We start from the raw sequence: 54748 nt of genomic DNA, 5'->3' as shown, positions 1-54748 counted from the left end.
CAAAGGGGCTTGACGATGATGTCGGTTCTTAGCCGTTAATCGTGAATCAAACGGTAATCGAGGCACTTACCGCCCGCCACCATTCGTCGCATCCGCCCGCGCCCCGGTTCTTCCTCCGCCACAACGGGACGGGTCAGGAAACGACGGGCTCGGGAATCAGCGTGGCGGCGGTGGTGCGACGGCGTAGGACGGCCCGCATCACCCGGATATAATGGTCCGCGCCATGCTCGATGGTGAAGCGCCGCGCCTGATGCAGCGTGCGCCGTGCATCCTGCGCCTGCGGCTGGGCCGCGGCGATGGCGGCCGCAAAGCCCGCCTCGTCGCCGACCGGAACCAGCGTGCCGAGTTGTCCCTGCAACAGCAGCGCGCCCATGGAGCGGCTGCAATCGGTGGCGACGATGCCGATATTGGCGGCCAGTCCCTCCAGAATGACCGCAGGGACCCCCTCGTAGTGCGAGGACAGGAGCAGCGTGTCGTACTGCGCCAGGAGCCCGGCCGGGTTGGCGACATAGCCCTGGAAATCCACGCGGTCGGCAATGCCTAAGCTGGCGGCCAGCGCCTCTAGTGCGGCCCGCTCCGGCCCATCACCGAACACGGTAAGGGTGTCGGCCGGGCCGCTGCCTCGGGCAAAGCCGCGCAGCATCAGCGACAGGTTCTTTTGCGCCGCCAGCCGCGCGATCGTGACAAAACGCCGTCCGGGTCCCTGCAGGCGCAGCGTCGCTGCCGGTTCGCGCAAGGCCAGGATCTGTGCCTCCGACAGGGCCGGATCGGGGATGATCGCGACACGCGCGGGCGAGACCCGCACGCATTGCACGATCTCGGCCCGCATCGGCTTTTCCATGCCGACGAAATGGTCGATCGCCAGCCCCTGAATCCACAGCCACAGGCGATAGAAGACGCGGTAGACAATACCGGCATCGGCGCGGTCGAGATTGTTGCTGATCTTGGCGATGATCGGTGGGCAGTCGCGGCCCAGCACCAGCTTCATCAGCACCGCGACCACGGCATAGGTATTGCCCGCGCAGAACAGCACGTCCGGCCGGATCGCACGGATCGCACGGGGCAGGGTGGCGATCATCCAGATCGTCTCCCAATGCGCGATGCCCGGCCAGCGGCGACGCGGCGTCACGAAATCGAGATCGGCCCCGACATCCTGCGCCATCACGCCGTCGGTCCGCCCCAGGAACAGCGGTGCATCGATCCCCTCGGCACGCCAGCGCCGGATCAGGCGCAGCGCGATCCGCTCCACCCCGCCGGGCTCGAAACTGTGCAGGAAGGTCAGGACGCGCAAATGCCTAGCGCCCTGATCGAAGCTGATAACACTCGGAAATCCCGCCCATGGCGGGGTCGATAGCATGACTGCGGGGTAAAACGATACCCTATCGTGACGTAATCATCATGATGGGTCGTGGGGGCGTGTGCCTTTGCCACGCGATCGGTCGTTCGGGCCGTCGTTCTCGGCTTGGAAGCCGACGGCCTGGGCGAAGCCCGTCATCTTTGTCCTTGCCTTTGCTCGCAAAGCGACCCACCGGCGCGTCGATGACACACCAGCGTGGGCACACGGCGATCAACACACCGGGCGACCGATGGGGCGGCACACTGCTGCTGTTGATCTTGGTCGCGCTGGTCGTCCGCGCGCAAGGTTTTGCCAACCCCGTGACCGGGTTCGACGAGCAATTCTATCTGCTGGTCGGCGACCGGATGCTGCACGGCGCGATGCCTTATGTCGACATCTTCGACCGCAAGCCGATCGGGCTGTTCCTGCTCTATGCGGGGGCGCGCCTGCTGGGGGGAGAGGGGTTCCTCGCCTATAAGCTGGTCGCGACCGGCTTCGTCGTCGCCACGGCCTTCGGCATCCAGCGGGTGGCGCGGGGGTTCGCCGGACCGCTCGCGGCCACCGTGGCGGCGATCCTTTATATCCTCTGGTTGAACCTAATGGAGGGGGAAGGGGGCCAGTCGCCGGTCTTCTACAACGCGCTGATGCTGCTCGCCGCGACCGCGACGCTGCGCGCGGTCGAGCGGCGGGGCGGGCTGTTCGCCAGCGGCGCGGTGGCAATGGGGGCGGTGGGCGTCGCGCTCCAGATCAAATATGCGGTGCTGCCCGAAGGGTTTGCGTTCGGCTGCATCCTGCTGTGGCTGGGATGGCGCGAGCGGGTGCCGCTCGTCCGGTTGGCAGGCATGGCGGGCGTCTGGGTGGCCCTCGCGCTGCTGTCCACGCTGGTCGCGTTCGCGGTTTATGCCGGGCTGGGGCAGGGGCAGGCGTGGGTCTTCGCCAATATCGTGTCGCTGGGCGGGCAGGCGGCGCGGCCGCTGGCCGACGAGCTGGAGGGACTGGCGACCTGTGTCGGCATCCTGTCGCCGCTGTTGCTGGTCATCGGCTTCGGGCGACCGTGGAAGAATATCCCGGCGGAGCGGCGCGACGGTTTCCGCTTCCTGCTGGTCTGGCTGGCGGTGAGCGGTATCGCGGTCCTAGGTTATGGTCGGTTCGGCAGTCCGCATTATGCGCTGCCTGTCGTCCTGCCCGGCGTGCTGGTCGCGGCCCCCGCGCTGGCCCGCTGGCACCGGGGCGGGATCGCCGCCTTCGTGCTGGCGATCGGTGCGGCGGGGCAGCTCGTGCTGGCGCTGAGCGAACGCGCCAAGGGCGGCGCGGCCGAGGCGCAGGCGGTCGCACGGGCCGCGACGCCCGCGCGCGGCTGTCTCTATGTCTATGACGGTTATCCGGCGCTCTATATGATGACGCATAGCTGCCTGCCGTCGAAATGGGTCTTTCCCGGCCATCTCAACACCCAGGACGAAGCGAGCGCGGCCGCGCTGGGTGTCGATCCGGTGGTCGAGATCCGCCGCATCCTCCGCCAGCGGCCCGGCGCGATCGTCGACGATTATCCCCGCTTCGCCTTCGGCAACCGCGCGACGCAGGCGGTCTTGAAGGCGGTGCTGGCGCGCGACTATCATCTGGTCGCCTGCGTGCCGACCGGGGCGAGCCGGATACGGCTGGTCTATCGGCCGGGGCCGGGCGTCGTGCCCGCCAACTGCCCGAGCGCGGCGGTGCTCGACCGATAAAGAACCGAACGACGGAACAACCAACGGGAGACGGCGCATGTACACCGAGTTCATCATGCTGCTCAGCGGCCGGACGCTGGAAGAGGACCAGGCCCGCGACCTGTCGGCCAAGCTGGAGGCCATGATCCGCGAGCCCGAGGACTGGATGCTCGAACTGGAGTGCGAGGACGTCGGCCAGCTGGCGGTCGAGCTGACGCTCTGCGACTTCTTCCTGATCGGCGACAAGATAGACGAGTTGCATGAGCTGATCAGCGATGAGTTCGCCGAGCCGCTAAAGCCCTTTCCCCAGCGCGAGGGCGATCGGAAGCTGCGGGCGAGCGAGTATTTCGCCTGGCTCGACGGCGAGCTGGAGGCGTGCGATCCGCCCTGGGCGCTGCTGGAATGGCGCAACGGGCTGGACGACAATCTGCACGTCGTGATCGTTCGCCGGTCGGATACCGGCCGCATCCTGGCGCTGGCCGGTGAGATGGGCTTTCACGTGAGGCCGGCGCGAGGGGATTAGGATCGGGGGCGGGGGGTGAGGAACAGGTCGCGCATCGGCTGCCCGTTGACCCGTGCGCGTCGGACCGTGCGCTGAGTCGCATAGGCGAACGCCGCCAGGCCGACGAGCCAGACAAAGGTCGGCAGCAGGAACAGACCGATCAGCGCGAACAGCACGATACCGAGCAGCAACCGGCTGACCGGCCCCGCCCGTCGCAATAGAACCCACAGGATCGGCGCGAGGATCAGCGTGATCAGCAGCGCGACCAGCATCGCAGCATAGCCGCAGCTCCCCTCGAAACAGGACCCGAAGACGGTCGGGTCGAGCGCCCGGGCGATGGCGGTGGCCGCCAGCGCGAGGACGAAGGCCAGCGACAGGGACAACAGGGCTCTCATGTCCTCGACAGTCGGACGGGCAGCCTGCACGGGTCAAGCCCCATCATTGTATACCATATCGACAATTCCGACCGGCCGGACCAAGATGGGGCATGATCCCGTTCCTGTTCGCCGCCCTGCTCGCCCCTGCCGCGTCGGAAACCATCCATAGCCGCGGCAATCCGATCCTGGCCGATGGGCGGAGCTATTCGACCGATCCCGCGCCGTTCGTCGACGGCGACACGCTGTGGATTCTGGCCGGGCGCGACGAGGCGCCGGACGGCGTCAACGACTTCATCATGAACGAGTGGCAGTTGCTGTCGACCCGCGACCCGGCCAGCGGCACCTGGCGGCACGACCCAGCCATCGCCCGGCCGGAGGCGGTGTTCGCCTGGGCCAAGCCGGGCCGCGCCTATGCCGGGCAGATCGTGAAGGCGCGCGATGGGCGCTTCTATCTGTACGCGCCCGTGCTCCAGCGGGAAGGCTCGGCCGCACCGGGGACCAAGGACCGGTTCGCGATCGGCGTGGCGGTCGCCGACCGGCCGACCGGTCCCTGGCGCGATGCCCACCCGGCGGGACCGATCGTGTCGCAAAGCGTGCCGGTCGCCAACACCATCCAGAATATCGACCCTACCGTCCTGATCGATACGGATGGCCGCGTGTATTTGTATTGGGGCACGTTCGGGCGGCTGCGCGCGATCGAACTCGCCTCCGATATGGTGACGCCCAAGGGCCCCGAGCAGGTCGTCACCGGCGCGACTGGTTTCTTCGAGGCGCCCTGGCTGATGAAGCGGCGGGGCACCTATTATCTGCTCTACGCCGCCAACAATGCCGGTCCCGACAGCCCGTGCACGCCCACCCTCTATCATGCGTGCCAGGCCTATGCCTCCGCGCCGACGCCGATGGGGCCTTGGACCTATCGCGGGGTGGTACTGCGCCCGGTGTCCTCGACCACATCCCATGCGGGTGCGGTGGAATATCAGGGCCGCTGGTATCTGACCTATCATACGGCGGACGCAAAGGGCGGTGGCCATTTCCGCCGCTCCGTCGCGATCGATCCGATGACGTGGGACGACAGCGTCTCTCCGCCCGCCATCCGCCCGGTAACGCCCAGCCGCGCGCCCGCGCCGCCCCCTCCGCCGACCCGCAATGTCGCACGCGGGGCCTGGGCCAGCGCCTCCAACACGCCGGTGCCGGTGCAATATTGGATCGCCGCGCTGAACGACGGCGTGGTGCGCGACAATCCGCTGCCGCCCGACATGTGGGGCAACTGGACCGCGCAAAATCCGGCCAGCGTCTGGATCGAATATCGCTGGCCGCGTCCGGTTACCCTGGACGCGGTGCGTATCCGCTTCTTCGCCGACCACCCGGCCGGATCGGACGAGGGCGTCGCGCCGCCTGCGGCCTGGCATCTCGAATATCGCGATGGCGGGCAGGGAGCGTGGCACCGGATCGCCGCGACCTATCCCACGGGGGTCGAGGGTTTTCAGGAGGTGCGTTTCCCGGCGATCACGACCCGTTGTCTGCGCGCGGTGATGGAGGCGTCAGGGGCTGGGGACCGCCATGCCGGACTGGCTGTGCAGGAGTGGGAGGCGCTGGCCCCCGTCGCCGCGCCGCTACGGCCCAAGCCGGACGCGGCACCGCCCGCTTGTTGAGAGCCCAAGAACAGCCTGTCCTGCCGCAAGAGGCCCCCAAGCATTGATGATGCCTAGCCATGATAGCGCCAACATAGAGCGCCCCGGCTGTCCGCCGGATCATGGCGCGAAGGCGGGGAATCCGCTCTCCGACAAGATGCGTGTCGGAAATGTGACAATTTTATCACCGGAATCCCGATAAATTTCCTAACGATAACAAAGCCATTGTCATCCCAGCCGAACTGGCAAGACTGTGGAGCGGAAGACCGGGGCGTTAGACATCCGGTCGGGGGAGTTCTGCATGTCCAAGACGTCGTATCGGGCAATGTTGCGTGTCGCGTTGTCGAGCCTGGCCTTAGGCGCATCTTTGTCCGCCTTGCCCGTAATGGCGCAAAGTGGGGCGACACCTCCGCCGCCACCCTCGGGCGGCTATTATCTGGCCAATGGCCAGCGCACGACCGACTATAACGCCGCACTCGCATCCTGGCGCAACGACGCGCAGTTCAAGGTCGATTATTCTAAGGCCTTTCTGGGCATGGAATATGCCTATGTGCTGGGCCTGAACGGCGCAGGCCAGACGGTCGGCGTCAACGACAGCGGCGTGATCTTCAACCACCCGTCCTTTGCCGGGAATGGCAAGATCACCGGCTTCCGCACCGATGTGGTCTCCGGTTACAGCAATGACGGCCAGGTCAATCCGCGCCTGCCCTGGCAATATCACGGCACCCATGTCGCCGGGACCGTGGCGGGCAACCGCATGGCGAACGGCGTGATGTTCGGCAACGCCTATGGCGCGAACATCTTGTCGGCCAACACCAATTTCGCGGCGGGCGATTTCCTGTGGTATCGCGACGCGGTGATCGACGACCTGACCGTCTCGACCCCGCGCGAGAACATCGTCAACCTCGCCAGTTCGGGCAAGGTGCGCATCATCAACAACAGCTGGGGCGTCAGCAGCTCGCTGCCCTATAATCAAAGCCTGGCGGCCGCGAAGGCGGCCTATGCCCAGAATCTCAACGGCTTTTACGATCCGGTGCTCAAGAACGACGTCCTCGTCGTCTTCTCGGCGGGCAACGATGCGGGCGCGCATGCCAGCATCGATGCGGTCACCCCGCTGAACGACCTGCGCCTGCGCTCCAACTGGCTGTCGGTCGCCAACTACCGCGCCGACGGCACCCCCGACCCCAGCTCCAGCTTGTGCGGCCAGACCGCGACCTGGTGCGTCGCCGCGCCGGGCAGCCAGATCGTGTCGACCTTCAACGTCTCGTCGCTCGACGGGGCGGCGATCCGCGCGAAATATACCCGCGCCATGTATCCGACGATCTACAGCGCGACGACCCTCGCCGCGCTTCAGAATGCGGCGGTCAATGCCTGGATCAACGTCCTGAACGGCTATCTCAATCGTCAGGCCGCCGCGCAGCGCGCGGGCGTCGCGTTCGATCAGGAGGCCGAGAGCAGCTTCGTCGCGCAGCAGGCGGTCGGCATCACACTCGCTTATGGCTCGCGCTTCGTGACCGCCGATCCCGATGGCTATACCAGCCGCCTGGCCGGCATCGTCGCCAACAACACCGATATCCTGGGCGTCGACTTCTCGAAGGCGGTGCTGACCAAGGCCAATGCCCAGTTGCAGGCCGATCTGAAGCAGTTCCTGACGGTCACCGGCCCTGGTTACGGCGTGCTGACCGGCACTTCAATGGCAGCCCCCAATGTGTCGGGCTTTGCCGCCGTGCTGATGGGCTGGTTCCCCAATTATAATACCGGGCTGATCTCCGACATTCTGGTGTCGAGCTCCAAGGATCTGGATGGGCGCGGCGTCGACCTGAAATCGGGCTGGGGCGCGCCGCAGATGGACGTCGCGCTGCGAGGCCCGACCGCGCTGCGCCAGACGCGCGAGGTCAATGTACCGACGGGCGGCATCGATGTCTGGAGCAACGCGATCCAGGACGCGCGCGACCGTTATTCGGCCGAGGTGCTGGCCAGCTTCCCCAGCGATATCGGCGGGATCACCAAGCGCGGCGGGGGCGAGCTGATCCTGACCGCCAGCAACAGCTTTTCCGGTCCGACGCGGGTCGAGCAGGGGCTGCTGACCATCAACGGCGCGCTGGTCCGCTCGGCGCTGACCGCCGCGTCGGGCGGCACCGTGGGCGGCACCGGCACGATCGCCTCGTTGACCGCGCAGAGCGGGGGCATCGTGTCGCCGGGCAATGCCGGGGCGATCGGCACGCTGACCGTCGCGGGCACCGCCACGCTGGCGGCGGGCAGCCAATATGTCGTCGATTTCGGCGCCAGCGGCACGTCCGACCTGCTGGTCGCCGACCGCGCCGTGCTGGGCGGCGGGACGATCACGCTGCGCCCGCTGAACCAGGTGCCGCGCTATGGCGACAGCTATACCGTGCTGACCACCAGCGGCGGGGTCACCGGCACGTTCGGCGACGCGACTTCGCTCAGCGCCATCCTCTATCCGCAGCTGAGCTATGCCGCCAATGCGGTGACCGCCAGCATCACCGCGCGCCCCTATGCCAGCCTGGCGGCAACGCCGGTCCAGCTGGCCTATGGCCGCCTGCTCGATGGTAACCGTTCGGCCTATGCGTCGCTGGCGGGGGTTTATGGCGGGCTGGACCTTCAGTCCGTCGCGACCATCCAGGGCACGCTGGAATCGCTCGCCCCGCGTACCGAGACGATGCGCCGCGCGATCGGCACCACCGCGACCGACAATATGGCGCGCTTCTACCGCGACCGCACGGCTGCGCTGTCGCCCGACCGGTTCCAGGGCGGATCGATCGCGATGATCGGCAAGCCGATGGAGTTCGCCGCCAACGAAATCACCATGCCCGGCCAGGCCGCGATGGTCAGCGACACGCCGACCACCACGCTGCGCGAGGGCGTGTTGCCCGACAACGCCGCCATCTATCTGGCGGGTGGCTATATCGACGGGGCGGGCGCGGCGATGCCGAACACCGCTCCGGGCGGGCGTGATCGCTTCGACGGCTTCTATGTCGCGACCGGGATCGAGGCACGGGTCAGCGACGCCGCCATGCTCGGCTTCGGCCTGTCCTATACCAAGATCGACGGCAAGATCCGGCTGGGCCAGTCGGCGCGCGGCGAGCTGATCCAGGGTACGCTCTATGGTCGCCTGGGCGGATCGCTGGGCCCGTCGCTTGACGTGCAGACCAGTGCGGGCGTCTTTCAGTCGTCGACGCGGCGCACCGGCGATTTCCTGGGCACCGGCTATGACCTGCGCGCCCGCGACAACGCGCTGGCACTCTCGGCCGAGGTCGGTGCGGGGTATAATGCGGGGACCGAGGCACTGCGTTTCGGCCCGCGCGTGGCGGTGCGGACCAACCGCATAGACTTCACCCGGACGCCCGAACGCGGCACCGGCCCGGCGCTCGTCTATGACCGCGACGACTTCCTGAGCGTCCAGGGCCGCGCCGGGTTGCAGCTGGACGGCAACGCGCAAGGGCTCCGCCCTTTCGCCTCGGCCTATTATGTCCACGACTTCCACGATCGGTCGGACACGAGCTTCGTCGGCTTCGCCAATGGCACCGCCCTGCGCGTACCCTTCGCGGTGGCGCGCCAGGACCGCGACTGGGGCGAGCTGTCTGCGGGCCTGTCCTATCGCAGCGGCCGGGTCACGGTGTCGGTTGCGGCCGACACGACGGTCGAGCGGTCGGACGTGCGCAACCAGTCGTATCGCGCGGGTCTGAAGATCGCGTTCTGATGGGGGCGGGCGGCGGGTTGACGACCCGCCGCCTGCTAGTCCGCCAAGTCAAGCCGGTTCTTGTCGTAAAGCGTGCCGACACTGGTTCGGCCCTTTGCCAGGGAAGGTCAATGGGCAGACGGCAATCCGGGTGACCTGCCCGACAAACCTCGTTAAAGCCCGCCCATGTTCCGCATCGCTCGCTGGGCCCTGAAGGCCGTGCTCGCCTTTGTGATCGTCAGTGTCGTATGGGTCGGCGTCTATCGTTTCGTGCCGCCGCCCATCACCTTCACCATGCTGGGCGACGTCATCGGCGGGCATGGCGTGACCAAGGACTGGATGCCCCTGTCGGAGATGGACCCGAACATGGCGCGCGCGGCCATTGCGGGCGAGGATGCGCGTTTCTGTTCGCATCACGGCTTCGACTTCAAGGCGATGGCCAGCGCCGCCTATCGCAATGCCAAGGGTGGCCGAATTCGCGGCGGTTCGACCATCAGCCAGCAGACGGCGAAGAACGCCTTCCTGTTTCAGGGCGGCGGCTATATCCGCAAGGGCTTCGAGGCGTGGTTCACCTTCCTGATCGAAACCCTGTGGGGCAAGCGCCGGATCATGGAGGTCTATCTCAACCTCGCCGAGACGGGAATCGGGACCTATGGCGCCAATGCGGGGGCGATGCGCTATTTCGGGCATGATGCGTCGCATCTGACGCCGACCGAAGCGGCGCGGATCGCGGCGGTGCTGCCTTTGCCCAAGAAGCGCGCGGCGGTGGCACCGACGGGCTTCGTGCGCAAGCATGGCAATGTGATTGCGCGGTATGTGGGTGTGGTGCGGCGGCAGGGGTTGGATGGCTGTCTTCGGTGAGGGGGGCTCGGTGAGACACCGGGCCCTCCCCCATCCCCTCCCGCCTGCGGGAGGGGCGTGCTTGGCGGCACCGACAAGCACTTCCGCGAGCGACGATCCTGTTGCTTATGGGGTGAAAATTGCCAGACATCGCACCCCTCCCGCAGGCGGGAGGGGATGGGGGAGGGCTTCGCCGCAAGCAACGAAGCCCTGTTTAACCAAACTTACTTCGCGTCGCCGGAAATCGCGTCACCGGCCTTCTTGGCGGTGTCGCCGACGCTCTTGGCCGCCGAGGTCACCGCCGCGTCACGCCGGTTCTCCGCGCCGCCCCGGCTGAACAAATAAAAGCCGCCAACCAGCACCGCGATCAGCAACACGATAGCAATCGCCATCCCGCCGCCGCCGCTGCGGCGCTCGATCACGGTCGTGTGCGGCTGTTGCGTGCCATAGGTTTCGGTAACGCGCTCATCGGCCATGACATTCCCTCCTCTGTTGATGGAGGGGGCAACGCCATGGCCGGACATTCCGTTCCCGAAATCAGAAGGGCAGCTTGAAGCCCGGCGGCAGCGGCAGGCCGCTGGTCATCTTCGACATTTCGCTGCCCGAGGCGGCATCGGCCTTGGTCCGGGCGTCGTTGATCGCGGCGGCCAGCAGGTCCTCCAGCATGCCCTTTTCGGACGGCTGCATCAGCGAGTCGTCGATGGTGATGCCGATGATCCGGCCCTTGGCCGAGGCCTTCACCTTGACCAGGCCGCCGCCCGAGACTCCTTCGACCTCGATAGTGTCGAGATTGGCCTGCGCCTTTTCCAGTTCGTTCTGGACGTTCTGGGCCATCGCCAAGATTTCGTCGAGATTCTTCACATCATGCTCCGTTCACACTGCGTTTGCCGGGCCATTCCATCAATTCGGCCTCGGGGAAAGCCTCGCGGGCGGCGCGGACCATGTCCGACTCCCACGCGGCGGTCTTGATCGCTTCCTCGGCCGCCATCTGCTGTTCGTGCAGGGTCGGCTCTCCGGGCACATCCTCCAGCGTGATGCGCCACGCTTGCCCGGTGGCGGTCTTCAGCGCCGCCACCAACTCGCTCAGCGTATCGGTAGCGATGGGTCGCGATCCGCTGAAGACGACCTCCGGCGGGCTATACCGCACGAGGCGCGCGCCGTGACGCAAGCGTGCCGCGAGCGCCAGTTGTCCCATGTCGTCCAGCCGATCGATCATCGCGATGAAGCTCTCGGGCAGCTTGGGCGGCTCGGGCTCGGCCGGGGCGGCTATGGCGACCGGCGCGGGGGCAGCGGGCGCAGCTTGCGGGATTTGCGGCGCGCTGGGGGGGGCCACGCCGCCGTCGCGAAGCTGCCGCGCCAGTTCGCCCGGATCGGGCAGCGTCGAGGCGTGGATCGCGCGGAGCAGCGCCATTTCCGCCGCCTCGATGGGCAGGGCGGCGCGCGCCACCTCGTCATGGCCCTTCAGGAACAGCTGCCACAGCCGGTGCAGCGCGGGGAAGCTGAGCGCGCCCGCCCATTCCTCGCGCGCGGCCCGCTCCTCCAGCGGTTGGGCAGCGTCGGGCGGCGTGCCGACCTTGGTCAGCGTGATGCCGTGCACCGTCTCCAGCAGCGAGCGCAGCACCGATTGCGGATCGACGCCATAATCATATTGCCGCCGCAGCGAGGCCAGCGCTCCTGCGCCATCGCCGTTCAGGATCAGGCCCAGCAGGTCGCGCACCGCCCCGCGATCGGACAGGCCCAGCATCTCGCGCACCGCCGCCGCCGTGACGCCGCTGCCTTCCAGATCGGCATGGGCGATCGCCTGGTCCAGGATCGACAGACCGTCGCGCGCCGATCCTTCCGCCGCACGCGCGACCAGCATCAGCGCCTCGTCCTCGGCGGTGACATTCTCCAGCTTGCAGATCTTGGCGAAGTGATCGGCCAGCTTGTCCGCGGTGATCCGCCGCAGGTCGAAACGCTGGCAGCGCGACAGAACGGTGATCGGGACCTTGTTCACTTCCGTGGTGGCGAACAGGAACTTCACATGCGCGGGCGGCTCCTCCAGCGTCTTCAACAGCGCGTTGAAGGCGTTCTTGGAGAGCATGTGCACTTCGTCGACGATGTAGATTTTGAAGCGCGCCGAGACGGCGGCATAGCGCGACGCCTCGATGATCTCGCGCACGTCGTCGACGCCGGTATGGCTGGCGGCGTCCATCTCAATCACGTCGATATGGCGGCCTTCGGCGATGGCGCGACAGGGCTCGCAGACACCGCAGGGGCTGATGGTCGGGCCGCCATTACCGTCGGGACCGATACAGTTCAGCGCCTTGGCAATCAGTCGCGCGGTCGAGGTCTTGCCGACCCCGCGCACGCCGGTCATCAGGAACGCATGGGCCAGCCGGTCGCGCTTGATCGCATTGCCCAGCGTCTGGACCATCGCGTCCTGCCCGATCAGCGCATCGAAGGTCTGCGGACGGTATTTGCGCGCGAGGACGCGATACGCCTCGGCCTTAGCCGGCGTCTGCACAGGCTGGGGCGGTTCGCCCAGGTCGAACGAATCAGCCATGATGGGTCTGGATGGTCGGGGTGTTGGAAAGCATCGCCAGCCAACATAGGGGCTCGGGCGCGCGCCGTCAGGTATAATCGTGAGGCGATATGTGCCCCCTCGCCGGGTGGGCCGGAACAGGGGTGTTTGTGCTATCGAAAATGTGCGGAGGGTGGGAGCCGGAACGACCCGCAGCGAAATCGTTACGGCTGCTTCCGTCAGGACCTGACCGGGTTGGCGACGACTACGTCCGCCCGACTCCCGGTCGCGCATATGGCGAAGCGGGGCCGGGGGATCAAGTCCTTATCCCACCGACCCCGTCCCGCGACGAACGATCGTATCAACGATAGACGTTGAAGCACTGGCGCTGCGGCCCATCCCAGGTGCGGACCCAGCGGCAGGTCACGCGCGGACGGCCATAGCCATAGCGGGGGCCGCGATCCCAGCGCGGACCACGGTGCCAGCCGGGACCGCGATCCCAGCCCGGCCCACGATGGTGCCAACCCGGACCCCGATCCCAACCCGGCCCACGGCCAGGCCCCGGACCCCAGCGGTCGTGCGGACCATGCGGCGCGGCGGCGGCAGGGGTGGCGGCGGCGATACCCGACGCGGCGATCAGACCGGCGCCGATGACAGCAAGAAGTTTCATACGCTTTACTCCCGGTAATCCCGCCCTTCGGCGAGCATGGGAGAAGAATGGCGAATCGCCGATGATCGATCCCTGAACTCCTTTGTTATCAAAGGTTCATGGAAGCCGGGCGATGAGCCCGTCGAGCGCCGGGGTCAGTGCGATCTGGCAGGCGAGGCGGCTGGACCGGGTGGCGTCGGGCACCAGGTCGAGCATGTCCTCTTCCTCCGCACTTGGCGCGGGCAGGCGGTCGAGAAAGGCCGGGTCGATCAGGACGTGACAGGTCGCGCAGGCCATCTGTCCGCCACAGGTGCCCTCCAGCGGTTGCCCCGCCCGCTGTCCGGCACGGAGCAGCGTTTCGCCGGGAACCGCCTCGGTGGCGACCGTCGTGCCATCGGGGGCAAGGAAGGTCAGCGCGATCATCGTCCCTGTGCCCTTGCGGCGGTGTTGATCCGATCGATCGCCTCGGTCAGCTCGGCCTCGCTGGTGTAGCGCCCGAAGCCCAGCCGGATCGAGGATTTCGCCTCCCGCTCGGTCAGGCCCAGCGCGGTCAGCACATGGCTGGGCCGCCCCGATCCGCTGGCGCAGGCGCTGCCGGCCGAAAAGGCGATATCGCGACAATCGGACATGAGTCGCGCGACATCCAGCCCGTTACGACGCACGTTGAGGTTACCGTGATACCGCTGTGTGGTCGATCCGTTGATCGTCCAGTCCGGGCCGAACTGCTCTACCGCCAATGCCCAGAGCCGCTCGACCTGCGCGGCATCTCGCTCGGCTTGCGTCGCCATCAAACTCGCCGCCGCGCCGAACCCGGCACAGAGCGCGGGGCTGAGCGTGCCCGATCGGCCGCCCTCCTGGTCCCCGCCATGCAGCAACGGGGGCAGGGCAATGCCGTCACGTATCCACAGGGCGCCGATACCCTTGGGCCCGTAGATCTTGTGCGCCGAGACGGCGATCAGGTCGACCGTTTCGGGGATGGCGATCCGGCCATAGCCCTGCACGGCGTCGCACAGCATCCAGGCCCCGGCGCGGTGGGCTGCGTCGGCCAGCGCGGCGACGGGCTGGATCGTGCCGACTTCGTTGTTGACCAGCATCGCGGCGACCAGCCCGGTGCCGTCCGCGACCGGCTGCGGCGCGACCAGTCCCTCGCCATCGACCGGGAGGACCGTCAGTGGCCGCCCCGTCGCCTGTGCCGCGTCGAGCACGGCGGCATGTTCGATGGCGGTGGTGACGATGCCGCCGCTGGTGCCCTTGATCGCCCAGTTCAGCGCCTCGGTCGCGCCGCTGGTGAAGACCACCCGGCCACCGGCGGGCAGCAAAGCCGCGACCTGATCGCGCGCCACCTCGACGGCGGCGCGCGCCTGCCGTCCGGCGCGGTGCGGGGAGTGGGGGTTGGCATGGCCCTGTTCCAGCCAGGGGAGCATCGCTTTCAACGCCTCGGGGGCGAGCGGCGTCGTCGCCTGATAGTCGAGATAGATCACGCCGCGTCCACCCGCTTGCCGCGGGCGATGGCGCGCCAGGCGGTGACGAAGCGGTCGACATCCTCGCGCGTGGTCGTCCGGCCGAAGCTGACCCGCACCACTTCGCGTCCCGCTTCGACGCTCCAACCAAGCGCGGCCAGCACATAGCTGGGCTTCAGGCTGCCACTGGCGCAGGCGCTGCCTGCCGAGACCGAAATCTGCGCGAGGTCGAACTGGATCAGCTGCGCCGCCGAGGGTTTGCCGGGCATGTGATAGCTGGCGATGGCGGGGTGGCGGCGGCTGGCATCGGCGACCACGATCCCGCCCGAACGACGGATGGCATCGTCCAAGTGGGCGCGCAGCTCGGCATGGTCGGGCTCCGCTTCCGCCAGCGCGGCGGCATAGCCCAGCACGCCCGGCATATTCTCGGTGCCGGGGCGATAGCCGCGCTCCTGCCCGCCGGTCGGCGCGAGCAAGGCGAGGTCGCGGACCAGCAGCGCGCCGATCCCCGGCGGTCCGCCACGCTTGTGCGCCGACAGCGCCACGAGGTCGGCATGGGCGATCACCTCCGGGTCGACCCCGGCGGGCATCTGCGCCGCATCGACCAGCAGGATATGTCCGGCGGCATGGATCGCCTCGGCCAGTTCGGCGATGGGCTGGCGCACGCCCGTTTCGCTGTTCGCCCATTGCACGGTCACCACGGCACGAGGACCGCTCAGGTCGGGCAGGCGGAGTGCACCGTCCGGCCCGACCGGGATCACGGTCGCATTGGGGGCGGCGCGCAGCACCGCATCATGGTCGATCGCGCCGACGAAGCGCCGCTCGGCCATCGACCGGGTGAGCGCAATGGCCAGCGACTCGCTCGCCCCGCTGGTGAACAGGATATCGTGCTGCCAGCCCAGCGAGCGGGCGATGCCGGCCCGCGCGTCCTCCAGCGCGCGCTTGGCGGCGCGCCCCTCGGCATGGGGTGAGGAGGGGTTGGCCCAGACCGCGCATCCTTCCGCCAGGGCAACCCGCGCGGCATCGGTCATCGGGGTGGTTGCGGCATGATCGAGATAAAGACGGGACAGGGTTCGTTCCCTCGCTGGAATGATCGAACAATTGCGAAAAGGGGCTTCCCGCCTATATAGCGCAAGGTTCCCGGCGCTCCACCAGCGCGATCCAGATCGGCGAGTTTTGATGCCCGAAGTCATTTTCCCCGGCCCCGAAGGCCGCCTCGAAGGCCGTTTCGCTCCCGCTCCGCGTCCGCGCGCGCCCGTCGCGATGATCCTGCACCCGCACCCCAATGCGGGCGGCACGATGAACAACCGGATCGTGCAGGAACTCTACAAGACCTTCCAGCGGCGCGGTTTCGCCACGCTGCGCTTCAACTTCCGCGGCGTCGGCAAGAGCCAGGGCACGTTCGACAACGGCATCGGCGAACTGTCCGACGCCGCCTCGGCGCTCGACTGGGTGCAGAGCTTCCACCCCGAAGCCTCTACCACCTGGATCGCGGGGGTCAGCTTCGGCGCGTGGATCGGGATGCAGTTGCTGATGCGTCGCCCGGAAATCCGCGGCTTCATCTCGGTCGCACCGCCCGCCAACATGTACGACTTCACCTTCCTGGCGCCGTGCCCCTCCTCGGGCATCATCATCCAGGGCGAGGCCGACGAGGTCGCCACCCCGGCGGCGACCCAGAAGCTGGTCGACAAGCTGCGCACCCAGAAGCACATCACCATCCACCACGACACCATCCCGAAGGCCAACCACTTCTTCGAGCATGAAATGCCCGAGTTGATGGGGTCGGTGGACCGGTATCTGGACATGCGGCTGGACCCGAACTCGCCGATCCGGTGATTTTGCTGAAAGGCGGAATGGAAAAGGGCCTCGGCGAAAGCCGGGGCCCTTTTTGCTATATCCCTTGCCGCTCATAGCCCGGCCTGCCTAGACGCCCAAAGGCCTTGTGCTTGGCGTGTGATCATACCACGATGGCTATGATGTCAATCTATCGCACAAGTGTAGCCACATTCGATGTGCCAGACCATTGGCACGATCAGTCGATCGTAGCATTTCGCCTACCGCCTGTGCCAGGCGGTGGCGGCGAGGCCAGTTTCGTTATGACGAAAGACCCGGGCAAGGGCGTTATACCCTTTGCCGTATATTTCGAGAAGCAGGCCAACACCGTTAGCCGTAGCCTGCCCGGCTATCGCGAACTGAAGCGGGAGTTGCTTCACGCGAATGAGCGCGATGCTGCCTGGCTTGAGTTCCAGTTCGAGAAGGATGGCCGCACAGTGCATTTGCGGCAGGTCTTTTTCGATGCTGATTTCATGGCGATTATCTGCACGCTCACGGCGACGCCCGCAGAGATCGGATATCATGAAAATGATTGGCGCAGGGTGATGGCGAGCCTGAATTTCGATGCGTCGGCCGCCGCCGCCCATTACCCATGATGCGCATCTAAAAAAGCGTCTGACGCGATGACGATGGAACCTGCCGCTCGCATCGATGACGAGATCGCCCATGGTTACGGGATGCTCGCAATGGTTGGCGGGGCGCTTGTCGGTGTGGCCGCTGGCATCGCAGTTGTGGGTGCGATGACTCTTACGGGGGGACTTGCCGCAGTCGCGATCGCTGGCGCGGTTGCGGGGGGCGGTTTGGCGGGCGATCAGATCGCGTCGGGCCTAGAGACAATCTTCAATCTGCCAGAACCGACAACGGGTGTGCTGGCGGTTGGCTCATCCAACGTTTTCGTGAACAGCCGCGCAGCCATATGTGCCGAACTTTCCAGTGCCTCGAGTTGCAATGGTTTGCCCTTCAATCATCCGCCATGGCCGGGATCTGTCATTGTGCGCGAAGGGTCGGCAACTGTTTTCATCAACGGCCAACCCGCTTCCCGGCTGAAATCGAAGCTGACATGTGGCGCGCATATCAAAAGTGCATCCTCCAATGTCCTCATAGGCGGCGAAACGGTAGAGACCGGGTTCGTTTTTGACCTGGAGTCTTGGACGCGATCTGGATTGCAGATACTGGGGATCGGCAGCCTAGTTGGGGCGGGCGTGTTCGCGGCGATGGCGATGGCGATGGCGATGGCGATGGCGATGGCGATGGCGATGGCGGGGGCGGCGGCCTTCGGAACCTTTGCCGCGATCGGAGCGGCGGGATATGTCGGTGTGGAAGGCGTCGGCCTGGTTGGTGACGCCATCGGTCCGGGTTATCGTGATCTGCTCCAGGGGCTGGTCGGCATGGGAATGGTCGTTTCCGGCCCGAAGCTGGCCCGGGAGGGCAGCATCGCGCATGATCGTTCGCGAATTTCCGCCCTTCCAAAGAGGGCCGTATCGACGAAGCCCGTTCCATTCTCACTCGCCATGTCGATGCAGGCGATGTTGATGGCGTCGTTCGACGGCTGGATGTTTCGACCGAGGGCAAGCGAGGCTTCTTATGGTCTGGCAATAAAGTGGCGGCGGGGCAATATGCCAAGGCTCATGGTGGTACGACGCTTGAGGGAACGCCGGGCGGGCGCGTAATTGACGACTGGGACCATCTCAACAACGCTATGCCGTGGGACAAGGGCGGAGAGCAGGTATGGGGAAGGACGTCGGCACGCTATACGCGGGGATTGAGCGGCGATGTCGAGGCGCTGCAATCCCCCAGCAGGGCGGGCGGCGGCTATATCTTTCGGAAATATGAACTGCCTGAGGTTGAAGCAGGTAAAGTCTCGGGCCGGATCACCAGTTTTGAGGAGAAGATTGTTTTGCCGGACTCAGGGGATTGGCAGTGACGTGGCCGGCTTTCATCGCGCAGTTCCATGCGAAGGGGCGTGACAAGGCGGAGGGTTATTTCCCCTTTCATTTTGAGGGCATGAGCAACGACGAGCTTACCCGTGCACGCGTGATGATGGAGGCACGTGGTGTTGAGGGGGATACGACTGATCTCGACGGTTTGCGGCTTATTGGTGACGCCGCGACGATTGCCAAACTGGACGCGGCACGAATGGCGGATGCTGCTCATGGCGTGGCCTTCGAGGCCGCCCGCCGCGAAACACTGTTTGCGCTGACCCACGATGCCGACCATCTCGCACCGCTTCTCGTGCTGCTTGATGCGCCTGAGGACCGCAATTCGGCCTTTGCCGCCCAAGCCTTGGCGCGACATCCTCTGCCATCATCCTTTGCGCCACTATTGGCGGCGCGGATTCTCGACGGGCGCCATGAGGTCGCGCTGTTGTGGATCGTGAAGGCGTGGCTTTCGGCACGGGGCGAACCCGTCTGGAAAGCGCCGGTTTTCGATGCCAATCTACCATTTATACGCCAAGTGATGGCGGCACGTCCGGCCGACCGCACTACGGTATTGGACGAATGGCAAAGGATGAAAAGCCCGTTCTGACCTGACTGACGGGCGCTTGCAGTGTCTTGTCGCGATGCCGAGCAATTTGTGAAAGCGGTGGGATACTGGGCTTGGTGCTTGCCACACCAAAGAAAGGGCTTCCCGTCAGCCTTGCGGCTACGGGAGCCCTAGTCATGCTCAGGCCGCCGCCAGCAACCGCTTTTCACCGGCGATGCGCATCATCGCCTTTTGCAGCTTTTCGAACGCGCGCACCTCGATCTGGCGGACGCGCTCGCGGCTGACGCCGTAGACTTGGCTCAGCTCTTCCAGCGTCTTGGGATCGTCGGTCAGGCGACGCTCGGTCAGGATGTGCTTCTCGCGATCGTTCAGGTCGTCCATCGCGCTGACCAGCATGTCGTGGCGGACATCCGCCTCCTGCTGCTCGGCGACGACCGAGTCCTGCAAGGGCGCGTCATCGGCCAGCCAGTCCTGCCACTGGCCCTCGCCATCCTCGCGCATCGAGACGTTGAGCGAGGTGTCGCCCCCCATCGCCATGCGGCGGTTCATGCTGATGACCTCGTCCTCGTTGACGCCCAGATCGGTGGCGATCTTGGTTACGTCCTCAGGGCGCAGGTCGCCGTCCTCGAACGCGTCGAGCTTCGACTTCATCCGGCGCAGGTTGAAGAACAGCTTCTTCTGCGCCGCCGTGGTGCCCATTTTCACCAGGCTCCACGAGCGCAGGATATATTCCTGGATCGAGGCTCTGATCCACCACATGGCGTAGGTGGCCAGGCGGAAGCCGCGATCGGGCTCGAACTTCTTCACGCCCTGCATCAGGCCGATATTGCCCTCCGAGATCAGCTCGGACGTGGGCAAGCCATAGCCGCGATAACCCATCGCGATCTTCGCCACGAGACGCAGGTGCGAGGTGACGAGCTGCGCCGCCGCCTCGGGGTCGCCATGCTCCTGGAAGCGCTTGGCGAGCATATATTCCTGCTCCGGGGCAAGGATCGGGAATTTCTTGATCTCGGCCAGATAGCGGTTGAGCGACTGCTCCCCGCCCAGCGCAGGAATCGTCGCCGGGACGTTGCTGCCTTTTGCCATGATCCTTATCTCCCTTTCTGGAGCGTCAATCCGTTTCGCCCCGTCGTCGGGCGCGAGGCGGTCTTCTGCTATACGTGAAGCCGACTGAACAGTTCCTGCATATCGGCGGGCATCGGGCTCTCAAACGCCAAAGCGTTACCACTTATGGGATGAATAAAGCCCAGATGCGCCGCGTGCAGGGCTTGGCGCCGGAAATCGAGTTCGTCGAGCAGGGCTTTTTGAGCACCCTTTGTTCTACCATAAACCGGGTCGCCCAGCAAGGCGTGACCCAGCGATTGCATGTGCACGCGCACCTGGTGTGTCCGTCCCGTTTCCAAGCGGCATTCGACCAGCGCGGCGTTGTTCAGCTTCTCGATGGTGCGATAATGGGTCACGGCGCGCTTGCCGCCCTGCACGATCGCGACCTTCTTGCGATTCTGCGGACTGCGCGCGAGTGGCGCGTCGACCGTACCGTCGGCGGGGCGGGGGATGCCGCCGGTGATCGCGCGGTAGCGACGGTCGATCGAGTGGGCCGCAAACTGCTTGGCGAGCCCCTCATGCGTGCGGTCCGTCTTGGCCGCGACCATCAGGCCGGAGGTGTCCTTGTCGATCCGGTGGACGATGCCGGGCCGCGCGACGCCGCCGATGCCCGACAGCGATCCGCCGCAGTGATGAAGCAGCGCATTCACCAGCGTGCCGTCGAAATTTCCCGCCGCCGGATGCACGACCAGCCCGGCAGGCTTGTCGAGCACGATCAGATGTTCGTCCTCATAGGCGATGACGAGCGGAATATCCTGCGCTTCGTTATGCGCGGGCAGGGGGGCAGGCACCGCGACCTGGAACAGGTCGCCGCCGGTCGCCCGCTTGGCGGGGTCGCGGGCCATCACACCGTCGCGGGTCACCGCGCCGCTGTTGATGAGGACCTTCAGCCGCTCGCGCGACAGGGTCGGCACCGCATCGGCCAGCGCGCGGTCCAACCGCCAGCCGTCCGCTGTGGGCGCGATCCGCGCATCGATGATGGAAACCCCCCGGTCCATAGGCTACCCCATTTGGGCATGACCGTAACGATTTCAAGCGATACGCTGGACTTCATTCGCGCCGCCGCCGCCGCGTCGCCGGATTGGGAGGTGTGCGGGCTGCTGCTGGGCGAGGGGGATCGCATCGACGGCGCGCAACCTTGCGCCAATGTCGCGGCCGAGCCCTGGCACCGCTTCGAGATCGATCCGGCCGCGCTGATCGCCGCGCACCGGGCGGCGCGCGCCGGGGGGGCGGGGGTGATTGGCCATTATCATTCGCATCCGACCGGTCTGGCCGAACCCTCGCCCCGCGATGCGGCGGACGCCGCGCCCGACGGCAGTATCTGGCTGATCGCGGGGGGCGGCCGGGTCACCGCCTGGCGCGCGGTGGCGGCGGGTCGGCGACATGGCCGCTTCGATCCGCTTACACTTGCTTGCGCATGATGAAGGCCCACGTCACAAAGGGCCAGTTTGTCGAGGGATTTTTCATGACCGTCAGCCCGGTGGATTTCGCGAGCCTGTTGTGTTCGCGACTGTGCCACGATCTTTTGTCGCCGGTGGGGGCGCTCAACAACGGGCTGGAGCTGCTGGCCGACGAGACCGATCCGGCGATGCGCGAACGCTGCATGGAGCTGCTGGCGGACAGCGCGCGCGCTTCGGCCAACAAGCTGAAATTCTTCCGCCTGGCCTTCGGCGCGGGTGGCGGCTTTTCCGACCGGGTCGACATGGGCGAGGCGAAGACCGCCATTGAGGGGCTGCTGATCGACAATCGCCGCACGACGCTGGGCTGGCTGGTCGATCAGCCCAGCCTGCCCAAGCCTGCGGTCCGCATCCTGATGAATCTGGCGCTGATCGCGACCGAGGCACTCGCGCGCGGCGGCACCATCGACATCGGGGCCGAGGCGGGGCGCGAGGCGATCGAGATCGCGATCCGTATCGAGGGACCACGCATCCTGCTCGACCTCGAAATCCGCCGGACGCTGATGGAGGGGCAGGGGACCGAACCGCTGGCGTCGCGTACCGCGCCCGCCTTCCTGGTCCATACGCTGACCACCGAACATGGCGGTATGACCCTGGTCACCGAACCCGCGCCCAATACGATGATCCTGGGTGCGGCGATCCGCGCGGGGTAAACACCCTTTTAATCTTGTGGCGGCAAGAAGGTGCGCGAAGGGAGCGCGCCCTCAGGGACTTATGGACGACCTGCTGCAGGAATTCATTGCCGAGACCCGCGAAACGCTGGACGCGCTGTCCGGCGAGATCGTTGCATGGGAAGCGGCCCCGGCCGACCGGGCGCGCCTGGATGCGATCTTCCGCTTCGTCCATACGGTGAAGGGCAGCTGCGGCTTTCTGGACCTGCCGCGCCTCGCTCGCCTCAGCCATGCCGCCGAGGATGCGCTAGCCGCCGTGCGCGACGGGCATCGCACCCCCGATACCGGGCTGGTCGATGCCGTGCTCGCGATCGTCGACCGGATCGGTGCCATTGTCGAGGCGATCGCCGCCGGCACGCCGGAGGATGATTCCGACGACGACCTTCTGATCGCCGCCGTTGCACATATCGAGCAAAAGGCCGTTGCCGCCGCCCCCCGCGCAGTTCCGGCCCTGCGCGTGGCCCCGCGCAGTATCCGCCTGAACGTCGATCTGCTCGATCGGATGATGAGCGGCATGTCTGACATGGTGCTGGCCCGCAACGAACTGGCCCGGCGACTGCGCGACGAGGGGCTCGACCCACGTGTCGAGGCGGCGCTCGACCGGCTGTCGCTGACCGTGGCGGACATGCGCGATACGGTGACCCGCGCCCGGATGCAGAAGGTGGACGGGCTGTTCTCCGCGCTGCCCCGCATGGTGCGTGACACCGCCGCCGAGCTGGGCAAGGCGGTGTCGCTGAAGATCGAAGGGTCGGACGTCGAACTCGACCGCGAGATGATCGAGATGATGCGCGATCCGCTGGTCCACATTATCCGCAATGCCATCGACCATGGTCTCGAAAGCCCCGCCGAGCGTCGCCGCGCGGGCAAGTCGCCGACCGGCCATATCCAGGTCACTGCGCGCCAGTCGGGCAACCAGATCCTGATCGAGGTCACGGATGACGGTGCCGGGATCGACGTCGCGCGTGTCGCGGCCAAGGCGATCGCGACCGACCTGCGCTCCGCCGCCGAAGTCGCGGTAATGACCCCGGCGGAAAAGCTGAAGCTGGTGTTCGAGCCTGGCCTGTCGAGCCGCGATACCGTGTCGACCCTGTCGGGACGCGGCGTCGGCATGGATGTGGTCCGCGCCAATATCGAGCATGTCGGCGGCCGCGTCGCGCTCGACAACCGGCCTGGCAAGGGGCTGACCATCGCCATCCATGTCCCGCTGACCCTGTCGATCATGTCGACCATCGTCATTGCGGTCGGCGCACAGCGTTTCGCCATTGCCCGCCAGGCGATCGAGGAGATCGTGAAGGTGCGCGGCGAACAGGTGCGGATCGATCCGGTCGGCGATGTCCGTATCGCTACCGTGCGCGGACGCCGCCTGCCTATGCTGCCGCTCGCGCCGTTCCTGGGGATAGGGAAGGGCGATCCCGCCAATCTGGTCATCGTCTCGACCCGCGACGGCGATTATGCGCTGGGCGTCGACGATGTGCTCGACACCGAGGAAGTGGTGGTCAAGCCCGCCGCACCCGCCGTCATGGCGACGGGGCTCTATGCCGGACAGACCCTGCCCGACAGCGGCCTGCCCATGCTCCTTCTTGACGGGGCGGGGCTGGCGACGGCGGCGGGCCTGCGCTTCCAGCGCGAGGTGATCGCCGCGACCGAGGTAGAGGCGGAGGAGGCCACCCATCCCGCCTTGTTGTTCGCGGATCTGGACGGGGTGCGCCGGACCATGCCGCTGGCCGCGATCGACCGGGTGGAAAAGGTCGCCACCTCGGCCGTGCATCGCTCGGGCGGCCGCGTCCGGCTGGTCATCGGCGAGACGACCGTTCCGCTCCACCATGTCGATCCGGTCGCGCTGGACGACGCGCTGACCGGCCGCGAAATCGAGGTGATCCGCCTGACCGATGGCGAGGCGGAATGCGCCTATGCCATGACGACCGCGCTGGAGATCATCCAGCTGCCCGCCGAGATCGCCGCGTCCTCCGGTGGCATCGTGCTGGGCGTCACGGTCTGGGATGGCCAGGCGATAGAAATCCTCGATCCGCTGACGCTGTTCCTTGACATGGAGGGTAGCAGCGAGGGCGGGGACGGTGCGCCGCTTTGCCTGCTCGACGGGGCGGGGGCGGCCTGGATGGACCGATTCCTGCGGCCCGTTCTGGAAGCGCATGGCTATCGTTGTGTCACTCGCTCGAGCGCCGACGGGGCCCCGGCCGTTCGCTTGGTCATGGAGGGCGAGGTGGAGGCCTGCGACCCGTCCGACACGCCGGTCGTGCGCCTGCGCCGCGATCGGGAGGGGCCTACGGGCTCCGACAGCATCTATCGTTACGATCGTTCCGCGCTGATCGCCGCGCTGGCGGGCCATGCGCGTCGGGGAGGTCGCTGATGCCCTTGTTCCTGATCGCCAGCATCGCCGGGCAGGGCGTGGTCTTCGACGCCGATCAGGTCGATTCGGTGGTGGATATCGGCGAGGTGGTGGCTGTGCTGCGTGCCGAAGCGTCGGTGCGGGGGCTGACCGCCTTGCGCAGCCGGGTCATCACCGTGGTCGACACCCGGCTGGCCCTGGGGCTGGAGCCGATGCCGCCGCATGTCCGCCGGGCGGTGATCACTCAGCAGGACGGGCATTATTACGCGATGCTGGTCGACGCGCTCGACGATATCGAGATGTTCGAGACCAGCCCGATGCCGCACGTTCCCCCGGCCGAGGGGCGCTGGTCGCGCGCCGCCGACGGCATGGTGGTGCGCGACGGCGAGCCCCTGCTGGTCCTCGACCTCAAGCGGCTGGTGCCGCAGGCCGCATCGCTGGCGGCCTGACCGATTAACCAGGCCGTTACTTTCCCGCCTTATCGTGCAGGACGGGGCCCGACGGGGCCACGGTAGAATAGGGCGTACCGCATGAAAACCTGTCTCGTCGTCGATGACTCCAAGGTGATCCGCAAGGTCGCTCGCCACATCCTCGAAACGCTCGACCTCCAAGTGCGCGAGGCGGGGGACGGTCGTGAGGCGTTGGAGGCATGCCTCGAATCGGTGCCCGATGTGATCCTGCTCGACTGGAACATGCCGGTCATGAGTGGCATGGATTTCCTGCGCGCGTTGCGCGAGGCCGATATCGCGCCGCGTCCGCGCATCGTCTTTTGCACCACCGAGAACGGCATGGCGCATATCCGCGCCGCGATCGATGCCGGTGCGGACGAGTACATCATGAAGCCGTTCGATCGCGACACGCTGGAAAGCAAGCTCCAGCTCGTCGGCATGATCTGAACCACTCGAGTCTGGTGCGTCCCCGGCGCTCCGTCGACATGGCATCGCTCACCCACCCCGACCCCGTCTCGACGGTGCAGCCCTCGCGGGCCTTTGCGCCGACGCGCATCCTGATCGTCGACGATTCGGCGGTCGCGCGGGCGCTGATCGCCCGCCAGATCGAGCCGCATGAGCGGTTCGTGATCGCGGGGGCCGTCACCCATGTCGATGCCGCGCTGGAGTTCCTGAGCCGCCAGGCGGTCGACGTCATCCTGCTCGACGTTGCGATGCCGGGCATGGACGGCATTACCGCGCTACCCCGTATCCAGGCGGTGGGGCAGGGCGCGCGGATCGTCATCGTGTCCAGCTCGACCCCGACCGGTGGTGCCGCGGCGGTGCAGGCAATGGCGCATGGCGCGGCCGACACGCTGGTCAAGCCGCGACCGCAGGGGCTGGCGGAATTTGGCGAATCCCTCATTCAGAAACTGGACGCGCTGGCCCCGCGCGACGACCGTCCGGCGCCGGTGCCTGCCCCCGTTCCCAACTCTGTCCGCCAGCCGGTCGGTATCGTCCTGCCCGACATCATCGGGATCGGTGCCTCGACCGGCGGCATCCATGCGCTCGCCAAGCTGCTCGGCCGTATTCCGGCCAGCCTGTCGGTGCCGGTCGTCGTCACGCAGCACCTGCCCGTCGACTTCGTGCCCTTTTTCGCGGCCCAGCTCGCCACCGTCGCCCGCCGCCCGTGCGAGGTCGCGCAGGACCGGATGCGCGTGCGGCCCGGCCGGATCATCATCGCACCGGGCGATGCGCATATGACCTTTGTCCGCCTGACCGATGGTGGGGCCGCGATCCGGTTGAAGCACGAACGCGCGCGGAGCGGCTGCCTGCCCTCGGTCGACCCGATGTTCGCCTCGCTGGCCGAGCTTTGGGGCGACCGCGCCTGGGGCATCGTGCTGACCGGCATGGGCCGCGACGGGCTGGACGGCGCGCGGGCGCTCAAAGCCTCGGGCGGGCGCGTCGTCGCGCAGAGCCGGGAAAGCTCGGTCGTCTGGGGCATGCCGGGTGCGGTCGTGTCGCACCAGCTGGCCGATACCATCCTGTCGCCGGAGGAGATCGGAGCCATGATCGCCACGGGACGTATGGCATGATGGGGGCGTCAATTCCATGGCCCGCCCCGGGCAGTCCACGAGGCACGCCCATGGCCGCGATGCCGGGCGGGGTAGTGACGGCCCAGGCGCTGACCGTCCTCGCCGCGCTCCTCGAAGCCCGGACCGGGCAGCAGATCGCCAGCCATCGTTCGACCCGCGTCGATACCGTCCTGCTCCCGTTGATGCGCGAGCGGCAGTTCGACACGCTCGACCAGCTGGTCAACGCGGTGCTGGACGGGCGCGATCCCCATCTGGCGGGCCGGGTGATCGACGCGCTGGTCAACGGCGAGTCTTCTTTCTTCCGCGATCCGCACGTCTTCGACCATATCGTCGATCGCGTGGCCGAGGTGGAGCGCAGCGGCCGCCGCGCGCGTATCTGGAGCGCCGGCTGCTCGACCGGGCAGGAGCCTTTGTCGCTGGCGATCGTCTTTGCCGAGCGCCAGCAGCAGATCGGCACGCCGATACCCGAGATCGTGGCGACCGATGTCTCCGAAACCGCCATAGCCCGAGCCCGCACCGGTTCTTACACCCAGTTCGAGGTTCAGCGCGGCATGCCCATTCGCCGACTGGTCCGCTGGTTCGAGGGGCGGTCGGGCGACGAATGGACGGCCAAGCCCGAACTAATCCGTCATATCCAGTATCGGCAGCTCAACCTGATCGCCGACCCGGCCCCAAGCGGCCTGTTCGACCTGGTCCTGTGCCGCAACGTGATGCTGTACCTCGCGCCCGAACCCAAAAAGCGCGCGTTCCACGCTATTGCAGAGGCGCTGCGACCCTCAGGCGGGTTGATCCTGGGCGCGGGCGAGACGGTCATCGGCCAGACCGACCTGTTCCAGATCGCCGAGACGGGACGCGCGGTCTATGAGAAATGCGCGATCGATGGCCCATTTCGCTACGCCTGACCGAGGCGTGGCATGAAGCCATATCCTTGAACGTCCAATGCCGCTAACAGGGGCGGTGAACCGGGGTCGTTCAGGAGGTTGCATGACGATCGTCGAAACGCCGTCGCCCAATTTCGACGCGCGTAGTCTGCCCATCACGATGATCGTATTGCACTATACGGGGATGCAGGACGCGGAATCCGCGATCGCCCGCCTTCGCGATCCGGACGCCAAGGTGTCCTGCCACTATCTGGTGGCCGAAGACGGCACAGTCCTGCGCATGGTCGACGAAGAGAACCGCGCCTGGCATGCGGGCCGCTCGCACTGGCGGTCGATCGAGGATGTCAACTCGGCCAGCATCGGTATCGAGATCGTCAATCCCGGCCATGACTGGGGCTATCGCCCGTTCCCCGACGAACAGATCGCCGCGCTGATGGAGTTGATGGCGGACATCCAGAAGCGCCACGGCATCACGCGTGGCAATATCGTCGGTCATTCGGACATCGCGCCTGCGCGCAAGCGCGATCCGGGCGAGCTGTTTCCCTGGGGCACGCTGGCCCGGCGCCGCCTGGCGCTGCCGCGCCCGACCAAGAAGCTGATGGACCCGATGTGGACCGAGGCGGGCTTCTGCCTGGCGTTGGAGCGGTTTGGCTATGACGTGACTGACCGCATGGCGGCGATCATGGCGTTCCAGCGGCGCTTCCGCCCCGAACTGGTGGATGGCGAGATAGATGCGGAGTGCCGAATGATCCTGCTGGCGCTGTTGCTGCCTCGTCCGCAGGGGGATGATTGAGGGGCGCAGGGCGGCCCCGCCACAAACCCCTTGCCCTAATCCCCAATCCGTCTACATCCGCCCGCAGTCAGAGGGCCGGGCGGCCGCGGCCTCGGGAAACCGGGGGCGAGGAAAGTCCGGGCTCCACGGAACAACGGTGCCGGGTAACGCCCGGCGGGGGCGACCCCAGGGACAGTGCCACAGAGAGCAGACGGCCACGGCTTCGGCCAGGTCAGGGTGAAAGGGTGCGGTAAAAGCGCACCGCGGGTCCGGTAACGGAAACGGCATGGCAAACCCCACCGGGAGCAAGACCGAATAGGGATGGCATGGCGCGAAAGCGTCGGGGCGCGTTCCCGCCCGCTATCCGGGTTGGTTGCTTGAGGCGATGTGCAAGCATCGTCCTAGAAGAATGGTCGCCCATCCGGCTTTGCCGGTGGACAGAACCCGGCTTACAGGCCCTCTGACTGAATTTTCCGACCGGGCTATTGCCCGATCACGGCTTGCCCAGCGCGCTGGCATTGATCGAGACATTATTGCCTTGTGACGTGGCCGAGGGTGTTCCCTTGGTGATAAGGTCCCATACCTGTTCGGGGCGGGGCAGGCCGTTGAACGAGGGATAGCTGTCCGCGCTGTCATCAACATGATGCAGCACCACCGAATAGGACATGGTCTTGCGCTTTTCGATCTGGCTCATGATGCTCGGAAAGACGCTGATCGTGCGTCCGGCATCGTAAAGCGCCATCGTATAGCCGTTGATGTCGGACCCATCCCAACGATAGACGCCGTAGGTCGTATGGCCGGCCCCATCGCGGCAGATCGGCCCGGCGGGCTTTACGGCTTCGGTCGTGGGGGCGGGCTTGTGATTGGCCATGACCGCGCCCAGCAGCAGATCACTCATGACGTCGGCCCCGCCAGGCTTTTCCACCTTGGCCTTGGGCAGATGCGCGAAGTCGGTCTGGCTGGCGCAGGGCTGGATCGGCACCGCCGGACCCGGATAGGCGGGCGTCGTCGCGATGGCGGGCTTCAGCGCGGCGATGATCTCGTCCATCTTGCCGTCGAGCGTCGTGGCGGTCAGCTTCTCGGCGGTCAGGCGCACGACCAGCAACCATTCGCCCATCGGCATCACCGCCAGCGAGGTGCTGCGATACGGACTACTCAGCAGCGACCAGCTCTGGCGCAAGCCCACCGCCGGACCGGTGCCCAGCGGCGCGAAGGCGATGGGATCGGCGCTGGCGGGCGCGCCCTTGTCGAAATTCTTGCGCTCCTCGATTGCGGTGCGCGAGCGGTCGAACCAGAGCGGCACGCTGGGCACCGCGGGGTGGAACAGGAACAGCGTGGCGAAGACCGCCTTGTCGGGGCTTTCTAGCTTGACGGCGATGTCATGTTCCGAGGTCGTCGCGTCGGTGATCGCGGTGCGGTTCAGCCCGGCGACGCTCGACCGGACGATCAGCTTCGTCTCGGCGTGCATCCAGCCCTTGTTCGCTGGAACCTCCAGATCGCGCGCCGAAACACTGCTCGTTGCCAACAACGCGACCATCGCCGCCATACCCCAGTGCCGCATGTCATCCTCCCCCATGGACGGGAAGAGGCTAGGCGGTCACCGGGGCGCGATCAAGCGGCCGCGATCAGACGAGTACCTTGTCGGGACGGACCATGCCGTCGAGGTCGGTGTTAGCGTCGATCTCGAGCAGAGTTTTGATATGCCCGTCTCGAATGTCATAGACCCAGCCGTGCAGCCACAGCTCGCGCTTCTCGGCAAAGGCCTTCTGGATCGTGTCGAGCCGGGCGAGGTGGCGCAGCTGCTCCATAACGTTCACCTCGACCAGCCGGTTGACCTTCGCGGCCTGGTCCGGCTGGGCATCGATCTCGTCCTGGTGGCGATGCAGCACGTCGCGGGCATTGCCCAGCCATTGGTCGACCGGCCCCTGCGTGCCACCCTCCAGTGTTGCCAGCACGCCGCCACAGCCATGATGGCCGCACAGGATGACGTGACGGACCTTCAGCACATCGACCGCGTACTGCACCACCGACAACAGGTTCAGGTCGTCGTCATGGACCAAGTTGGCGATGTTCCGGTGCAGGAACATGCCGCCCGGCGGGGTCATCGTCATCTGCTCGGGCGTCACCCGGCTGTCGGAACAGCCGATCCACAGGAAATCGGGTTTCTGGCCCGCCGTCTGCCGCTGGAAGAAGTCGGCCTTTTCCTCGAGGAGTTCGGTTGCCCAGGCCTTATTGGCGAGCAGCAGCTGCTTATATTCCCTCATGCGTAGCGCACTCCGGTCGATGGGGCATTGATGAGCGGCGTGGTCCGCTCGGCGATGTCGCCGCGCACGATCACGCTGATCCCACGGAAGTCGGCGCCCTTGATGAAGGCGTTGATGATGTCGACATTGTCCAGGTCGACATAGGAGGTCGAGGACAGGTCGATCAGCAGGTTGGCACCGTCCGGCACCTTGCCCAGCGACTTCTGCAATTCGTATTTGTGGATGAAGTACAGGTTGCGCCGCGCCCGGATCAGGCAATCCTCGCCATCGGACGCGAAGGTCAGCGCCGGGCGGAAATTGCGCGCCACGACGAACACGAAGCCGACGACCAGACCGACCAGGATGCCGATCAGCAGGTCGGTGCGCAGGATCGCCAGGATGGTGACGATGAAGGGGATGAACTGGCTCCACCCCTGCTTGTACCGCTCGGTGAACAGCTTGGGCTTGCACAGCTTGTAGCCGGTGGCGATCAGCACGGCGGCCAGCGCGGCCAGCGGAATCTGGTTCAGCACGACCGGGATGAGCGCGACCGACAGCAGCAGCCAGGTGGCGTGCAACATCGTCGACAGCTTGCTTTCCGCCCCCGCATCGACATTGGCCGAAGAGCGCACGATCACCGAGGTGACGGGCAGACCGCCGAGCAGGCCGGAGACGATATTGCCGCCGCCCTGCGCCATCAGCTCCCAATTCTTGTCGGTGGTGCGGCGGCGCGGATCGAGCTCGTCCACCGCCTTGACGCTCAGCAGTGATTCCAGGCTGGCGACGATCGCCAGCGTGATCGCGGTGGTCCACACCGCGCCCATGCCGATCGCCGAGAAGTCGGGAAGCTGGAACTGGCCGAGGAATTGCGAGGCGCTGCCCGCGACCGGCACCCGCACCAGATGCGCGCCCGCCAGCTGCCAGTCGGGACGCGTCGCGCCCAGGATCATGTTGCCGACCACGCCGATGACGACGACGACCAGCGGTCCGGGCAGAAGGCGCAGCGGGCCTTGCTTGGGCTTGGCGTGATCCCACCAGAACAGGAAGGCCAGCGACACCGCGCCGATCAGCACCGCACCGGGAGCAATGTCGTTGCTGACGCTGGTCCACAGGTCGGTAAAGGTGTTGCCGCCCGCCCGGCTGGCATATTCGAAGCTGCCCTCGAAATCGCCGTCATAGCCGATGGCATGGGGAATCTGCTTCAGGATCAGGATCAAGCCGATCGCCGCCAGCATGCCGGTGATGACGGAGGAGGGGACGAACTCGGCCAGCACGCCCGCACGGGTGAAGGAGAAGGCCAGCTGGAGGATGCCCGCCAGCATCACGGCCAGCAGGAAGACCTGGAAACTGGGCAGCCGCTCGATCGCCTCGAACACGATGACGGTCAGACCGGCGGCGGGACCCGCGACCGACAAGGGCGACTTGGACAGGAAACCGACGATCAGGCCGCCCGCAATCCCGGCGATCATGCCCGCAAAGGGCGGCGCACCCGATGCGACCGCGACGCCGAGACAGAGGGGCAGGGCGACCAGCGCCACCACGATGGAGGCCGGTATGTCCGCTCTTGCGGTGGCCAGGAAAGAACGACTTTGGGCCACGCTGGCTCCTGTCAAAACTGGGCGTCCGCATATGTCCGGTACGGACATGAATATATGATGACGTATATTTCATGAACGAGGGAACCATTGCCGGTCAAGCGATTCAGCGGGCATTTGGAGGCTCTGTCCCGCAAAGCACGGCGTCGATGCTTGCACCGGCGCGCAAGTCGCCTAAATCGGCCGGCGTGGCGCGTTCTTCTACCCGATCCAACGACTGGGGCTTCCCCCGCTGGCGCAGCTATGGCGCGTCGCGGGAGGCAAAACCTGTGCGTATCTGCGACCGGCACGGTTGCGACCAACCGGGCAACTGCCCGGCCCCCAAATCTCCCAACAGCCCTGACCGCTGGTATTTCTGCGAGGCGCATGCCGCCGAGTATAATCGCGGCTGGGACTATTTTCAGGGTTTGAGCGCCGAGGAAGCCGCCGCGCGCGAAGCGTCCGAGCGGCAGACCAGTGCAGGCTATGCCCAGTCCAAGCACCAGGCCTGGGCGGGGCCTGGCGACGGCAGCCGGTCACGCGACGAGATGCGCGCGCTCGATGCGCTGGGGCTGGAGCCGGACGCCGAGTTCGACCTGATCCGCGCGACGTGGCGCGGGCTCGCCAAGGCGAACCATCCCGATATTCGCCCCAACGACCCGGAGGCGGCGACCAAATTCCAGCAGGTGCAGGCGGCCTACGAGGTTCTTCGCGCCGCCGAGGAACGCCGGAGCTGGAAACCCGAATGATCCGTCGCGCCAAGGCGGAGTGGGAAGCGACGGTCCTGGTCTGCGGCAAATGTTCCAAAAAGGTCGGCGGTGGATTCGGGCCGAAGGGCAAGACGCCGCTGGCCAAGGCGCTGAGGCGAATCTTCGGCAAGGGGCGGAAGGCCCCGGTCGGGGTGGTCGAGACGAAGTGCCTGGGGCTATGTCCGAAGAATGCGGTGACGCTGGTGGATGGGCGGCGACCGGGGGAATGGCTGGTGGTGACGCCGGGCGAGGATGTCGAAGCGGTTGCGGCGCGGTTGGGGCGGGGGGCTTGAGGTTTTAGCGGGGGCTCAGTGAGACACCAGGCCCTCCCCCATCCCCTCCCGCCTGCGCGAGGGGCGTGTTTTGGGGAGCCCTAAGCCTGCTTCAACAGCGACCTGCCCATGGCTTAACGGCGAACAAAACTAACCCCTCTGCGCCTCTAGCCGCTCCCCTCCCGCAGGCGGGAGGGGATGGGGGAGGGCCCGGTGTCTCACCGAGCCCGCCGCTGCCTGATCAATACCGCCCGGCGGTCTCCCGGATCAGCGCGATCATATTCGGAATCCCCTGGGTCCGGTTGGAACTCAGCTGGTTCTTCAGGTCGAACGGCGCCAGTTCACCCTCAATATCGGTCGCCAGAATGTCCGCAGGCGTCCGGTCCTGCACCGTCTTCAGGACCAGCGCGATGATCCCCTTGGTGATCGCCGCGTTCGAGTCCGCCAGGAAATGCAGCCTGTCGCCATCGCTTTTGGTCGGATAGACCCAGACCGAGGCCGAGCAGCCGCGCACTAGTGTCGCATCGGTCTTCAATGCCTCGGGCATCGGCTCCAACGCGCGGCCGAGATCGATCAGCAGTCGATAGCGATCGTCGGCGTCGAGAAATTCATATTCGTCGCGGATTTCGGCAAGGTCGGACATGGCATTGTCCGCTACCCGGTGCATGATCCCACGACAAGCCGGGTCGCCGTCGATCGTGGGCAGGATCAAGGGGGAGGGCCATTCCCACCTGTCCCATGCGATGGTCAGAGGTCGACGCCGGCGGCGATGGCTTCGAGCTTGCGGATACGCTCCTTCAGGTCCGCCATCTCGATCCGCGACGCCGCCGAGCTGGCGGGCGGATAGGGCATGTCGTTCGTCCGGTCGAACTCGCGGCTCTTCAGCTGCAACCAGCCGCGCCATCCGGCGAGACCGGCGGTGACGATCATCGCGAGGCCGGCAAGCCCGGCGGTGGCAAGGACGATGTAGAGATTGGTGTCGGTCATGATCCGGGCTCCCTGTCCGTATCAATGGTTGGCTTAACGGTCGCGCAGCCGCTCGATCTCGCGGTCGAGGTCGATGCTCTTGCGCTCGTCGGTGATGACGCGCTCCAGCACCTGGATGCGCTCCTTGAGCTGCTGGATTTCGCCGCGCAGCGCCTGGGTGTCGCGGGCGCTGTCGCCGCGCAGATGCTCGACCATGTCGAGACCGGGCGAGCGGCGATGCTTGGCCTTGAAGATGCTGGCGATCATCACGATCGCGACGATCAGAACGGTCATGAACTGTCCGCCGGACATAGCGGTAACTCCCCTTTATTCTATTGTCAGTGGTCGATGCGGACGGGCGTCTCGCCGGGGACCCGCAGACCGTCGATCTCGTCGCTCAGCGCCAGGCCGCGATCGGTGATGATCCGCTCCAGCACCCGGACCCGCTGTTCGAGCCGTTCGGTCTGGGCGGCATATTGCGCCGCCTTTTCCGCGACCATCGAGGCTTCGGTGGCCAGCCGCTTTTCGCGATAGGCGAACCAGGGGCGGACGAAGACGCCGCCGATGATCGCGACCATGCCGCAGCTGATACCGAAGAGTGGGACCAGGATGCCGATATCATTCATCACCCTTCTCCCTCAGCGATCGCGCAGCGCATCGATTTCGCGCGCGGTCCGCTCGGCGGGATCGGTGGCGATGCGCTCCAGCACCGCGATCCGCTCCTCCAGTCGAGAGACCTGGCCGACCAGCTTCTGGTTCTCGGCGGTCAGCAGTTCGACCTTGCGGCCGTCGGCGATGTCGCTCTTGTGCGTCATGCCGCCCCAGTCGTTTTCCAGGCTATAGCCGTGCTTGGCCCGTATCCAGGTGGTGACGACCCAACCGATCGTCGACATTGCGATGATCGCCAGGACGAAACCCGGTCCTCCCCAAGACATAATCCATACTCCCATAGGATAGTTGATGTGTCAGCGCGGTCTCAGCGCAGGCTGTCGATCTCGTCGGCCAGCTGGCGATTGCGGCTGGTGTAGTGCAGTTCGATATCGGCGAGGCGACGGTCGAGATCGCGGAACTTCGAGCGGACCTCGGCGGTCGAGCGGCGTGGGTTGCTGCGCACGCCCTGCCAGAATTTGGCGTCCTCGGCGGACTGGTAGAGGCCGATCGGCTTGGCCGTCGCCATCCAGGCGATCAGCATATAGGCGAGCGGAACCCAGGGCATGCCGACCCCGGTGATGGTCAGCAGGACTGCGGCGACGCGGACCCACATCACATCGACGCCGGTGTAGTCGGCGATGCCCGAGCAGACGCCCTTGAACTTGGCATTCTGTTTATCGAGGTAGAAATTGGTGCGGCTGGCGGACATGTCAGTTCCTCCGATCGAGGCTGTAGTCATGCTGACCGAGGCGGCCTTCGGGGCGCCATTCGGACTGCGACAGGCTGGGCTTGAAGTTGGGATTGTCGGCGGCGACGATCCGTTCGACGGTGTTCACCCGATCCTCGAGCCGCCGGGCGAGCATATGAAGCTCGTCGAGCAACTGCTCGTCCTCATGGGTGATCTTGGGCGCCTGCTTCCACTTGGTAACATAGTGCAGGATCAACCAGGGCAAAGCGATGAACAGCGTGACAATCGCAACGCCGGGGGTGACGATATCCTCCATCTCACTCCCCCTTGTTCAGGCGCGCCTTGAGCGCGGCGAGTTCGGCATCGATCCGGTCCGAGGCGCGCAGTTCGGCGATCTCGTCCTCGAGCGTCTTGGGGTTCGCGCCCAGGCCCAGCGCTTCCGCGCGACCCTCGGCCTCGTCCACCTTGCGCTCCAGCATGTCGAAGCGGCTGAACGCGTCGTGCGTCTTCGGGCCGTTCCACATCTCGCGCAGGCGATAGCGGTTGTTGGCGCTTTCCAGACGGGTCTGGACCGCATTCTGCTTGGTCCGCGCCTCGCGCAGCTTGTTCTGCAGCTTGGCGATGTCCTCTTCCGACGCGCGCAGCGCATCGTCGAGCACCTGGACCTCGGCTTTTAGCTGGTCGGCCATGTCGGCGGCCTTCTGGCGTTCGATCAGCGCGGCCTTGGCCAGGTCCTCGCGATCCTTCGACAACGCCAGCTCGGCCTTTTCGGTCCAGCTGTCCTGAAGCTGGTCCAGCTTCATGATGTGGCGGCGGATTTCCTTCTGGTCGGCGATCGTGCGGGCAGCGGAGGCGCGCACCTCGACAAGCGTTTCCTCCATTTCGAGGATGATCATGCGGATCATCTTCGCGGGGTCTTCCGCCTTGTCCAGCAGGTCGGCGAAATTGGCGGCGACGATGTCGCGGGTGCGGGAGAAAATGCCCATCGGATACTCCTTGATGGCGGCTATTCGGGGATTATGCGGTCGGTGCCTCGATCGCCGCAACCGACGTCTGTGCGGTGGCGACATGCGCGGGGGCGAGGGCGCCCATCAGGCAGGTGGCGCTCATCACGACGGTGCAGGCGATGGCGGCGATCTGGCGGGTGAAGGTGGTGGCGAACATGGTGAAAACTCCCTGAATTCTTATGTCGGTCCGCTCGTTGGCGGGATGTCGATAGCATTGCAGGGGGCGTGCCAATTTTGAAAATGATGTAAAATCAATGATTTGTGAAATAGTTGCGGTAGTCGAACGATTGCACTCTTGCCAAGCGTTGGGAAAATCCGCCACCTGTTGGGAATGGAGCGGACAAGTCAGGTCATCGGCCAGTCGGGGGCCTTTCTAGATGCGCTGGAAAGGGCCAGCCGTGCCGCCGCGCTCGACCGCCCGGTGCTGGTCATCGGCGAGCGTGGGACCGGCAAGGAACTGGTCGCCGAACGCCTCCACCGCCTGAGCGGGCGCTGGGACCAGCCGCTGGTCGTCATGAACTGCGCCGCCCTTCCCGAAACGCTGATCGAGGCCGAGCTGTTCGGCCATGAGGCTGGCGCCTTTACCGGCGCGACCAAGGCGCGGGCGGGACGGTTCGAGGAGGCGAGCGGGGGCACGTTGTTCCTCGACGAACTCGGCACGCTGTCGATGGCGGCGCAGGACCGGCTGCTGCGCGCGGTCGAATATGGCGAGGTGACGCGGATCGGCTCGTCGAGGCCGCTTCGCGTCGACGTTCGTATCGTCGCGGCGACCAACGAGCATTTGCCCGACAAGGTCGCCGCGCATCAGTTCCGTGCCGACCTGCTCGACCGGCTGTGTTTCGAGGTCGTGACCTTGCCGCCGCTCCGGGCGCGCAAGAGCGACATCATGGTCCTCGCCAATCATTTCGGGCGGCGTATGGCCGCCGAGATCGGCTGGGAGGATTGGCCGGGCTTCGGCGCGGCGGCGACCGATGCGCTGATGGAGCATCGCTGGCCCGGCAATGTCCGCGAGCTGCGCAATGTGGTCGAGCGTGCGGTCTATCGCTGGGACCGGGAAGGGCCGGTGGACGCGATCGAGATCGACCCCTTCCGCTCGCCCTATCGACCGCAAGGCCAGTCGCCCGCCGCCGCGAAAAGCGAACAGGTCGGCGCACCCGGGCCGGTCAGCGATGGCGACGAAGTGGCGGCCTGCGACGTCGGCCCGTCCGACTTCAAGTCGCGCGTCGCCCGGTTCGAGCGCGAGCTGTTGACCAAGGCGCTGGCCGAGAATCGTTTCAACCAGCGGACCACGGCCGAGTCGTTGGGATTGAGCTATGACCAGCTCCGTCACGCGCTTCGTCGCCACGATCTGATCGGAACGGTTGCGTAACCGCCTTTTGGGAGCCATTTGGGGTGCTCGGCGTTGCCACAGGCAAACCCAAAGGAGCATTGACGATGGCTTTCGAACTGCCACCCCTTCCGTATGACTATGACGCGCTGGAGCCGGTCATCTCCAAGGAGACGATGACCTTCCACCATGACAAGCATCATGCCGCCTATACCAACAAGCTGAACGAGGCGGTTGCTGCCGACACGTCGCTGCAGGGCAAGTCGATCGAGGACATCCTGGCGAACATCTCGTCGGCCCCCGCGGCCGTCCGCAACAATGGCGGCGGCTTCTGGAACCATGACTTCTTCTGGAAGATCATGACCAAGCCCGGCACGACCCAGCCCTCGGGCAAGCTGGCCGAGGCGATCGAGGCGTTTGGCGGTCTCGACAAGCTGAAGGAAGAGTTCAACACCAAGGGCGCGGGCCAGTTCGGTTCGGGCTGGGCCTGGGTGATCGCGGATGCCGAGGGCAAGCTGAAGGTCACCTCGACCCCGAACCAGGACAACCCCCTGATGGACGTCGTCGCCGACAAGGGCACGCCGATCCTGGGGAACGACGTGTGGGAGCACGCCTATTACCTGACCTATATGAACGATCGTCCGGGCTATCTGAAGGCTTGGTGGGACGTCGTGAACTGGGACGAGGCTGGTCGCCGGTACGAGGCGGCGGTCGCATAATTTCGCGCACGTCCGGTTTCGGATACCAGAAAGGGCGGCTCCCACGGGGCCGCCCTTTTTTTGATCCTCCCCGGCACGGGGAGGTGGCAGGGCGTCAGCCCTGACGGAGGGGGGCTTCCGCATAGGTCGTCCTTCGCGGCACGCCCCCTCCACCGCCGCTTCGCGGCGGTCCCCCTCCCCGTGCCGGGGAGGATCGTCACTCCACCGGCGGTTCGTCGACCTTGGCGGCGTCCGCGTTCAGCCCGTTCTTCAACAGCATCGGGATATTCGCGATGGCGAAACCCAGCGTCAGCGGCATCGCGCCCCACAGCTTGAAGCCGACCCAGAAATCCCAGCTGGAATTGCGCCATACCGCTTCGTTCAGCACCGCCATGAAGGCGAAGAAGCACGCCCAGTTGCGCGTCAGCTTGCGCCAGCCCAGCTCGGTCAGCCCCGGATAGACATTGCCCAGCACCATCTGGATCAGCGGTCGTCCGGTCACCAAGCCGAAGAACAGCAGGGCCGAGAACATGGCATAGACGATGGTCGGCTTCATCTTGATGAAGCGCTCGTCGTGAAAATACAGGGTCAGGCCGCCGAACACGACGACCAGGATGCCCGACAGCCACAGCATCGGCGAGATGCGGCCCAGCTTCACCTTGCTGACGATCATCGCCACCACGGTCGCGGCCATGAAGACGCCGGTCGCGACCAACACGCGGGTCAGCGGTCCCATCGGCGCGAGGAAATTGACCGCGAAGAACAGGACCAGCGGGCCGTATTCGATGCCCGCCTTCAGGCCGGGACCGGCTTCTGTCTTGGGGGCGATGCTCACTTCCGGCCTCCCTCGATGCCGGCGATGATGCGGCTGACTTCATTGGCGTCGAAGGGGCGCAGGTCGGTCATGCCCTCGCCGACGCCGATGGCGTGGATGGGCAGGCCGTATTTCTCGGCCGCGGCGACCAGCACGCCGCCGCGCGCGGTGCCGTCCAGCTTGGTCATGACCAGCCCGGTGACGCCGGCCACGTCCTTGAATACCTCGATCTGGTTGAGCGCGTTCTGGCCGGTGGTGGCATCGAGCACCAGCAGGATGTCATGCGGCGCTTCCGGGTTCAGGCGGCCCAGCACGCGGCGGATCTTGGACAACTCGTCCATCAACTCGCGCTTGTTCTGAAGGCGTCCGGCGGTGTCAACGATCAGCACGTCGATGCCGGTCGCGGTCGCCTGCTTCACCGCCTCATAGACGATGCCCGCGGCGTCGCCGCCTTCCTTGCCCGACACGATCGGCACGCCGACCCGCTCGGCCCAGGTGGCGAGCTGTCCGATGGCGGCGGCGCGGAAGGTGTCGCCCGCCGCCAGCATCACGCCGTAATCCTGCTCCATGAACAGATGCGCGAGCTTGGCGATGGTCGTCGTCTTGCCCGACCCGTTGACGCCGATGACCAGGATCACCTGAGGCCGGGGAAAGGCGTCGATCTCCAGTGGGGTCGCGACCTTGGCGAGCGCCTTCTCGACCTCCTCGGCGACGACCAGGCGGATGCCGAGATCCTCCATGTTCCGCTCGAAGCTGCCCTCGGCCAGGCGAGTACGGATATGGCTCGCCGTTTCGGGCCCCAGGTCGGAGGCGATCAGCGCTTCCTCGATCTCGTCCAGCGTGCCCTCGTCGAGCCGAGCGGTGCCCAGGCCCGCCAGATTGCCGACCAGCCGGTCCGAGGTGCGACGGAAACCGCCGAGCAGCTTGTCGTGCCAGGAGGAGGAAGAACTCATGCCAATTGTCCGATCAGATGGGTTTCGGTCGCCGCCGTGACCCGAACGCGGGCGATGCGGCCCGGTTCGGTGGCGGGGGTAAAATGAATGTCGGCGAAGTCGGGGGCATGGCCGCGCGTGCCGGGTCGCTCGACCAGCACGTCGCGGGTCCGGCCGACCTGCGTCGCCAGCCAGTCGCGACGGCGGCGCGCGGCGGCCTCGCGCAAGGCAGTTGCCCGTTCGCGGCGAATGGGGTGCGGCACCTGCGGCATCCGCGCGGCGGGGGTGCGGTCGCGCGCCGAATAGGGAAAGATATGCGCGTGGACGATCTGCGCGTCGTCGATTAGCGCCAACGTGTCCGCCGCCATCGCATCGTCCTCGGTCGGGAAGCCCGCGATCAGGTCCGCCCCGATCGCGATCTCCGGCCGGGCGGTCAGCAGCCGTTCGACGATGGCGACCGATTGCGCGCGGCTGTGGCGACGCTTCATCCGCTTCAGGATCAGGTCGTTGCCCGCCTGCAGCGAGAGATGGAGGTGCGGCATCACCCGCGCTTCTCCCGTCACCAGTTCGAACAGCCGGTCGTCGATCTCGATCGAGTCCAGCGAGGACAGGCGCAGGCGGGGGAGGGCGGGGACATGGGTCAGGATACGCTCGACCAACTGGCCCAGGCTGGGCGCGCTGGGCAGGTCATGGCCATAGCTGGTCAGGTCGACGCCGGTCAGTACCACTTCCCGGTGTCCCAGTTCGACCGCGCGGGTAATGCGGTCGATCACGAGGCCAGCGGGCACCGAGCGGCTGGGGCCGCGCCCGGTCGGGATGATACAGAAGGTGCAGGAGTGGTCACAGCCATTCTGCACCTCGACAAAGGCCCGCGCATGGCCCGCAAAGGCGGCGGCGAGGTGCGGCGCGGTGTCGACCACCCGCGACAGGTCGGTGACCAGCATCGGCTCGACCGAGGCCCAGCTTTCGGGGCGCAGCTTGTCGGCATTGCCCAGCACGCGCGCGACCTCGGGCATGGCGGCGAAGCTGGCCGGGTCGATCTGGGCCGCACAGCCGGTCACGACGATCTGGGCGTCGGGCCGTGCCTTGGCCGCGCGGCGGATCGCGGCGCGGGTCTGCTTGATGGCTTCGTTGGTGACGGCGCAACTGTTGATGACGACCATGTCCGCCCGGTCCGCGGCGAGCGCGCGGATCGTTTCGCTTTCGGCGATGTTGAGGCGACAGCCCAGACTGATAATCTCGGGGCCAGGGAGGGACGACATGACCGCCGATCTAGGGATGGATGAGGCACAAGTCCACGCGCACGCGCAGACTGTGCTGGACTTCTGGTTCGGATTGGCACCCGACCAGCATTTTGCGAAGGACGACGCGCTCGACCGGGAAATCGCGGAGCGGTTCGGCACCCTGCGCGATCAGGTGCTGGCGACCGAGGCGATCGGATGGCGCGACGATCCCGACACGCTGTTGGCCGCGATCCTGCTGCTCGACCAGTTTTCGCGCAACCTGCACCGCGACAGCGCACAGGCATATGCCGCCGATCCGCTCGCGCTGGAGCTGTGTCTGTGCGCGATCGATGCGGGGTGGGAGGATCGCTATCCGCCCGAGCGGCTGGCCTTTGTCTACATGCCGCTGATGCACGCCGAGTCGCGTGCGATGCAGGACCTGAGCGTTGCCAAGTTCGCCGAGCTGGGCCGGGAGGACAATCTGGCTTTCGCGCGCGATCATCGGGATGTCATCCGGCAATATGGCCGCTATCCCAGCCGGAACGCCGTGCTGGGCCGGGCGTCGACCGACGCCGAGCGCGACTATCTCAAACGGCCAGACGCGGGCTGGTGATTGTGGTCGCCTTGGCTCCGACGAGCAGGCGCTTCTCGGCGAGCAACTGACGCACCTGCCCCAGGTCGAGCGTGGGGCCATAGAACGGCCCTTGGCCATGCGAGCAGCCGATATCGCGCAGCCGGGCATCGATCTGGGCATGGTCCACGCCCTTGGCGGCGATCGGCAGGTGCAGGCTGTCACCCAGCTGGACGATCGCGGCGACGATGGCCCCGCTATCGGGATCGGCGGCCATGGAGTGAATGAAGGTCGGGTCTATCCGCACCCGATCGAAGGGCAGGGCGCGCAAATGGGCCAGGCTGGAATAGCCGCTGCCGAAATCGTCGAGCGCCAGGCCGATGCCCTGATTCTTTAGGCTGACGACGATCGACTGGGCCAGCGCCAGATTGGCGAACAGCGCATTCTCGGTGATCTCGATTTCCAGCCGATGCGCCGGGAAGCCGCATTCGGTCAGCGTCTTGATGACCTTTTGCGCAAGCCAGGCGTCCTGGAATTGCGAGGCGGCGAGGGGCACGGACAGGGTGATCGACGGGTCCCAGTCGCGCGCCGCCGCCATCGCCTGCCGCATCAGCGACAGCGATACCTCGCCCGACAGGCCGCAGGCCTCGGCGATCGGCATGAAACGGTCGGCCGCCATCGCGCCCAGCGTCGGGTGATCCCAGTGGCCCGACACCTCGAAACCGGTCAGCCGCCCGGTGCCCAGATCGATCTGGGCCTCGAACCGGGGTCGGATATCGCCCTGCGCCAGGGCAGCGCGCAGGTCGGTGATGATCGCGTTGCGCTCGGCCATCGCCTCTTCGAGGGCGGGCGTGAACGACAGCGGACGGCCATCGCCGCGCGTCTTGGCGGCGATCAGGGCCAGGTCGGCCTGGCGGACCAGCTGGTCGATCGTCGCCGACCCGTCGTCGATCCGGGTCAGCGCGATGGTGGCGCGGGGCGAGAAATCCTGATCGGCCAGGCGGATGGGCTGACCCAGTCGGATCGCCAGCCGGTCGGCCAGCCGCTCGATCCGGTCGCGCCCGCGCGGATCGAAGGGCAGGAGGCAGCCGAAGCAATCGCCCTCGAACCGGGCGACGATCGCTTCGGACGGGGCTTCGCCGCGAATGGTCTTGGCGACATGCTGGAGCAGCGTATCGCCCGCCTCATGGCCGAACGATCCGGCAATGGCGCGGAATCGGTCGATATCGACCAGCAGCAGCGCGATACCGCGCTGGCGTCGCTGTCCGTTGCCGATCATCGCCTGGCCCGCTTCGTGGAAATGGCGACGGTTGGAAAGGCCGGTCAGCGGATCGCGCTGCTCGGGCTCTGGCGTGCGGGAAAGGCGCAGTGCGGGCAGTCGCGAATAGACGATGGTCGAGGCGGTTGCGGTCGCAAACAGCAATATCTTGGCGGGCAGATCGAAGCCCAGCTCGATCAAAAGGATCGCAGCGGCCAGCAACAAGGTGCCCCCCGCCGCCGCGACGCCAAAAAGGCGAGCGGACGCAGGCGAGTTGGACGCGGTCTGGGGCGTGCCGGGCATGACCGATCGGTCGCATGTCAGCAGTATACAAAAAGTTAACGTCGCGCCGGGCCGCGTTCTGCTTGCGTCCACCCGCATTTTCCCATAAGAGCGCGCCCAAGTTCCGTTTCGGAATGTGAAGGTGAAGCGCCCGAGGGTGCACGCTGGCCGGCGAGGTTTCGCCCGCCGGCGCTTTTGCGTTTGGCGGTACGACACGAGTTTTTGGGCCGGAATTTCCGGGCCGGGTTTGACGAGGTGAGGCGATGTTCGACAGCTTGAGCGATCGGCTTGGCGGCGTATTCGACCGCCTTCGCGGCCGTGGCGCGCTGACCGAGGCGGATGTCCGCACCGCGATGCGCGAAGTGCGCGTGGCCCTGCTGGAAGCCGACGTCGCGCTGCCCGTCGCGCGCGACTTCGTCGACAAGGTCACCGAACAGGCGATCGGCCAGAACGTCCTGCGTTCGATCACGCCGGGCCAGCAGGTCGTCAAGATCGTTCATGACGCGCTGGTCGCGATGCTGGGCGCCGATGCCAGCGAGTTGCTGCTCGACGTCACCCCGCCCGCCGTCGTGATGATGGTCGGTCTTCAGGGTTCGGGTAAGACCACGACCACCGCCAAGATCGCCCGCCGCCTGTCGAGCGGGGCGATGGGCCGTGATCGCAAGAAGGTGCTGATGGCGTCGCTCGACGTCAATCGCCCCGCCGCGCAGGAGCAGCTGGCGACGCTGGGCACCCAGGTCGAGGTGTCGACCCTGCCGATCATCGCCGGACAGCAGCCGGTCGAGATCGCGCGTCGCGCGATGCAGGCGGCCAAGCTCCAGGGCTATGACGTCCTGATGCTCGACACCGCCGGTCGTCTGCACGTCGACCAGGCGTTGATGGACGAGATGAAGGCGGTGGCGGAAATCGCCCAGCCCCAGGAAATCCTGCTCGTCGTCGACTCGCTGACCGGTCAGGACGCGGTGAACGTCGCGACCAGCTTCTCGGAACAGGTGCCGCTGACCGGCGTCGTGCTGACCCGCATGGACGGCGATGCGCGCGGTGGTGCGGCGCTGTCGATGCGCGCCGTCACCGGTAAGCCCATCAAGTTCGCCGGTGTCGGCGAAAAGATGGACGCGCTGGAGGCCTTCCATCCAGAGCGTGTCGCGGGTCGTATCCTCGGCATGGGCGACGTCGTGTCGCTGGTCGAGCGCGCCGCCGAGACGATCCAGCAGGAAGATGCCGAGCGCATGGCCATGAAAATGGCCAAGGGTCAGTTCGACCTGAACGACCTGCGCGGCCAGCTGGCCCAGATGCGCCGCATGGGCGGGCTGGGTGCGCTGGCGGGCATGATGCCGGGCATGAAGAAGGCGCAGAACGCGCTCAACGATGCCGGTGGCGACAAGATCCTGCTCCGCATGGATGCGATCATCACTTCGATGACGCCCAAGGAGCGCACCAAGCCCGAACTGGTCAACGCCAAGCGCAAGATCCGCATTGCCAAGGGTTCGGGCACCACGGTGCAGGACGTGAACAAGCTCCTGAAGATGCATCAGGAAATGTCCACGGCGATGAAGAAGATCAAGAAGATGGGCGGCATCAAGGGCATGATGGCCATGCTCGGCAAGGGCGGCCTTGGCGGTCTGGGCAATGCGCTGGGCGGTCCGCAGATGGGCGACATGCTCAACAAGGCGGGCAGCAACGGCCTGCCCGGTGGCGGCATGGGCGGCGGCAAGCTGCCCGACGGCATGCCCAAGCTGCCCCCCGGCTTCGAGAATCTCCTGAAGAAGAAATAACCCCCGCGCCGGACGGAATGCCGGTGGATTTGAACGTTTTAACTCAAGGACTGAAATATGGCTCTCAGCATTCGTCTGTCGCGTGGTGGCTCGAAGAAGCGCCCTTACTACCGCATCGTGGTGGCCGACGCCCGTGCGCCGCGCGACGGCAAGTTCATCGAGAAGATCGGTAACTACAACCCGCTCCTCGCCAAGGACAACGACCAGCGCGTGCAGCTCGACGCCGAGCGCGCGAAGCACTGGCTGGCCAATGGCGCGCAGCCGACCGACCGCGTTGCCCGCTTCCTCGACGCCGCCGGCGTTCGTGAACGCGCCGCTCGCAACAACCCGAACAAGGCGAAGCCGGGCGAAAAGGCCACCGAGCGCGCCGAAGAGCGTGCCGAGAAGCTGAAGGCTGCCCAGGAAGCTGCCAACGCTCCGGCCGAAGAGACCGCCGAGGCCTAATGGCTTTCGGCTTTGCGCTGCCTCGGTCGATCGCGATCGGGGCAGCGCAAGGCACCGGATACGGGGTCATGCGTTTCCAAAGCCAATGGCTTTAGGAGATATGCGCATGACCCCGCCGACCGAACCCGATCCCCGGACCGCACCCGACGATCATGACGACGCGACCAACCAAGGCGTCTCCGCGCCAGACCCCGCCGAAGGCGGCAACGACGCCCCCAACGGGGACGGCGACTCACCTAGCGGGTGAGGCCCACGTCACGCTGGCCGTCATCATCGGCGCGCACGGCATTACGGGCGAGGTCCGGCTCAAGGTTTTTGCCGACGACTTGTCGGACTATCGCTCGTTCAATGACGGCGCGCTGACGCTGAAGTCCGCGCGCGATGGCTCGAACGGCGTCATCGCCCGCTTTGCCGAAGTCACCGATCGCAACGCCGCCGAGGCGTTACGCGGCACAGAACTGACGGTGCCGCGCTCAGCCCTGCCTCCGTTGGAAGAGGGCGAATATTATCATGCCGACATTATCGGGCTGTCCGCGATCGCCAGCGATGGCGAGGCACTGGGCCATGTCGCGCTGATCGAGAATTTCGGTGCGGGCGACGTGCTGGAAATCGAACGCCCCGATGGCCGCCGGTTCATGGTGCCGATGAACGCGCAGGCCGTGCCCGAATGGAATCAGGACCGCCTGATCGTGGATCGCGCCTTCATCGCCTGATCGGCGACTGCTCGTTCAACAGGTTGCGGATCGTCGTGGCCGCGACCCCGGCCTCGCCCATCGCGTGGCTGATCTGATCCAAACCTTTCACCACATCCCCTGCCGCAAACAGGCCGGGCACCGACGTCCGCTGATGGTCGTCGACCTCCAGGCATCCGCTCAGGTCCGCCTTGGCACCCGCCGATACCGCCAGTTCCGACCGGATGCGCGAGCCCATCGCCGGATAGACGCTGTCGAAGCGCATTCGCCCATTTGCCGTATCAAGCGCAATTTGCTCGCCTTCGATGGCCCAGCCGCCGCAAGGACCGTCGATGCGCGCCACGCCTGCTTCGTCGAGAGCCTTGGCGCATCGGGGATCGAGGTCGTGTGCGGCATCGGGCGCGATTAGCGTCACGTCGCGGGTGAAACCGCGTAGGAACAACGCCTCGCGCATGCCATGGTCGCTGGTACCGATGATGCCGACACGCTTGTCGGTGACCTCATAACCGTCACAGACCGGGCAATAGCGGATCAGTCCACGCTCCAGCGCCGGGTCGTGCACCTCGGGCAGGAGCTTGCGGGGGCGGTGATTGACCACGCCCGTGGCGAGCAGGACGGTTCGGGTGCGATACTCGGCGTCATCGGTGACGACGCGGAAATGGCCATTTTCGGGGTGGATGGCCGTGACCCGGTGCGGCGTGCAATGCGCGCCGTAGCGACGCGCCTGATCGTGCATGCGTGACAGCAAGGCCTTGCCACTGATGCCTTCGGGGAAACCGGCATGATTGTGGGTACAGGGGATCATCGCGGCCCGGCTCGATCCGCTGTCGAACATATGGATGCGCAGATGATAGCGCGCGAGATAGATTGCGGCCGTCAGCCCGGCAGGGCCCGCCCCGATGATGATGCAATCGTCCATGGCGAGGGCAAAGCGCGAGGCGCGGCAACGTTCCTTGGCATTTCCTGATGTGTGACGTATATACATGGCGTATATACGGAGTCGTTATGGGCAGGGATTATCAGGCAAAGGTCTTCCGATCGGGCAACTCGCTGGCGCTTCGCCTGCCCGCCGCCTTGGGCTTGACCGAAGGAACGGAGATGACCCTGCGCGAGGAACAGGGGCGCTATGTGTTCGAGCCCGTCCAGGCCCCGCGCAAGACGATCGACCTGACTGGCATTGCGGGTTCGATGCCGTGGCTGAAGCCGATCGAGCGCGAAGAGCGCGAGTTCGACGATCCCGAGCGGCCCTGGCACTTGCTGAACGGTAAGGATGCGTGAGGCGGTGCGTTATCTGATCGACACCAATTGCTGCATTTTCCTGTTTGCTGGGGAATATCCGGCCCTGCTGCAACGTGTCGCCGCGACACCGGTGGGCGAGATCGGCCTGTCCAGCATCGTCTTCGCCGAACTGGCGCTAGGCGTTCGTCACGGTAAGCCGCCGTTAGAGCGGCAATTGGAGCAGTTGGCGACGCAGATGCCGATCCTGCCATTCGACGAAGCGGCGGCGCGCTGCTATGCGACCCTTCCGTTTCGGCGCGGACGGTTCGACCGGCTGCTGGGCGCCCATGCGCTGAGCCTGGGCAGCACCGTCATCACCGATAACGAAGCCGACTTCGCCGACATTCCCGGCCTGACCATCGAGAACTGGACGCTGTGACCTTTCGCGCAACGATATTGACGCTCTATCCGGAGATGTTTCCCGGACCTTTGGGCCATTCGCTGGCGGGACGGGCGCTGCGCGAGGATCGCTGGACGCTGGAGACTGTGCAGATCCGCGACTTCGCGACTGACAAGCATCGCTCGGTCGACGATACCCCGGCGGGCGGCGGCGCGGGCATGGTGCTGCGCGCCGATGTGCTGGCAGCGGCGGTGGATTCGGTGGCCGACGACCGGCCCGTGCTGGCGATGACGCCGCGTGGGTCGCCGCTCACCCAGCCACGTGTTCGCGAACTGGCGGCGGGGCCGGGCGTGACCGTGCTGTGCGGCCGGTTCGAGGGCTTTGATGAGCGCCTTTTCGAGGCGCGCGGCATCGAGCAGGTGTCGATCGGCGACTATATCCTGTCGGGTGGCGAGATGGGCGCGCTGGTGCTGCTCGACGCTTGCGTTCGGCTGCTTCCCGGCGTAATGGGCGCGGCTTCCAGTGGAGTCGAGGAAAGCTTCGAAAGCGGCCTCCTCGAATATCCGCAATATACCCGACCTGCTGAGTGGGAAGGGCGCACGATCCCTGAAGTGCTGCGATCGGGGGATCATGCGAAAATCGCAAAATGGCGTCATGCCAGGGCTTGCGAGGATACACGGTCAAGGCGGCCGGACCTTTGGGAACGTCATGAGGGCGTTCGGGTCGGTCGCCCTCTGGCGCGCGGCGACGATTGAGGAATGAAGTCATGAACGTGATCCAGCAGATCGAAGCTGAGCAGATCGCCAAGTTCAACGAGACGAAGAAGATCCCGGAATTCCGCCCCGGCGATACGCTGAAGGTCGGTGTGAAGGTCGTCGAAGGCGAGCGCACACGCGTCCAGTTCTATGAGGGCGTCTGCATCGCCCGCGCGAACAAGGGCATGGGCTCGTCGTTCACCGTCCGCAAGATCTCCTTCGGTGAGGGTGTGGAGCGTGTCTTCCCGCTCTACTCGCCGAACGTCGACTCGATCGAAGTGGTTCGTCGCGGCGCCGTGCGTCGTGCGAAGCTCTATTACCTGCGTGGTCGCACCGGCAAGTCGGCGCGTATCGCCGAGCGTCGCGATCCGCGTCCGGCCAAGGGCACCGCAGCCGCCGAGTAATCGGCGCGGCGGACCGTCCAGCGGTTCGACAGGGAAGGGGCGGTGGCATCAAGCGGTGCCGCCGCCCTTTTTCTTTGGCGGGAGAGGGGGGCTTATCCTCCGAAATTATACAGCCACATCTTGGGCTCGCCGGTCGGGTGCGGTTTGCCGTCCAGCCGCTTGACGTTGAAGATCTTGACGGGCTGCAGGATCATCTGCCCCTTCATCGCATCCATGCCCCCGCCCGAGGGCTTGGCCAGGATCTTCTTCACCGTATCCATGCCCGCCACGACATGACCGAAGGCGGCATAGCCGTCATAGCCCGGCCGTGCGTCCAGGCCGGGCGCGGGGCCGACGGTGAGGACGAAGTTGCCACCCGCCGATTGCGGCGTCGCGCCCCGCGCCATCGAGATCGCGCCGTCGAGATGCTTGATCCCGGTCTTGGTCGTCGTCTCCAGCGGGAAGGGGGGCAGGATACGCCGCGCATCGGTGCGAATGCCGCCCTGGACGAAGCCCTTCTTCGCATCGCGCTTGTCGCGGGCGGTGCGGTAGAAGACCGTCCCGTCGAACCGCCCGTCATCGACATAAGCCAGGAAATTCTTCGTGGTCGCCGGCGCCCGACGCGCGTCGAGCGCGACGACGATCGGCCCTTCGGAGGTGTTGATCTGCACCCGGACATAGCCGGGGCGGGGGACATTCTGGTTCGCGGGTGCAGCGGCGGTCAGCAGCGCGAGGAGCGGCAACGCATACTTCATGCGCGCCCGATACCCCTTTCGGCCACGATTGTGGAGGGGCTGGGGCTGCTGATCCATCATCCGAAAATGGGTGAGCATGAAAAAGGGCCGCCGATCCTTCGACCGGCGGCCCTTTTCGTTAAAACCCAAACCCAACCTTACTGGTCGAGGAAGCTTCGCATCTTGCGGCTGCGGCTGGGGTGCTTCAGCTTGCGGAGCGCCTTGGCCTCGATCTGGCGGATGCGTTCGCGGGTGACCGAGAATTGCTGGCCGACCTCTTCCAGCGTGTGGTCGGTGTTCATGCCGATGCCGAAGCGCATGCGCAGCACGCGCTCTTCGCGCGGGGTCAGGCTGGCGAGGACGCGGGTGACTGTTTCCTTCAGATTGGCCTGGATCGCCGCGTCCACCGGAATGACCGCGTTCTTGTCCTCGATGAAGTCGCCCAGATGCGAATCCTCCTCGTCGCCGATCGGCGTTTCGAGGGAGATCGGCTCCTTGGCGATCTTCATCACCTTGCGCACCTTCTCCAGCGGCATGGAGAGGCGCTCGGCCATCTCTTCCGGGGTCGGTTCGCGGCCCTGCTCGTGCAGGAACTGGCGGCTGGTACGGACCAGCTTGTTGATCGTCTCGATCATATGGACCGGGATGCGGATGGTCCGCGCCTGGTCGGCGATCGAGCGGGTGATCGCCTGACGAATCCACCAGGTGGCGTAGGTGCTGAACTTGTAGCCGCGGCGATATTCGAACTTATCGACCGCCTTCATCAAGCCGATATTGCCCTCCTGGATCAGGTCCAGGAACTGCAGGCCGCGATTGGTGTATTTCTTGGCGATGGAGATGACGAGGCGCAGATTCGCCTCGACCATTTCCTTCTTGGCGATACGCGCCTCGCGCTCGCCCTTCTGCACCATGTTCACGATGCGGCGGAATTCGGTCAGCGCCATGCCGGTCTGCTGCGAGATGTCGGCGATTTCGCTGCGGATGCGGTCGACGGTGGCGGCTTCGTTGGTGGCGAAGTTGCCCCACTTCTTGTCGACGCCACGCACGGTATCGAGCCAGTTTTCGTCCAGCTCATGACCCAGATAGCGGTCTAGGAAGTCCTTGCGGTTGACCTTGTGCCGCTCGGCCAGGCGCAGCATCTGGCCGCCCAGCGCGGTCAGGCGCCGGTTGAAGGCATAGAGCTGGTCGACCAGGAACTCGATCTTGGCGTTGTGGAACTGAACGCTCTCGACCTCGGCGGTCAGCTCTTCGCGCAGCTTGTGGTATTTGCGCTCCTCGGCCGCCGACAGTTCGCCGCCCAGCGCCATGGACTCCAAGCGCTGCTGCTGGATTTTCGAGAATTTCTTGTAGATTGCGGTGATGTTGGCGAACTTCTCCAAAGCCTGAGGCTTCAGCGTTTCCTCCATCTGGGCGAGGGACAAGGTGTTGTCCTCTTCCTCGTCCTCGGCGCGGGGGCCACGACGTTCGCCGCCCTCTTCATCCTCGCCATCGACCGAGGGTTCCTCGGGCTCTTCTTCTTCCTTGAACTGCGGACCGGCGTTCTTGGCGCTGATCTCGCCATTGTCGTCCTCGTCCTCCTCGCCCAGATTTTCCGGGCCGGCGTCCTTGGACAGCATGGCGTCGAGATCGAGGATCTCGCGCAGCTGCATCGTGCCTTCGTTCAGCGCGGTCGACCAGTCGATGATCGCGTTGAAGGTGATCGGGCTTTCGCACAGCCCCAGGATCATCGTGTCGCGACCCGCCTCGATCCGCTTGGCGATGGCGATTTCGCCCTCGCGGCTGAGCAGTTCGACCGCGCCCATCTCGCGCAGGTACATGCGAACCGGATCGTCGGTGCGATCGACGGTTTCCTTCTTCTTCGCCTCGGGCTGCGGGCCGCCATCGGACTCGCTGTCCGTGGCCTCGGCGTCGTCGGCCTCTTCCTCGGACTCGCCGTCCTCGCCCTGCTCCTCATTCTCGACGATATTGACGCCCATCTCATTGAGGGCGGCCATGATATCCTCGAGCTGGTCGGAGGACATCTGGTCCTGCGGCAGCGCTTCGTTCAGCTGGTCGTATGTGATGTAGCCGCGCTTCTTGGCGCGCGCGATCAGCTTCTTGATCGACGCCTCGTTCAGGTCGATCAGCGGCGCATCGCCCGTTTCCGTGGTATCGGTCGTATCCGCCGCCATATTCGCCTTCGCCATCAAATGCCCTCAGGGTTCCGTGCCCGGCCTCTGTCACACCGCTCGCAGGTGATGCAAGCGGGTGAGGGGGCCATGCGTAATTTTCCAGTGCGGGCGTGGGTCGCCCAATATGCCCCAGATATGGGGCGGGAGAGGTGTTGTATCAAGCGGCCTCCCCGGCTTGCTTCTCGGCCAGATCGCGCGCCGCCTCCAGCCAGCTATAGAGCTGGTCCAGCGATTGCGCGTGCGCGGCGTGACACCGCGTCTGCTCGGCGAAGCGATCCTCGGTCATGTCGGTCTGGAACGCCTGCACCGCGCGTTCGCGGTTCGCGCGCGTCTCGCTCTCCTCCAGCATGACCTCGATGATCTTTTCCAGGTCGCGGACCGCAATGGCGGGGTCGCTGGCCTTGCTGAAGAAGCTGAAGGCCAGGTCGCGGGTATAGTCGCGCGCGTCGATCGGGTGGACGTCGGTCGTCGCCATGATCTGTTCGATCAGGCTTTCGGCCTCGGCCGCGTCTTTCCGCGACAGATGCGGATCGTTGACCGCCGCGTCAAGCAGGTGATGGCGCCAGTCGTTGAGATAGCGGTCGCCCATGTCCAACCGGCTGATCTCGTCCATATAGCGGCACAGGACATGCGGATAGCGCATCAGGCCCAGCAGCACCGCGCGCTTCAGGCTGTATTCGACTCCGCGACCGACATGGCGATTGGCCTCGGCCACCGCCTGATGCACCGCCGCTGCATTGACCCGGCGGATGCCGAAGATGTCGAAATAGCGCGACATCATCGCGCGCTTATATTCGTAGGCCAGATCCTTGTGCGGGATCTGCTGCGCCAGTTCCTCCAGCCGCTGCTTCAGCGCGGCGCGACCCTCGGGCGTGTCGGTCTGGGCCTGCGCGATCTCCGACTGCCACAGCAGGTCGCTGAGCGGCGTGGCGCGGGTGAGCACCGCCTCGAAGCCCGCCGCGCCCTTTTCCTGCACCAGATCGTCGGGGTCCTGCCCCTGGGGCAGGGTGACGAAGGACAGACTCTTGCCCGGCTGGAGCAGCGGCAGCGCGCGGTGCGCGGCGCGGATCGCGGCCTTCTGGCCCGCCGCATCGCCGTCGAAGCACAGCGTCGGCACGTCGACCATCCGCCACAGCCGTTCCAGCTGATGCTCGGTCAGTGCGGTGCCGAGCGGCGCGACGGCTTCCGCGATCCCGGCCTGGGCGAGGGCGATCACATCCATATAGCCCTCGACCACCAGCACCCGGCCGGATTTGCGCACCGCAGGCGCGGCGCGGTCGAGATTGTAGAGCGTGCGCCCCTTGTCGAAGAGCGGCGTGTCGGGGGAGTTCAGGTACTTCGGCTCGCCGTCGCCGATGATCCGGCCGCCGAACGCGATCACCCGGCCGCGCGCGTCGCGGATCGGGATCATCAACCGGCCGCGGAACCGGTCATACGGGTCCTTGCCGTCGACCTTGATCAGCAGCCCGCACTCGATCAGCGCCGGGTCGCCATAATCCTTGAGCGCGGCCTTCAGCTTACCCCGGCTGTCGGGCGCGAAACCCAGGCCGAAGGCGCGCGCCGTATCGGGCGTGACCCGACGGCGGGTCAGCAGCTCGCGTGCGTCACCGCCCGACAGGCCGCCCAGCTGCTCTGAAAACCACGCGGCGGCGTCGGCCATTGCGTCGTGCAGGCCCTTGGCGCGCTCCGCCTTCTGCGCGGCGCGGCGGTCCTGCTCGGGCATGTCGAGCCCAGCGACCTGCGCCAGTTCCTTCACCGCATCGATAAAGGGCAGCCCGCGTTGGTCGGTCATCCAGCGAATGGCATCGCCATGCGCCGAGCAGCCAAAACAGTGGTAGAAGCCCTTGTCGTCGTTGACGTAGAAGCTGGGCGTCTTTTCGTTATGGAAAGGGCAGCAGCCCTTATATTCCCGGCCCGCCTTTTGCAGCTTCACCGTCTTGCCGATCAGCGCCGACAGACTGGTCCGAGCGCGAAGCTCGTCAAGGAATTGCGGGGTCAGGCTCATGGCGTCCGCGCGATTATAATGGGTAGCGCAGGAGGGGGTTTTTGGCAAGGGTCTGGGTGTGATGGATGGTCCGGGTTTGCCCTCCCCCGACCCCTCCCGCTTGCGGGAGGGGAGCTTGCAGGGATTGAGGTCAGGGGTGTCCGCGCCTCAAGCGCTTCCCCTCCCGCAAGCGGGAGGGGGGCGAGGGGAGGGCTTCTCCGCAAGCGCGCGCTCGATGGTCGCGACGACGCCTTCCAGATTGCCCAGTACGTCGTTGTTCCAGAAGCGGATGACGCGCCAGCCTTGGGCCTCGAGATAGCGGGTGCGGGCTTCGTCGTAGGCGGCTTGGACAGCGTGCTGGCCGCCATCGACTTCGACGATAAGCTTTTCCGTGCGGGCTGCGAAGTCAGCGATAAAGGGGCCGACCGGAACCTGTCGGTTGAAGCGGACGCCTGCGACTTGGCGTCTCGATAGCGCCCGCCATAACCGCCGTTCGGCATCGGTCGGATTCAGGCGGAGTTCTCGCGCTTCCTGCGTCGGCCGGTTTTCGCGGAAAGGCCGGGGGCCCTCCCCTCGGTCCCCTCCCGCCTGCGGGAGGGGATGCTTTTGGGGTGGAGGGCATCCCTCTCCACCGGGCGTAACAGGCCCCCCTCCCGCAGGCGGG

Annotated in this window: 61 protein-coding genes, 2 other RNA genes and 1 pseudogene; 31 read left to right on the top strand and 33 right to left on the bottom strand. The window is 66.1% G+C overall.

The window, feature by feature from the left end; translation table 11 throughout:
- Positions 1-133: 133 nt before the first annotated feature.
- A complete protein-coding gene (locus SB4_RS15790; protein ID WP_058753331.1) occupies positions 134-1291 on the bottom strand; it encodes a glycosyltransferase in 1158 nt (385 codons plus the stop codon).
- Between the two features lie 248 nt (positions 1292-1539).
- On the opposite strand from SB4_RS15790, the gene SB4_RS15785 reads away from it, so the two are divergent.
- Positions 1540-3060, top strand: coding sequence for an ArnT family glycosyltransferase (locus SB4_RS15785; protein WP_058753330.1), 1521 nt, complete (start codon positions 1540-1542; stop codon positions 3058-3060).
- A gap of 37 nt (positions 3061-3097) precedes the next feature.
- Positions 3098-3562 carry a hypothetical protein gene (locus SB4_RS15780; protein WP_058753329.1) on the top strand — a complete coding sequence of 155 codons (465 nt, stop codon included), beginning with the start codon at positions 3098-3100 and terminating at the stop codon, positions 3560-3562.
- Here SB4_RS15780 and SB4_RS15775 read toward each other — a convergent pair.
- Positions 3559-3966 (bottom strand): hypothetical protein, encoded by a 408-nt coding sequence (locus tag SB4_RS15775; protein WP_241488649.1) that lies wholly within the window; start codon positions 3964-3966, stop codon positions 3559-3561. The genes SB4_RS15780 and SB4_RS15775 overlap by 4 nt on opposite strands.
- Positions 3967-4028: 62 nt before the next feature.
- Between SB4_RS15775 and SB4_RS15770 the strand changes: the two genes are divergently transcribed.
- The 3 genes from SB4_RS15770 (at position 4029) to mtgA (ending at position 10110) form a co-directional block, all read left to right on the top strand.
- Positions 4029-5570: a family 43 glycosylhydrolase gene (locus tag SB4_RS15770; protein ID WP_058753327.1), complete on the top strand. Its 1542-nt coding sequence runs from the start codon at positions 4029-4031 to the stop codon at positions 5568-5570.
- A gap of 280 nt (positions 5571-5850) precedes the next feature.
- Positions 5851-9270: a S8 family serine peptidase gene (locus SB4_RS15765; RefSeq protein ID WP_082670230.1), complete on the top strand. Its 3420-nt coding sequence runs from the start codon at positions 5851-5853 to the stop codon at positions 9268-9270.
- A gap of 165 nt (positions 9271-9435) precedes the next feature.
- Entirely contained in the window at positions 9436-10110 is a 675-nt protein-coding gene (mtgA, locus tag SB4_RS15760; protein WP_058753325.1) for a monofunctional biosynthetic peptidoglycan transglycosylase, read from the top strand.
- 203 nt (positions 10111-10313) lie between these two features.
- Here the strand turns inward: mtgA and SB4_RS15755 are convergent, their stop codons facing one another.
- The 8 genes from SB4_RS15755 to SB4_RS15730 form a co-directional block, all read right to left on the bottom strand.
- Positions 10314-10565: a hypothetical protein gene (locus SB4_RS15755; protein ID WP_058734071.1), complete on the bottom strand. Its 252-nt coding sequence runs from the start codon at positions 10563-10565 to the stop codon at positions 10314-10316.
- Between the two features lie 61 nt (positions 10566-10626).
- Positions 10627-10950, bottom strand: a complete 324-nt coding sequence (locus SB4_RS15750) for a YbaB/EbfC family nucleoid-associated protein (RefSeq protein WP_056434009.1) — start codon at positions 10948-10950, stop codon at positions 10627-10629.
- Between the two features lies 1 nt (position 10951).
- Positions 10952-12634, bottom strand: a complete 1683-nt coding sequence (locus SB4_RS15745) for a DNA polymerase III subunit gamma/tau (protein WP_058753324.1) — start codon at positions 12632-12634, stop codon at positions 10952-10954.
- Positions 12635-12781: 147 nt separating this feature from the next.
- Positions 12782-12879, bottom strand: an RNA gene (ffs, locus tag SB4_RS19215) — signal recognition particle sRNA small type.
- Between the two features lie 74 nt (positions 12880-12953).
- Positions 12954-13262, bottom strand: a complete 309-nt coding sequence (locus SB4_RS19210; RefSeq protein WP_082670229.1) for a hypothetical protein — start codon at positions 13260-13262, stop codon at positions 12954-12956.
- Between the two features lie 96 nt (positions 13263-13358).
- The gene (locus SB4_RS15740) at positions 13359-13664 is read right to left on the bottom strand and encodes a 2Fe-2S iron-sulfur cluster-binding protein (RefSeq protein WP_058753323.1); all 306 of its coding nucleotides are present in this window, start codon (positions 13662-13664) and stop codon (positions 13359-13361) included.
- Positions 13661-14722: a cysteine desulfurase family protein gene (locus tag SB4_RS15735; protein ID WP_058753322.1), complete on the bottom strand. Its 1062-nt coding sequence runs from the start codon at positions 14720-14722 to the stop codon at positions 13661-13663. Before SB4_RS15735 ends, SB4_RS15740 begins: the two co-directional genes overlap by 4 nt.
- Positions 14719-15732 carry a cysteine desulfurase family protein gene (locus tag SB4_RS15730; RefSeq protein ID WP_058753321.1) on the bottom strand — a complete coding sequence of 338 codons (1014 nt, stop codon included), beginning with the start codon at positions 15730-15732 and terminating at the stop codon, positions 14719-14721. The genes SB4_RS15735 and SB4_RS15730 overlap by 4 nt, the downstream gene beginning before the upstream one ends.
- A 148-nt stretch (positions 15733-15880) precedes the next feature.
- Between SB4_RS15730 and SB4_RS15725 the strand changes: the two genes are divergently transcribed.
- The 5 genes from SB4_RS15725 (at position 15881) to SB4_RS15705 (ending at position 19060) form a co-directional block, all read left to right on the top strand.
- Entirely contained in the window at positions 15881-16537 is a 657-nt protein-coding gene (locus SB4_RS15725; protein ID WP_007404127.1) for an alpha/beta hydrolase, read from the top strand.
- A gap of 131 nt (positions 16538-16668) precedes the next feature.
- Positions 16669-17130: a DcrB-related protein gene (locus SB4_RS15720; protein ID WP_082670228.1), complete on the top strand. Its 462-nt coding sequence runs from the start codon at positions 16669-16671 to the stop codon at positions 17128-17130.
- 27 nt (positions 17131-17157) lie between these two features.
- The gene (locus SB4_RS15715) at positions 17158-18204 is read left to right on the top strand and encodes a PAAR domain-containing protein (RefSeq protein WP_058753319.1); all 1047 of its coding nucleotides are present in this window, start codon (positions 17158-17160) and stop codon (positions 18202-18204) included.
- Positions 18205-18233: 29 nt separating this feature from the next.
- Positions 18234-18458, top strand: coding sequence for a hypothetical protein (locus SB4_RS15710; RefSeq protein ID WP_058753318.1), 225 nt, complete (start codon positions 18234-18236; stop codon positions 18456-18458).
- On the top strand, positions 18449-19060 hold the full coding sequence (locus SB4_RS15705; protein ID WP_153006275.1) for a hypothetical protein: 612 nt from the start codon (positions 18449-18451) through the stop codon (positions 19058-19060). Before SB4_RS15710 ends, SB4_RS15705 begins: the two co-directional genes overlap by 10 nt.
- A 138-nt stretch (positions 19061-19198) precedes the next feature.
- Here SB4_RS15705 and rpoH read toward each other — a convergent pair whose 3' ends face one another.
- Together rpoH and SB4_RS15695 are read right to left on the bottom strand one after the other, a co-directional pair.
- Positions 19199-20104 (bottom strand): RNA polymerase sigma factor RpoH, encoded by a 906-nt coding sequence (gene rpoH / locus SB4_RS15700; RefSeq protein ID WP_007404166.1) that lies wholly within the window; start codon positions 20102-20104, stop codon positions 19199-19201.
- Positions 20105-20172: 68 nt separating this feature from the next.
- Entirely contained in the window at positions 20173-21120 is a 948-nt protein-coding gene (locus tag SB4_RS15695) for an RluA family pseudouridine synthase (protein ID WP_058733080.1), read from the bottom strand.
- Between the two features lie 18 nt (positions 21121-21138).
- Here SB4_RS15695 and SB4_RS15690 point away from each other — a divergent pair, with 18 nt between their 5' ends.
- The 9 genes from SB4_RS15690 (at position 21139) to rnpB (ending at position 28741) form a co-directional block, all read left to right on the top strand.
- The gene (locus SB4_RS15690) at positions 21139-21543 is read left to right on the top strand and encodes a M67 family metallopeptidase (protein WP_058733079.1); all 405 of its coding nucleotides are present in this window, start codon (positions 21139-21141) and stop codon (positions 21541-21543) included.
- Between the two features lie 44 nt (positions 21544-21587).
- A complete protein-coding gene (locus tag SB4_RS15685) occupies positions 21588-22232 on the top strand; it encodes a histidine phosphotransferase family protein (protein WP_058753336.1) in 645 nt (214 codons plus the stop codon).
- A 61-nt stretch (positions 22233-22293) separates the two neighbouring features.
- A complete protein-coding gene (locus tag SB4_RS15680) occupies positions 22294-24618 on the top strand; it encodes a chemotaxis protein CheA (protein ID WP_058753316.1) in 2325 nt (774 codons plus the stop codon).
- Entirely contained in the window at positions 24618-25046 is a 429-nt protein-coding gene (locus SB4_RS15675; protein ID WP_058753315.1) for a chemotaxis protein CheW, read from the top strand. Before SB4_RS15680 ends, SB4_RS15675 begins: the two co-directional genes overlap by 1 nt.
- Before the next feature lie 81 nt (positions 25047-25127).
- Positions 25128-25493: a response regulator gene (locus SB4_RS15670; RefSeq protein WP_058733076.1), complete on the top strand. Its 366-nt coding sequence runs from the start codon at positions 25128-25130 to the stop codon at positions 25491-25493.
- 38 nt (positions 25494-25531) lie between these two features.
- A complete protein-coding gene (gene cheB, locus SB4_RS15665) occupies positions 25532-26620 on the top strand; it encodes a chemotaxis-specific protein-glutamate methyltransferase CheB (protein WP_058753314.1) in 1089 nt (362 codons plus the stop codon).
- A 50-nt stretch (positions 26621-26670) separates the two neighbouring features.
- Complete coding sequence (locus SB4_RS15660; protein ID WP_241488648.1) at positions 26671-27522, top strand: CheR family methyltransferase; 852 nt, start codon at positions 26671-26673, stop codon at positions 27520-27522.
- 82 nt (positions 27523-27604) lie between these two features.
- Positions 27605-28294 (top strand): N-acetylmuramoyl-L-alanine amidase, encoded by a 690-nt coding sequence (locus tag SB4_RS15655; RefSeq protein WP_058753313.1) that lies wholly within the window; start codon positions 27605-27607, stop codon positions 28292-28294.
- 67 nt (positions 28295-28361) lie between these two features.
- Positions 28362-28741: RNase P RNA component class A (rnpB, locus tag SB4_RS20425), an RNA gene on the top strand.
- A 25-nt stretch (positions 28742-28766) separates the two neighbouring features.
- On the opposite strand, the gene SB4_RS15650 is transcribed toward rnpB, so the two are convergent.
- From SB4_RS15650 to SB4_RS15640, 3 genes are all read right to left on the bottom strand, one after another.
- The gene (locus SB4_RS15650; protein WP_153006274.1) at positions 28767-29834 is read right to left on the bottom strand and encodes a hypothetical protein; all 1068 of its coding nucleotides are present in this window, start codon (positions 29832-29834) and stop codon (positions 28767-28769) included.
- 64 nt (positions 29835-29898) lie between these two features.
- On the bottom strand, positions 29899-30537 hold the full coding sequence (locus SB4_RS15645) for a carbonic anhydrase (RefSeq protein ID WP_058753311.1): 639 nt from the start codon (positions 30535-30537) through the stop codon (positions 29899-29901).
- A complete protein-coding gene (locus tag SB4_RS15640; RefSeq protein ID WP_082670227.1) occupies positions 30534-32114 on the bottom strand; it encodes a SulP family inorganic anion transporter in 1581 nt (526 codons plus the stop codon). The genes SB4_RS15645 and SB4_RS15640 overlap by 4 nt, the downstream gene beginning before the upstream one ends.
- A 185-nt stretch (positions 32115-32299) precedes the next feature.
- Here SB4_RS15640 and SB4_RS15635 point away from each other — a divergent pair, with 185 nt between their 5' ends.
- Both SB4_RS15635 and SB4_RS15630 read left to right on the top strand, forming a co-directional pair.
- Positions 32300-32839, top strand: coding sequence for a J domain-containing protein (locus tag SB4_RS15635; protein ID WP_056434533.1), 540 nt, complete (start codon positions 32300-32302; stop codon positions 32837-32839).
- On the top strand, positions 32836-33132 hold the full coding sequence (locus SB4_RS15630) for a hypothetical protein (RefSeq protein ID WP_058733072.1): 297 nt from the start codon (positions 32836-32838) through the stop codon (positions 33130-33132). The genes SB4_RS15635 and SB4_RS15630 overlap by 4 nt, the downstream gene beginning before the upstream one ends.
- A 220-nt stretch (positions 33133-33352) precedes the next feature.
- Here the strand turns inward: SB4_RS15630 and SB4_RS15625 are convergent, their stop codons facing one another.
- The 9 genes from SB4_RS15625 to SB4_RS20080 form a co-directional block, all read right to left on the bottom strand.
- On the bottom strand, positions 33353-33754 hold the full coding sequence (locus tag SB4_RS15625) for a SufE family protein (protein ID WP_058753334.1): 402 nt from the start codon (positions 33752-33754) through the stop codon (positions 33353-33355).
- 104 nt (positions 33755-33858) lie between these two features.
- Positions 33859-34098, bottom strand: coding sequence for a hypothetical protein (locus SB4_RS15620; protein ID WP_058717808.1), 240 nt, complete (start codon positions 34096-34098; stop codon positions 33859-33861).
- A gap of 33 nt (positions 34099-34131) precedes the next feature.
- The gene (locus SB4_RS15615) at positions 34132-34371 is read right to left on the bottom strand and encodes a hypothetical protein (RefSeq protein WP_241488647.1); all 240 of its coding nucleotides are present in this window, start codon (positions 34369-34371) and stop codon (positions 34132-34134) included.
- A 44-nt stretch (positions 34372-34415) separates the two neighbouring features.
- Entirely contained in the window at positions 34416-34703 is a 288-nt protein-coding gene (locus SB4_RS15610; protein ID WP_058753309.1) for a hypothetical protein, read from the bottom strand.
- A 12-nt stretch (positions 34704-34715) separates the two neighbouring features.
- Complete coding sequence (locus tag SB4_RS15605; RefSeq protein WP_058717805.1) at positions 34716-35012, bottom strand: hypothetical protein; 297 nt, start codon at positions 35010-35012, stop codon at positions 34716-34718.
- Between the two features lie 41 nt (positions 35013-35053).
- A complete protein-coding gene (pspC, locus tag SB4_RS15600) occupies positions 35054-35437 on the bottom strand; it encodes an envelope stress response membrane protein PspC (protein ID WP_058717804.1) in 384 nt (127 codons plus the stop codon).
- A 1-nt stretch (position 35438) separates the two neighbouring features.
- A complete protein-coding gene (gene pspB / locus SB4_RS15595; protein ID WP_058753308.1) occupies positions 35439-35732 on the bottom strand; it encodes an envelope stress response membrane protein PspB in 294 nt (97 codons plus the stop codon).
- A gap of 1 nt (position 35733) precedes the next feature.
- On the bottom strand, positions 35734-36402 hold the full coding sequence (gene pspA / locus SB4_RS15590) for a phage shock protein PspA (RefSeq protein WP_058753307.1): 669 nt from the start codon (positions 36400-36402) through the stop codon (positions 35734-35736).
- A gap of 31 nt (positions 36403-36433) precedes the next feature.
- Positions 36434-36580, bottom strand: a complete 147-nt coding sequence (locus SB4_RS20080) for a hypothetical protein (protein WP_167348911.1) — start codon at positions 36578-36580, stop codon at positions 36434-36436.
- Between the two features lie 174 nt (positions 36581-36754).
- Between SB4_RS20080 and pspF the strand changes: the two genes are divergently transcribed.
- Complete coding sequence (pspF, locus tag SB4_RS15585; protein WP_058732999.1) at positions 36755-37792, top strand: phage shock protein operon transcriptional activator; 1038 nt, start codon at positions 36755-36757, stop codon at positions 37790-37792.
- Between the two features lie 65 nt (positions 37793-37857).
- A complete protein-coding gene (locus SB4_RS15580; protein ID WP_058753306.1) occupies positions 37858-38469 on the top strand; it encodes a superoxide dismutase in 612 nt (203 codons plus the stop codon).
- A 196-nt stretch (positions 38470-38665) separates the two neighbouring features.
- Here SB4_RS15580 and SB4_RS15575 read toward each other — a convergent pair whose 3' ends face one another.
- Genes SB4_RS15575 through mtaB form a run of 3 tightly spaced genes read right to left on the bottom strand, consistent with a single transcriptional unit; the run spans position 38666 to position 41456 of the window.
- On the bottom strand, positions 38666-39283 hold the full coding sequence (locus SB4_RS15575; RefSeq protein WP_058753305.1) for a septation protein A: 618 nt from the start codon (positions 39281-39283) through the stop codon (positions 38666-38668).
- Positions 39280-40215 carry a signal recognition particle-docking protein FtsY gene (ftsY, locus tag SB4_RS15570; RefSeq protein ID WP_058753304.1) on the bottom strand — a complete coding sequence of 312 codons (936 nt, stop codon included), beginning with the start codon at positions 40213-40215 and terminating at the stop codon, positions 39280-39282. Before ftsY ends, SB4_RS15575 begins: the two co-directional genes overlap by 4 nt.
- On the bottom strand, positions 40212-41456 hold the full coding sequence (gene mtaB / locus SB4_RS15565) for a tRNA (N(6)-L-threonylcarbamoyladenosine(37)-C(2))-methylthiotransferase MtaB (protein ID WP_058753303.1): 1245 nt from the start codon (positions 41454-41456) through the stop codon (positions 40212-40214). The genes ftsY and mtaB overlap by 4 nt, the downstream gene beginning before the upstream one ends.
- Here mtaB and SB4_RS15560 point away from each other — a divergent pair.
- Complete coding sequence (locus tag SB4_RS15560; protein WP_193753847.1) at positions 41455-42030, top strand: DUF924 family protein; 576 nt, start codon at positions 41455-41457, stop codon at positions 42028-42030. The two genes, mtaB and SB4_RS15560, sit on opposite strands and share 2 nt — an antisense overlap.
- Here SB4_RS15560 and SB4_RS15555 read toward each other — a convergent pair.
- A complete protein-coding gene (locus tag SB4_RS15555; protein WP_058753301.1) occupies positions 42005-43549 on the bottom strand; it encodes a putative bifunctional diguanylate cyclase/phosphodiesterase in 1545 nt (514 codons plus the stop codon). The two genes, SB4_RS15560 and SB4_RS15555, sit on opposite strands and share 26 nt — an antisense overlap.
- 242 nt (positions 43550-43791) lie before the next feature.
- Here SB4_RS15555 and ffh point away from each other — a divergent pair, with 242 nt between their 5' ends.
- From ffh to rimM, 3 genes are all read left to right on the top strand, one after another.
- Positions 43792-45303 carry a signal recognition particle protein gene (ffh, locus tag SB4_RS15550; RefSeq protein WP_058753300.1) on the top strand — a complete coding sequence of 504 codons (1512 nt, stop codon included), beginning with the start codon at positions 43792-43794 and terminating at the stop codon, positions 45301-45303.
- A 57-nt stretch (positions 45304-45360) separates the two neighbouring features.
- Complete coding sequence (rpsP, locus tag SB4_RS15545) at positions 45361-45747, top strand: 30S ribosomal protein S16 (protein ID WP_007404083.1); 387 nt, start codon at positions 45361-45363, stop codon at positions 45745-45747.
- Between the two features lie 152 nt (positions 45748-45899).
- Positions 45900-46460, top strand: a complete 561-nt coding sequence (gene rimM, locus SB4_RS15540; protein ID WP_241488646.1) for a ribosome maturation factor RimM — start codon at positions 45900-45902, stop codon at positions 46458-46460.
- Here the strand turns inward: rimM and SB4_RS15535 are convergent.
- Positions 46450-47358: an NAD(P)/FAD-dependent oxidoreductase gene (locus tag SB4_RS15535; RefSeq protein WP_058753299.1), complete on the bottom strand. Its 909-nt coding sequence runs from the start codon at positions 47356-47358 to the stop codon at positions 46450-46452. The genes rimM and SB4_RS15535 overlap by 11 nt on opposite strands.
- 86 nt (positions 47359-47444) lie before the next feature.
- On the opposite strand from SB4_RS15535, the gene SB4_RS15530 reads away from it, so the two are divergent.
- From SB4_RS15530 to rplS, 4 genes and pseudogenes are all read left to right on the top strand, one after another.
- Positions 47445-47717, top strand: a complete 273-nt coding sequence (locus tag SB4_RS15530; RefSeq protein ID WP_058753298.1) for an AbrB/MazE/SpoVT family DNA-binding domain-containing protein — start codon at positions 47445-47447, stop codon at positions 47715-47717.
- 4 nt (positions 47718-47721) lie between these two features.
- The gene (locus SB4_RS15525; RefSeq protein WP_153006272.1) at positions 47722-48096 is read left to right on the top strand and encodes a type II toxin-antitoxin system VapC family toxin; all 375 of its coding nucleotides are present in this window, start codon (positions 47722-47724) and stop codon (positions 48094-48096) included.
- A pseudogene (gene trmD, locus SB4_RS15520) lies at positions 48093-48808 on the top strand (tRNA (guanosine(37)-N1)-methyltransferase TrmD); the annotation flags it as partial. The gene SB4_RS15525 and the pseudogene trmD, both read left to right, overlap by 4 nt.
- A 15-nt stretch (positions 48809-48823) precedes the next feature.
- The gene (gene rplS / locus SB4_RS15515) at positions 48824-49216 is read left to right on the top strand and encodes a 50S ribosomal protein L19 (RefSeq protein WP_058733020.1); all 393 of its coding nucleotides are present in this window, start codon (positions 48824-48826) and stop codon (positions 49214-49216) included.
- 92 nt (positions 49217-49308) lie between these two features.
- Here rplS and SB4_RS15510 read toward each other — a convergent pair whose 3' ends face one another.
- The 4 genes from SB4_RS15510 to SB4_RS19205 all read right to left on the bottom strand — a co-directional run bounded on the left by SB4_RS15510 (position 49309) and on the right by SB4_RS19205 (position 54597).
- Complete coding sequence (locus tag SB4_RS15510; protein ID WP_058753332.1) at positions 49309-49950, bottom strand: peptidylprolyl isomerase; 642 nt, start codon at positions 49948-49950, stop codon at positions 49309-49311.
- A gap of 137 nt (positions 49951-50087) precedes the next feature.
- Positions 50088-52115 carry an RNA polymerase sigma factor RpoD gene (gene rpoD, locus SB4_RS15505; protein WP_058753296.1) on the bottom strand — a complete coding sequence of 676 codons (2028 nt, stop codon included), beginning with the start codon at positions 52113-52115 and terminating at the stop codon, positions 50088-50090.
- 142 nt (positions 52116-52257) lie between these two features.
- Complete coding sequence (gene dnaG, locus SB4_RS15500; RefSeq protein ID WP_058753295.1) at positions 52258-54105, bottom strand: DNA primase; 1848 nt, start codon at positions 54103-54105, stop codon at positions 52258-52260.
- 147 nt (positions 54106-54252) lie between these two features.
- Complete coding sequence (locus tag SB4_RS19205; protein ID WP_082670231.1) at positions 54253-54597, bottom strand: endonuclease domain-containing protein; 345 nt, start codon at positions 54595-54597, stop codon at positions 54253-54255.
- Positions 54598-54748: the final 151 nt, after the last annotated feature.

The organism is Sphingomonas sanguinis, assembly GCF_001476905.1.
Classification (GTDB): Bacteria; Pseudomonadota; Alphaproteobacteria; order Sphingomonadales; family Sphingomonadaceae; genus Sphingomonas; species Sphingomonas sanguinis_B.
This window is presented reverse-complemented; position numbering and strand designations above follow the sequence as displayed.

Coding starts and splice junctions, on each gene's coding strand:
- SB4_RS15785 (WP_058753330.1), top strand. CDS start 1,540: ATGACACACCAGCGTGGGCACACGGCGATCAACACACCGGGCGACCGA.
- SB4_RS15780 (WP_058753329.1), top strand. CDS start 3,098: ATGTACACCGAGTTCATCATGCTGCTCAGCGGCCGGACGCTGGAAGAG.
- SB4_RS15770 (WP_058753327.1), top strand. CDS start 4,029: ATGATCCCGTTCCTGTTCGCCGCCCTGCTCGCCCCTGCCGCGTCGGAA.
- SB4_RS15765 (WP_082670230.1), top strand. CDS start 5,851: ATGTCCAAGACGTCGTATCGGGCAATGTTGCGTGTCGCGTTGTCGAGC.
- mtgA (WP_058753325.1), top strand. CDS start 9,436: ATGTTCCGCATCGCTCGCTGGGCCCTGAAGGCCGTGCTCGCCTTTGTG.
- SB4_RS15755 (WP_058734071.1), bottom strand. CDS start 10,565: ATGGCCGATGAGCGCGTTACCGAAACCTATGGCACGCAACAGCCGCAC.
- SB4_RS15745 (WP_058753324.1), bottom strand. CDS start 12,634: ATGGCTGATTCGTTCGACCTGGGCGAACCGCCCCAGCCTGTGCAGACG.
- SB4_RS19210 (WP_082670229.1), bottom strand. CDS start 13,262: ATGAAACTTCTTGCTGTCATCGGCGCCGGTCTGATCGCCGCGTCGGGT.
- SB4_RS15740 (WP_058753323.1), bottom strand. CDS start 13,664: ATGATCGCGCTGACCTTCCTTGCCCCCGATGGCACGACGGTCGCCACC.
- SB4_RS15730 (WP_058753321.1), bottom strand. CDS start 15,732: ATGACCGATGCCGCGCGGGTTGCCCTGGCGGAAGGATGCGCGGTCTGG.
- SB4_RS15725 (WP_007404127.1), top strand. CDS start 15,881: ATGCCCGAAGTCATTTTCCCCGGCCCCGAAGGCCGCCTCGAAGGCCGT.
- SB4_RS15720 (WP_082670228.1), top strand. CDS start 16,669: ATGGCTATGATGTCAATCTATCGCACAAGTGTAGCCACATTCGATGTG.
- SB4_RS15715 (WP_058753319.1), top strand. CDS start 17,158: ATGACGATGGAACCTGCCGCTCGCATCGATGACGAGATCGCCCATGGT.
- SB4_RS15710 (WP_058753318.1), top strand. CDS start 18,234: ATGCCGTGGGACAAGGGCGGAGAGCAGGTATGGGGAAGGACGTCGGCA.
- rpoH (WP_007404166.1), bottom strand. CDS start 20,104: ATGGCAAAAGGCAGCAACGTCCCGGCGACGATTCCTGCGCTGGGCGGG.
- SB4_RS15695 (WP_058733080.1), bottom strand. CDS start 21,120: ATGGACCGGGGGGTTTCCATCATCGATGCGCGGATCGCGCCCACAGCG.
- SB4_RS15690 (WP_058733079.1), top strand. CDS start 21,139: ATGACCGTAACGATTTCAAGCGATACGCTGGACTTCATTCGCGCCGCC.
- SB4_RS15685 (WP_058753336.1), top strand. CDS start 21,588: ATGACCGTCAGCCCGGTGGATTTCGCGAGCCTGTTGTGTTCGCGACTG.
- SB4_RS15680 (WP_058753316.1), top strand. CDS start 22,294: ATGGACGACCTGCTGCAGGAATTCATTGCCGAGACCCGCGAAACGCTG.
- SB4_RS15675 (WP_058753315.1), top strand. CDS start 24,618: ATGCCCTTGTTCCTGATCGCCAGCATCGCCGGGCAGGGCGTGGTCTTC.
- SB4_RS15670 (WP_058733076.1), top strand. CDS start 25,128: ATGAAAACCTGTCTCGTCGTCGATGACTCCAAGGTGATCCGCAAGGTC.
- cheB (WP_058753314.1), top strand. CDS start 25,532: ATGGCATCGCTCACCCACCCCGACCCCGTCTCGACGGTGCAGCCCTCG.
- SB4_RS15660 (WP_241488648.1), top strand. CDS start 26,671: ATGGCCGCGATGCCGGGCGGGGTAGTGACGGCCCAGGCGCTGACCGTC.
- SB4_RS15655 (WP_058753313.1), top strand. CDS start 27,605: ATGACGATCGTCGAAACGCCGTCGCCCAATTTCGACGCGCGTAGTCTG.
- SB4_RS15650 (WP_153006274.1), bottom strand. CDS start 29,834: ATGCGGCACTGGGGTATGGCGGCGATGGTCGCGTTGTTGGCAACGAGC.
- SB4_RS15645 (WP_058753311.1), bottom strand. CDS start 30,537: ATGAGGGAATATAAGCAGCTGCTGCTCGCCAATAAGGCCTGGGCAACC.
- SB4_RS15630 (WP_058733072.1), top strand. CDS start 32,836: ATGATCCGTCGCGCCAAGGCGGAGTGGGAAGCGACGGTCCTGGTCTGC.
- SB4_RS15625 (WP_058753334.1), bottom strand. CDS start 33,754: ATGTCCGACCTTGCCGAAATCCGCGACGAATATGAATTTCTCGACGCC.
- SB4_RS15620 (WP_058717808.1), bottom strand. CDS start 34,098: ATGACCGACACCAATCTCTACATCGTCCTTGCCACCGCCGGGCTTGCC.
- SB4_RS15615 (WP_241488647.1), bottom strand. CDS start 34,371: ATGACCGTTCTGATCGTCGCGATCGTGATGATCGCCAGCATCTTCAAG.
- SB4_RS15610 (WP_058753309.1), bottom strand. CDS start 34,703: ATGAATGATATCGGCATCCTGGTCCCACTCTTCGGTATCAGCTGCGGC.
- SB4_RS15605 (WP_058717805.1), bottom strand. CDS start 35,012: ATGTCTTGGGGAGGACCGGGTTTCGTCCTGGCGATCATCGCAATGTCG.
- pspC (WP_058717804.1), bottom strand. CDS start 35,437: ATGTCCGCCAGCCGCACCAATTTCTACCTCGATAAACAGAATGCCAAG.
- pspB (WP_058753308.1), bottom strand. CDS start 35,732: ATGGAGGATATCGTCACCCCCGGCGTTGCGATTGTCACGCTGTTCATC.
- pspA (WP_058753307.1), bottom strand. CDS start 36,402: ATGGGCATTTTCTCCCGCACCCGCGACATCGTCGCCGCCAATTTCGCC.
- SB4_RS20080 (WP_167348911.1), bottom strand. CDS start 36,580: ATGTTCGCCACCACCTTCACCCGCCAGATCGCCGCCATCGCCTGCACC.
- pspF (WP_058732999.1), top strand. CDS start 36,755: ATGGAGCGGACAAGTCAGGTCATCGGCCAGTCGGGGGCCTTTCTAGAT.
- SB4_RS15580 (WP_058753306.1), top strand. CDS start 37,858: ATGGCTTTCGAACTGCCACCCCTTCCGTATGACTATGACGCGCTGGAG.
- ftsY (WP_058753304.1), bottom strand. CDS start 40,215: ATGAGTTCTTCCTCCTCCTGGCACGACAAGCTGCTCGGCGGTTTCCGT.
- SB4_RS15560 (WP_193753847.1), top strand. CDS start 41,455: ATGACCGCCGATCTAGGGATGGATGAGGCACAAGTCCACGCGCACGCG.
- mtaB (WP_058753303.1), bottom strand. CDS start 41,456: ATGTCGTCCCTCCCTGGCCCCGAGATTATCAGTCTGGGCTGTCGCCTC.
- SB4_RS15555 (WP_058753301.1), bottom strand. CDS start 43,549: ATGCCCGGCACGCCCCAGACCGCGTCCAACTCGCCTGCGTCCGCTCGC.
- ffh (WP_058753300.1), top strand. CDS start 43,792: ATGTTCGACAGCTTGAGCGATCGGCTTGGCGGCGTATTCGACCGCCTT.
- rpsP (WP_007404083.1), top strand. CDS start 45,361: ATGGCTCTCAGCATTCGTCTGTCGCGTGGTGGCTCGAAGAAGCGCCCT.
- rimM (WP_241488646.1), top strand. CDS start 45,900: ATGACGACGCGACCAACCAAGGCGTCTCCGCGCCAGACCCCGCCGAAG.
- SB4_RS15535 (WP_058753299.1), bottom strand. CDS start 47,358: ATGGACGATTGCATCATCATCGGGGCGGGCCCTGCCGGGCTGACGGCC.
- SB4_RS15530 (WP_058753298.1), top strand. CDS start 47,445: ATGGGCAGGGATTATCAGGCAAAGGTCTTCCGATCGGGCAACTCGCTG.
- rplS (WP_058733020.1), top strand. CDS start 48,824: ATGAACGTGATCCAGCAGATCGAAGCTGAGCAGATCGCCAAGTTCAAC.
- SB4_RS15510 (WP_058753332.1), bottom strand. CDS start 49,950: ATGAAGTATGCGTTGCCGCTCCTCGCGCTGCTGACCGCCGCTGCACCC.
- rpoD (WP_058753296.1), bottom strand. CDS start 52,115: ATGGCGAAGGCGAATATGGCGGCGGATACGACCGATACCACGGAAACG.
- dnaG (WP_058753295.1), bottom strand. CDS start 54,105: ATGAGCCTGACCCCGCAATTCCTTGACGAGCTTCGCGCTCGGACCAGT.